This window comes from Pseudomonas sp. GW822-FHT02E03, from assembly GCF_058802325.1.
Genome location: NZ_JBXAOA010000033.1, coordinates 1 through 54,289, shown reverse-complemented (window position 1 = coordinate 54,289; position 54,289 = coordinate 1). Strand labels below are relative to the sequence as shown.

Annotated in this window: 36 protein-coding genes and 1 tRNA gene; 32 read left to right on the top strand and 5 right to left on the bottom strand. The window is 59.8% G+C overall.

The genetic code is table 11. From position 1 onward, the window contains the following. The first annotated feature begins 367 nt into the window (after positions 1 to 367). The 11 genes from AC1RQB_RS21335 (at position 368) to AC1RQB_RS21285 (ending at position 12,658) form a co-directional block, all read left to right on the top strand. Positions 368 to 1,681 (top strand): O-antigen ligase family protein, encoded by a 1,314-nt coding sequence (locus AC1RQB_RS21335; protein ID WP_063343803.1) that lies wholly within the window; start codon positions 368 to 370, stop codon positions 1,679 to 1,681. 17 nt (positions 1,682 to 1,698) lie between these two features. Next, the gene (locus AC1RQB_RS21330; RefSeq protein ID WP_063343804.1) at positions 1,699 to 2,652 is read left to right on the top strand and encodes a glycosyltransferase family 2 protein; all 954 of its coding nucleotides are present in this window, start codon (positions 1,699 to 1,701) and stop codon (positions 2,650 to 2,652) included. A gap of 13 nt (positions 2,653 to 2,665) precedes the next feature. Beyond that, positions 2,666 to 4,084, top strand: coding sequence for an oligosaccharide flippase family protein (locus AC1RQB_RS21325; RefSeq protein ID WP_063343805.1), 1,419 nt, complete (start codon positions 2,666 to 2,668; stop codon positions 4,082 to 4,084). 83 nt (positions 4,085 to 4,167) lie between these two features. After that, positions 4,168 to 5,232: a UDP-glucose 4-epimerase GalE gene (galE, locus tag AC1RQB_RS21320; protein ID WP_063343806.1), complete on the top strand. Its 1,065-nt coding sequence runs from the start codon at positions 4,168 to 4,170 to the stop codon at positions 5,230 to 5,232. Beyond that, positions 5,229 to 6,701: a family 16 glycosylhydrolase gene (locus AC1RQB_RS21315; RefSeq protein ID WP_081235341.1), complete on the top strand. Its 1,473-nt coding sequence runs from the start codon at positions 5,229 to 5,231 to the stop codon at positions 6,699 to 6,701. The genes galE and AC1RQB_RS21315 overlap by 4 nt, the downstream gene beginning before the upstream one ends. A gap of 100 nt (positions 6,702 to 6,801) precedes the next feature. After that, on the top strand, positions 6,802 to 7,137 hold the full coding sequence (locus tag AC1RQB_RS21310; RefSeq protein WP_063343808.1) for a hypothetical protein: 336 nt from the start codon (positions 6,802 to 6,804) through the stop codon (positions 7,135 to 7,137). Positions 7,138 to 7,456: 319 nt separating this feature from the next. Beyond that, the gene (locus AC1RQB_RS21305) at positions 7,457 to 8,647 is read left to right on the top strand and encodes a methyl-accepting chemotaxis protein (protein WP_063343809.1); all 1,191 of its coding nucleotides are present in this window, start codon (positions 7,457 to 7,459) and stop codon (positions 8,645 to 8,647) included. Next, positions 8,644 to 9,291 carry a hypothetical protein gene (locus AC1RQB_RS21300; protein WP_063343810.1) on the top strand — a complete coding sequence of 216 codons (648 nt, stop codon included), beginning with the start codon at positions 8,644 to 8,646 and terminating at the stop codon, positions 9,289 to 9,291. Before AC1RQB_RS21305 ends, AC1RQB_RS21300 begins: the two co-directional genes overlap by 4 nt. Positions 9,292 to 9,648: 357 nt before the next feature. Further along, a complete protein-coding gene (locus tag AC1RQB_RS21295) occupies positions 9,649 to 10,935 on the top strand; it encodes a CmpA/NrtA family ABC transporter substrate-binding protein (protein WP_063343811.1) in 1,287 nt (428 codons plus the stop codon). Positions 10,936 to 10,950: 15 nt separating this feature from the next. After that, complete coding sequence (ntrB, locus tag AC1RQB_RS21290; protein ID WP_063343812.1) at positions 10,951 to 11,802, top strand: nitrate ABC transporter permease; 852 nt, start codon at positions 10,951 to 10,953, stop codon at positions 11,800 to 11,802. 64 nt (positions 11,803 to 11,866) lie between these two features. Further along, positions 11,867 to 12,658 (top strand): ABC transporter ATP-binding protein, encoded by a 792-nt coding sequence (locus AC1RQB_RS21285; protein ID WP_063343813.1) that lies wholly within the window; start codon positions 11,867 to 11,869, stop codon positions 12,656 to 12,658. 145 nt (positions 12,659 to 12,803) lie between these two features. Here the strand turns inward: AC1RQB_RS21285 and AC1RQB_RS21280 are convergent, their stop codons facing one another. Together AC1RQB_RS21280 and AC1RQB_RS21275 are read right to left on the bottom strand one after the other, a co-directional pair. Beyond that, complete coding sequence (locus AC1RQB_RS21280) at positions 12,804 to 13,748, bottom strand: proline iminopeptidase-family hydrolase (RefSeq protein ID WP_063343814.1); 945 nt, start codon at positions 13,746 to 13,748, stop codon at positions 12,804 to 12,806. A 93-nt stretch (positions 13,749 to 13,841) separates the two neighbouring features. Then, complete coding sequence (locus AC1RQB_RS21275) at positions 13,842 to 14,600, bottom strand: LuxR family transcriptional regulator (protein ID WP_063343815.1); 759 nt, start codon at positions 14,598 to 14,600, stop codon at positions 13,842 to 13,844. A 180-nt stretch (positions 14,601 to 14,780) separates the two neighbouring features. Here AC1RQB_RS21275 and AC1RQB_RS21270 point away from each other — a divergent pair, with 180 nt between their 5' ends. From AC1RQB_RS21270 to AC1RQB_RS21240, 7 genes are all read left to right on the top strand, one after another. Next, positions 14,781 to 15,668: a proline iminopeptidase-family hydrolase gene (locus AC1RQB_RS21270; protein ID WP_008074303.1), complete on the top strand. Its 888-nt coding sequence runs from the start codon at positions 14,781 to 14,783 to the stop codon at positions 15,666 to 15,668. Positions 15,669 to 15,671: 3 nt separating this feature from the next. Further along, on the top strand, positions 15,672 to 16,619 hold the full coding sequence (locus AC1RQB_RS21265) for an ABC transporter permease (protein ID WP_008074301.1): 948 nt from the start codon (positions 15,672 to 15,674) through the stop codon (positions 16,617 to 16,619). Further along, a complete protein-coding gene (locus AC1RQB_RS21260) occupies positions 16,616 to 17,470 on the top strand; it encodes an ABC transporter permease (RefSeq protein ID WP_063343816.1) in 855 nt (284 codons plus the stop codon). The genes AC1RQB_RS21265 and AC1RQB_RS21260 overlap by 4 nt, the downstream gene beginning before the upstream one ends. After that, positions 17,467 to 18,453, top strand: a complete 987-nt coding sequence (locus AC1RQB_RS21255) for an ABC transporter ATP-binding protein (protein ID WP_063343817.1) — start codon at positions 17,467 to 17,469, stop codon at positions 18,451 to 18,453. Before AC1RQB_RS21260 ends, AC1RQB_RS21255 begins: the two co-directional genes overlap by 4 nt. Beyond that, on the top strand, positions 18,450 to 19,421 hold the full coding sequence (locus AC1RQB_RS21250) for an ABC transporter ATP-binding protein (RefSeq protein WP_063343818.1): 972 nt from the start codon (positions 18,450 to 18,452) through the stop codon (positions 19,419 to 19,421). Before AC1RQB_RS21255 ends, AC1RQB_RS21250 begins: the two co-directional genes overlap by 4 nt. A 33-nt stretch (positions 19,422 to 19,454) precedes the next feature. Further along, entirely contained in the window at positions 19,455 to 20,969 is a 1,515-nt protein-coding gene (locus tag AC1RQB_RS21245; protein ID WP_063343819.1) for an ABC transporter substrate-binding protein, read from the top strand. 231 nt (positions 20,970 to 21,200) lie between these two features. Next, positions 21,201 to 23,201: a peptidase U32 family protein gene (locus AC1RQB_RS21240; RefSeq protein WP_063343820.1), complete on the top strand. Its 2,001-nt coding sequence runs from the start codon at positions 21,201 to 21,203 to the stop codon at positions 23,199 to 23,201. A 199-nt stretch (positions 23,202 to 23,400) separates the two neighbouring features. On the opposite strand, the gene AC1RQB_RS21235 is transcribed toward AC1RQB_RS21240, so the two are convergent. Next, a tRNA-Gln gene (locus tag AC1RQB_RS21235) sits at positions 23,401 to 23,475 on the bottom strand. Positions 23,476 to 23,627: 152 nt separating this feature from the next. Here AC1RQB_RS21235 and AC1RQB_RS21230 point away from each other — a divergent pair. From AC1RQB_RS21230 to AC1RQB_RS21215, 4 genes are all read left to right on the top strand, one after another. Continuing rightward, entirely contained in the window at positions 23,628 to 24,740 is a 1,113-nt protein-coding gene (locus AC1RQB_RS21230; RefSeq protein WP_063343821.1) for a CapA family protein, read from the top strand. A gap of 244 nt (positions 24,741 to 24,984) precedes the next feature. Beyond that, positions 24,985 to 26,724: a dipeptidase gene (locus AC1RQB_RS21225; protein WP_063343822.1), complete on the top strand. Its 1,740-nt coding sequence runs from the start codon at positions 24,985 to 24,987 to the stop codon at positions 26,722 to 26,724. A gap of 87 nt (positions 26,725 to 26,811) precedes the next feature. After that, the gene (dapF, locus tag AC1RQB_RS21220) at positions 26,812 to 27,630 is read left to right on the top strand and encodes a diaminopimelate epimerase (RefSeq protein ID WP_207267304.1); all 819 of its coding nucleotides are present in this window, start codon (positions 26,812 to 26,814) and stop codon (positions 27,628 to 27,630) included. 97 nt (positions 27,631 to 27,727) lie between these two features. Next, positions 27,728 to 29,704: a metallophosphoesterase gene (locus AC1RQB_RS21215; RefSeq protein ID WP_063343823.1), complete on the top strand. Its 1,977-nt coding sequence runs from the start codon at positions 27,728 to 27,730 to the stop codon at positions 29,702 to 29,704. A gap of 89 nt (positions 29,705 to 29,793) precedes the next feature. Here AC1RQB_RS21215 and AC1RQB_RS21210 read toward each other — a convergent pair whose 3' ends face one another. Then, on the bottom strand, positions 29,794 to 31,359 hold the full coding sequence (locus AC1RQB_RS21210) for a carbohydrate porin (RefSeq protein ID WP_063343824.1): 1,566 nt from the start codon (positions 31,357 to 31,359) through the stop codon (positions 29,794 to 29,796). 168 nt (positions 31,360 to 31,527) lie between these two features. On the opposite strand from AC1RQB_RS21210, the gene AC1RQB_RS21205 reads away from it, so the two are divergent. The 6 genes from AC1RQB_RS21205 (at position 31,528) to AC1RQB_RS21180 (ending at position 38,365) form a co-directional block, all read left to right on the top strand. After that, on the top strand, positions 31,528 to 32,802 hold the full coding sequence (locus AC1RQB_RS21205) for an ABC transporter substrate-binding protein (RefSeq protein ID WP_063343825.1): 1,275 nt from the start codon (positions 31,528 to 31,530) through the stop codon (positions 32,800 to 32,802). A 21-nt stretch (positions 32,803 to 32,823) separates the two neighbouring features. Then, positions 32,824 to 33,786 carry a carbohydrate ABC transporter permease gene (locus tag AC1RQB_RS21200; protein ID WP_008074257.1) on the top strand — a complete coding sequence of 321 codons (963 nt, stop codon included), beginning with the start codon at positions 32,824 to 32,826 and terminating at the stop codon, positions 33,784 to 33,786. Beyond that, positions 33,783 to 34,625 carry a carbohydrate ABC transporter permease gene (locus AC1RQB_RS21195; RefSeq protein WP_008074255.1) on the top strand — a complete coding sequence of 281 codons (843 nt, stop codon included), beginning with the start codon at positions 33,783 to 33,785 and terminating at the stop codon, positions 34,623 to 34,625. Before AC1RQB_RS21200 ends, AC1RQB_RS21195 begins: the two co-directional genes overlap by 4 nt. Before the next feature lie 27 nt (positions 34,626 to 34,652). Continuing rightward, positions 34,653 to 35,798, top strand: coding sequence for an ABC transporter ATP-binding protein (locus AC1RQB_RS21190; RefSeq protein ID WP_063343826.1), 1,146 nt, complete (start codon positions 34,653 to 34,655; stop codon positions 35,796 to 35,798). Next, positions 35,795 to 37,297: a glycoside hydrolase family 32 protein gene (locus tag AC1RQB_RS21185; RefSeq protein ID WP_081235342.1), complete on the top strand. Its 1,503-nt coding sequence runs from the start codon at positions 35,795 to 35,797 to the stop codon at positions 37,295 to 37,297. Before AC1RQB_RS21190 ends, AC1RQB_RS21185 begins: the two co-directional genes overlap by 4 nt. Positions 37,298 to 37,372: 75 nt before the next feature. Next, positions 37,373 to 38,365 carry a LacI family DNA-binding transcriptional regulator gene (locus tag AC1RQB_RS21180; protein ID WP_063343828.1) on the top strand — a complete coding sequence of 331 codons (993 nt, stop codon included), beginning with the start codon at positions 37,373 to 37,375 and terminating at the stop codon, positions 38,363 to 38,365. Positions 38,366 to 38,417: 52 nt separating this feature from the next. On the opposite strand, the gene AC1RQB_RS21175 is transcribed toward AC1RQB_RS21180, so the two are convergent. Further along, complete coding sequence (locus AC1RQB_RS21175) at positions 38,418 to 38,780, bottom strand: DUF6124 family protein (RefSeq protein WP_063343829.1); 363 nt, start codon at positions 38,778 to 38,780, stop codon at positions 38,418 to 38,420. Positions 38,781 to 39,322: 542 nt separating this feature from the next. Between AC1RQB_RS21175 and AC1RQB_RS21170 the strand changes: the two genes are divergently transcribed. The 4 genes from AC1RQB_RS21170 to AC1RQB_RS21155 form a co-directional block, all read left to right on the top strand. Further along, entirely contained in the window at positions 39,323 to 42,040 is a 2,718-nt protein-coding gene (locus tag AC1RQB_RS21170; protein ID WP_063343830.1) for a DUF5801 repeats-in-toxin domain-containing protein, read from the top strand. Between the two features lie 249 nt (positions 42,041 to 42,289). Continuing rightward, a complete protein-coding gene (locus AC1RQB_RS21165) occupies positions 42,290 to 48,238 on the top strand; it encodes a DUF5801 repeats-in-toxin domain-containing protein (protein WP_493095078.1) in 5,949 nt (1,982 codons plus the stop codon). Between the two features lie 286 nt (positions 48,239 to 48,524). Then, positions 48,525 to 52,181: a beta strand repeat-containing protein gene (locus AC1RQB_RS21160; RefSeq protein WP_063343832.1), complete on the top strand. Its 3,657-nt coding sequence runs from the start codon at positions 48,525 to 48,527 to the stop codon at positions 52,179 to 52,181. Between the two features lie 420 nt (positions 52,182 to 52,601). Continuing rightward, a partial coding sequence (locus AC1RQB_RS21155; RefSeq protein ID WP_493095075.1) for a DUF5801 repeats-in-toxin domain-containing protein occupies positions 52,602 to 54,289 on the top strand: 1,688 nt, incomplete at its 3' end.

The window sequence follows — 54,289 nt, the reverse complement described above, 5'->3', positions numbered from 1 at the left end:
CGGTAGCCGCCCCCGGCCATGGATGGCCGATGGCGGCGGGCCCCCGGAGCAATGCCGGAGTGAGGGCATGCCGAGCCTAGGCGAGGCACCGAATGGCGGGGCAAGAGCGCTTTGGTTACTTTCGCGCTTTTCGAAAGTGACTCGCTGTAAAAGCGAAACCCTAAGCCGCCGTTACCGCAGAAACGGATATGTACACCATCAAAAAACAAGCCGCCTGACATGCAGCCTTCGCGGGCAAGCCTCGCTCCTACAACACCAGGCCCCTAACTCTCCAAAGCCCGAGAGATATGTGGATACCCATGCCGTTCTAACACGATAACGCGGCGGGGAAACTAATTGAGAACGCCCCCCTGGGGAGCCAATCATCATGAACAAACTGGAAGTCAGGTACACCAACCTGCGCGACGCTTTCACATTGTTCGGCGTGCTGTTCTATATCCAGGTGATCGGATTTTTTTTCGGGTTGGCTGATATGTCGAATCTGGGCGCAGCCGAAAAAGACCTCGAAGGCAACGTGGTCAACCAGATCTGCGGCCTGATCACCCTGCTGGTTCCTTTGTTCTTCTTCATCCGCAACAAGGTCTTCATCAGCAAAAGCTTTTACAGGCACAACGCCTTTCTGCTGATATTCATGCTCAGCCTGGCCGTATCGATCAGTTGGTCCTACGACCCGATGTTGAGTTTCAAACGGTTTGTGGCGCTGATCAGCGTGGTGTTCTTTGCAGGTTTCATCGCCTACAACTACCGCCTCGAGAAAATCGCTTTCATGCTCGGCAGCACCATCGGCGCAGTAGCGTTGTTCGGTTTGATATTCGCGCTGGTAAGGCCCGACATCGTCTTCATTGATGGCGGCATTCGTGACGGTGCGTTCAAGGGAATTTTCCCGGAAAAAAATGCCGCTGCCCGAATCAACGCGATCGCCATTCTGTTACTGCTGCCGCTGATCCGTCAGCGCAATCCCTGGGCGATCATCTACTCGCTGTTCTCGCTGATCGCGATTGCACTGGCCCAATCTGCCACGGCAATCGCACTGATTGTTGCCGGCACCGTGAGCTATTGGTACTTCCTCACGCTGATCCGCTTGCACATCAACCGCTCACTGACAGCATTCCTCGGTACGACAATTATCTATTTGCTGATCTGCCTGTTTCTATACGGCAATTACACCCTGCTGCTGGAACTGATGGGGCGTGACGCATCACTCACCGACCGCACGCTGATCTGGGACTTGCTCACACCGCTGATCGACGCCGAATTCCTCAAGGGTTACGGCTTCGGCGCTTTCTGGTCCAGCCCGGACGCCGAGACATTCATCAACCGCTGGGGTTACATCGGCAATGCCCACAGCGGCTACATGGAGACCTTGCTCAACGGCGGTGTCATCCAGCTGACGGCACTGATCCTGATGCTGATCGAGGCGTTGATCAAACACTACCGAGCCGTGGTGTCGGATCAGTCGGCGCGGTTTCACGCCAGCGCCATGGTCATCATCGGATCGTTCATGCTCACCAACTATGTGGCGTATGTCGTTCCCAACTACCGCTGCGCAGAGTTTCTGGTGTTCTGCATCCTCGCCCTCTCATTCCGGCACCACCACGCGACATACCCCGAGTTGTCACGGCCAACCCTGGGTCAGCGTCCGCCTGGCAAGGCATTACCACGCGACTCAGCCAATGCGTAACAAAAGGAGAAATAACCGTGCCAGACCAAGCCCCCCCTTCACCCCATTCAGTATGCGTCGTGATCCCGATGTACAACGGCGCCGACAGCATCGAGCAAACACTGGCGTCCGTGGCCGGGCAAACCCGACTGCCCGATCACGTCATCGTCATCGACGATGGTTCCACCGATGATGGACCACAACGCGTCAAGGACTTCGCGGCGCCGTTTCGCCTGACGCTGTTGCATCAAGCCAACGAAGGCCAGGCCAGCGCCCGCAACCACGGACTGCAGCACACTGAAGAGACTTATGTGGCGTTTCTCGATGCCGATGACAGATGGTATCCGCAAAAGCTGGAGCAACAACTGGCACTGTTTGACGAACTGAGTCGTCAGGGGCGGCCGGTGGCGCTGATAGATTGCTACGTGCACAACGACTACAGCGACGGTACGCGAATACTGGAAAACCGGCAAAAAAACGGTAGGCATTTCGACGATTTCATCCGCGCCAACGTCCTCAATGGCGTGTCCTCCGCGATGGTCAGACGTGACGTGATCATGCAACTCGGCGGCTTCAATGCCAGCCTGCGTTACTCCGAAGACCGCTTCATGTGGACCCGGATCGCCGAACACTGGGAGGTTCACACCGTGCCAGAGGTGCTGCTGCAGCGCATGGTCAACAGCGGCAACATGACCGCGCAACCGACAAGGTACTACCCGTACAAGATCAGGTTCATCGAAGCGTTCCTCGCCCACTTTGGGCCGCAGCTGAGCAAGCAGCAACGGATCGATTTCGCTCTGGGCAGCCACTCCGACTTTCTCGAACTGTTTTCCCGCAGAGGCGAGCATGCCCAGGTGATTGATGTGTACCGGCGAATGCTGGAGTACTCCTGGCAAACGCTGTTCTTCAGGAGCGGCAAACCGACCTTGCGCTTGCTCTATGCATGCGTCCAGTCATTGCGTAAGGCAGTTGCGTCAACCACCGCTCATTGAGCCGGTATCCGCCATGGCCAATCACCGTCTGGTTAAATTGATCTGGATTTTCACCGAGAAATTCGGCCTGATTTTCCTGTCGATGATTACCTTTGTCGCGTATGCCAGGCTGCTGTCGCCCACAGAGTTGGGTGTGGGCACGGTCATCATTGCCATCGTCGAGTTGATCGGCATGATGTATTCCTCGGTTCTGGAAGACCCGCTGGTACGACTCGAGCGGCTGGAAGACAAACACATCGCCACAGCCTTCTGGGCGTCGGTACTCGTCAGCCTGGCGTCCATCGTCGTCATCTCGGGCGCGGCGATGCTGTACACGCCTAACCCGATGCTGCAATGGATGACGGCGGTGGCCTCGGTCAAAATCCTGTTCACCATGATGGCGCGGGTCTATGTGGCGCAAATGCGCCGTAGCGGCAACTTCAGGATGCTGGCCTCGCGCACGCTGCTGGGAAAAGTGTGCGGTGGCGTGGGCGGCATCGCTGTCGCGCTCTGGGGATTGGGCGCCTGGGCGGTCATTGCTCAGGCACTGATCATGGAGTTCGTGTCCATTATCGTATTGATGCGCGCCGACCCGCGCCGCATTGCCTTTTACATTGACGGCCCGCTCTTGCGCGAACTGTTGAGGGCTGGCGCACCGGTTGCCGTCAACGCGCTGAGTTCGCAAACGCTACAGCGCGGGGTCACCGTCATCCTGGGCATGACGGCCGGCACCAACGCGGTTGGCATGTTCAACATGGCGATGCGCATCATCGATCTGCCGCGCACGGCGATCTATCACGGCCTGATCAGCTATGCGCTGCCGGTGTTTGCCCGACGCAGCGCCGATCCATCGCGGTTGCGCGCGATCATCAGCGATTCGACCGCCGTCAGCTGCTTCCTGCTGACGCCCCTGTTCATCGGCATCGCACTCACGGCGCACGACCTGATCCTGTTGATCTTCGGCGCCAAATGGACCGAGGCCATTGTGCTGCTGCAAGTGCTTGCGTGCACGGCAGCCATCGGTAACACCGCCATGTACGCCACGACCGCACTGGTCGCGGTCAATTGCAGCCACCTGACCATCAAGGCCGAAGTGGCAACCACCGTATTGGCACTGGCGCTGGTCTATGGCTTCGGCAGCCTCTATGGCGGCATGGCCGCCGCCCTCGCCCTGCTGGTCCGGATGGCGATCATCACGCCACTGCAAATCCGCGGGTTAAACAGTGCAATCGGCTATGGCTGGCGGCGATTTTTCGAAACCAACTATCGCAGCGTGATTGCTTCGTTCGTCATGGCAGTGATCGTCCTGATGGTTTCTTCCCGCCTGGGTGTTCAGGGCTACTTGCACCTGATCTGCAGCATCGTGGTTGGCGCGCTGAGTTATGCCGTGGCGTATAGCGTGATGCATCCGCGCTGGCCGCAAGAATTCAAATCGGTTTTCACCACCCGCTGAGAGGACGCCTCCGACAACCTTTTCCCTTCCCGGACCCCATTCTCCTGACTCGTGCAATTTCCTTGTGACAGGAACGCCTCATCATGCACAAAACCACGTTGATTACCGGCGGGGCCGGATACATCGGCTCCCATACCACCCTGACCCTGATTGACGCCGGTCGACAGGTGTTGGTCCTCGATAACCTGTGTAACAGCTGCCACGAATCGCTCACGCGCCTGGAGTATCTGACTCGCAAGCGAGTCGATTTCATTGAAGGCGATATTCGCGATAGCCACCTGCTCGACGATATCTTCAGCCGCTACGACATCGATGCCGTGGTGCACTTTGCCGGGCTCAAGTCCGTGGAGGAAAGCGTTCGCAAGCCGCTGGATTATTACGCCAACAACGTGGTTGGCACGCTCAACCTCTGCCATGCGATGGCCCGGTTCGAGGTCTTCAAACTGGTGTTCAGCTCGTCAGCCACCGTGTATGGCGCCCCCCGGCAGATACCGCTCATCGAAGACATGGGCGCCGGCAAACCGATCAATCCCTACGGCCGCACCAAGCTGCTGATCGAAGAGTTGCTCACCGACCTGTGCCTGTCCGATCCGCAATGGAGCATTGCGGTGTTGCGCTACTTCAACCCGATTGGTGCTCACGCAAGCGGGCTGATCGGAGAAAACCCCAATGGCAGGCCCAACAACCTGCTGCCTTGCCTGACACGGGTCGCGATGAGGCAAGTGCCCGAACTCATGGTGTACGGCAGCGACTACCCCACTGTCGACGGAACGTGCGTGCGCGATTACGTCCATGTGCTCGATGTTGCCGATGGCCATCTCAAAGCGTTGCGGGCGTTGCAGAACACAAACGGCATCCACGTCTGGAACCTGGGAACAGGCATTGGCCATAGCGTGCTGCAGATCATCCACAGCTTCGAAAACATTACCGGTATTACCATCCCCTTCCGGTTCGCACCGCGCCGCGATGGCGATATCGCCGAGTGCTGGGCCGACCCCACCAAGGCCGGGCGTGATCTAGGCTGGTACGCACAGCGCGACCTGATGCAAATGATCATCGACACTTGGCGATGGCAATTGTGTAATCCGTATGGGTACCACTCCCAACCCGGATTGGCGGCATCGACTGCGTTGAAGCAATGGATATGAGCAGGTTCATTGTTTTGGCGACCCTGCTATCGATCGTTTGCAACGCGTCGGGTGGCACTCCCCCGCCGCTGGCCAACGGCTTGGTGCTGTGGCTCGACGCCGCCGACGCGTCGACAATGACCCTCGATGCCCAGAACCACCTCCTGCGGTGGCACGACAAGTCCGGCCAAGCCAATGACGTTGCCGTAGACAATGGCGCAGGCGCCGCACTCCCGCAGCGTGTGGAGAACGCCATGAATGGCCATCCGGTGGTGCGCTTGAGTGGTACTTCAGCCTTCCTTGGCAAGGCCATTCGTACGGCAAAAGGCCCTGTTACCCTATTGATCGTGTCACGCAGACTAAACGAGCAAAGCGGCGGCGAGACCTGGCAGCGACTGTTCAGTTCGCGCCCGATAATCGCCGATAACGACAACGTGCCGCCGAACTTCGCGATCAGCGTGCAACAACGCACCGCCTACGATCCGACCCTTTTCGTCCTGGAACTCAACGACGTGCCCATCGGCCCGTATGCGGTGGGGCGCAACGTAGTCGGCAGCGTCGAACATTTGCGCGGCGACATCGCCGAAATACTGATGTACGACCGGCACCTGGCCTCCCTGGAGGAACGGCAGCGCGTGTTTCAGTATTTGGCAAACAAGTGGTCCGTCGCCCTCCCCAAGGCTGCCAGTTCCTGGACCCGCGTCGGCCCGTTGGGAACGGTACCGGAACTGGCCAACGCCAAACTGCCGCTGTCCGATCAGGGCAATGCCGGCCAGTGGATGCTGGACACACGATTCTCCGACGACTTCGATGACGCGACCCTTAACGCCAGTCGCTGGCACGTCAACAATGCCACCGGCACCGACTCGCTCGGGCGCAAGCCGGCGCTGTTCATGCCGGACAACGCTTACCTGAGCGACGGCCATCTGAACATCGTTTTCCGCAAGCAAACCTTGCCGCAAAAGTACGTAAGACTCGGCTTTGAAGGTTACAGCTCGGCGATGGTGCGAACGATCGAGCGCAGTTTTTACGGCTACTACGAAGCCCGCGCCAAACCGATGGACTCGGCCGGCTCCAGCGCCTTCTGGCTCGCGTTTACGGGGCTTGCCGACAATGCCACGGAAATCGATATTTTCGAAATCGGTGGCAAAACCAAAAACGCCTCCTTCGACCGTCGGTACAACATGAACGCCCACGTTTGGGCCACGCCGCACAGTACCGAGCATTTGAGCGATGGCAGCAGCTGGATCAGCCCATGGCGGCTGGCCAGTGCCTTCCATGTCTACGGTTTTGACTGGCAGCCCGACACATTGCGCTGGTACGTCGACGGCGTACTGGTGCGCGAGGCAAAGAACACCCACTGGTTCTTCCCCATGCATATCCTCTTTGACAGCGAGGCCATGTGGCAGTGGTTCGGCGTAGTCGACGACGCCGATCTGCCCTCCACCTTCAGCGTGGACTACCTCAAGGTGTGGCGTCGCGGTAGATAGTCGCAACTCGACCGGTTTTCTTGAAAGGCCCCAACCGCTTTTCACCGGAGCCAGGCATTACCCAAATTCCAGGAACACCCCCATAAAAGAGGTCGCAGCAATGAACGGTACGATGACTTCCGATCAAGCGATTGCCTGCCTGAATCTGGCGCTTGAACGTAACAAACAACTGTTCAGCGACGCCTATCACTTGAGCCACGCCGCCCTTGATCTTCTCGATCAGCCTCACATGGACGCGGAAAAGTTCACCCAGTATCAGAGGAAAAGACGGCAGGCCGATCTTAAATACCTGGAAGCTATCGAGCACTTGCGATTAATCATGGCTGAATACCCTGTCCATCTCTTCTCTGCGCAGAACTCAATACATGAGTCACAGTTTCGGCTGAGGGAGACGACGAAATCTGACCTGTCAGGGATCCCGGATCGGCCTTTCTGACCAACATGCTGTAACGCCCTGCGCGAACCAGAACAGAGCACTGCGGCTCGGCAATTCCCGCGACTGGTGCGTTGATCGCGTTTTCTACCTTCGCAGCCCTATAGCCATCGAATGAAACCCCTCCCACTGCGCGAGCGACAGGCTGACAAGTTGTCGATGGCACGGCTGGCAAACAACTTGCTTAGGTCTGATCAGGCTTGAGCCATCAACGACGATGGCTTCGCAAACATCACGGACAACGGCGTCCGCTCCCCTGCGCATTGCGACAGGTGGGCGTGCGCCGTTTTTTGCTTTCACCCCGGCATAAAAGGAAATCCTCATGCCTGCTCAAGGAATGCTCCCCCAGGGTCACGCCATCGCGCCTGCACACGGCGGTGTTGGCAAGTCACGCCCTGGTGGCATTGCACTGCGGTCATTGTTCGACCCTGGCATGGCCCTGCTTGAACGCAGCAGGATCGGCCTCTGGTTACCACTCGGGTTGGCCCTCGGGGCCTGCGGTCTCGCACTGGCCGAACAGCCAGCAAGCGCACTGACCCTGTTACCTGGCGTCCTCTATCTGGGGTGCGCGTGGCATCTTCGTGAGCGTCATCAACGCCATCTACAGATATTCTGGGACACTGAACTTGCACAACTGCTGCGCAGCTCCCGGGATGCCGACCCAGCGACGCTACTGGTGGCCGCCAGCATGCAACTGCGCAACAACGAGCGCTTGCGCAGCGAAGTACAGTTCGCCAGTCGTGCGCTGGAGCAAATGTCTCAACAGGCCCGCGACCAAGGTGAGGATCAGAGCCAACGAATCGCCATGATCGCCGCCGCCAGCGAGCAAATCGATCAGACCTTACACAGCATTGATGCCTTGGCCCAGGGCGCGCTGGCAGCCTTCGCCAACGCCCATGCCATGAGCGAAACCGGTTGTCTGGAGGCGCGCTCAGTGGGCGACAGCATGCGCGCCATTCAGCACAGCCTGGGCAATACCGCACACGCCGTGGAAGCATTGCTGCAGCGCACTAGCGCAGTAGAAAGCACCGTCAACAGCATTCAGGCACTGGCCAAACAGACCCAGTTGTTGGCACTCAATGCCTCCATCGAAGCGGCCCGTGCCGGCGAGCACGGTCGCGGTTTCGCAGTGGTCGCCGATGAGGTCCGCAGCCTGGCCCAAGCCACGGACCGGGCTACCCATGAAATCACCACAGCCGCGACCGCGATCGCCATGGCCGTGCGCCAAGTGGATGGCGAGGTCAAGGAACACCGCGACCTGCTGGCAGCCGGTAGCCAACAGAGCGAGCAACTCGCCGCCAACCTCGACGACCTGGCTCAACATAGTCAGATCAATCTGCAACACCTCGGCGCCATGCAACAGGCGCTCAGCGAACACCAGCATGCCAATCATGCCCTCAGCGAACAGTTGCAACAGGTCAATGCCGCGGTGCAAGAGCAGCGTACGCGGACCCATGCGCTGCACGACCTGACCCATTATCTCAACCAGCTCACCGTCGGAAACCGCCCATGAACCTACAATTCGCCGCCGCACTCGATGGTGGGCAATCCCGACGACCCCGTCTGCCACAAAACGACGCGGGACTCAGACAGATGCTTTTGCTGGGTCTCGACCTGTTGCAAGGCCTGCAGCAGCATCGCGGTCTCGGCGGGCAGACCACCCGCGAGGCACAACAGCGTTGCCAGGCACTGGGTCATTCGCTCGACCAACGCTGGAAAGAATGGCCGTATAGCGCACAGTGCCAGGCCTGGAACACGTTACGTCGCGAGCCAGCGGATTTCGAGGGCCATTGCCGGTTGCTGCAAGACCTGCTCGGCGCCATCCAGAACCTCGAACTGCGGCGCTGCGCGCTTAATCTGCAGCCTCCGAGCATCGCCGAGCGCTGTTGGGAGCTGGAAGACCTGGGGCGGCTGCGCGGCCTGTCGGTGCGCGCCGCCGCCCATCAGAGTTGCCCACTGCAAATGCTTGTTCAATTACAGTACCTGCACGAGCGCTTGCTCAGGCATGCCCCCCGCTCGCTGCACAACGCTCTGGAACGACTGCAACGCGGCCTGATCGGTACAACGACAGTGTCCATCTCCCCGGCGCAGTGCTACGCCCTGCTCACCCCATTGCTCGACGAACGCCTCGACGCCATCCGCCGGGATCTGGGCTAAGGCTTACCTCCATTCGACTACGCAACGGTGCGCAGGAGAGCTGTTTTAGTTCACCTCGCACCCAAGCTGCCCAAAAAGCGATCAGTGCTTCGCTCTCCCCCGGCTCTACGCCCCCTTCGATATCTTTTTAGAAAACATCACAAAACCACTTCAAGCCTTTGTACCAATTGATTTTTTTTGCATAAAAAAACTCGGACATAAACTTGGCAAGCCCTTTGCTACTACTGACTAACAGACTCATGCGGCACGCCAATGGCGGCGTGCTGCACTTTCCGGACAACGGCGTCCGTCAGGTCCCTCTATCGAGGGTGCCTGGCGCGCGCCGTTTTTTTTTGCCCCTAAAAAAAGGATGTGGTTATGACTGATGAGCGTGACTCGCAACATCCGGTACACCCCGGCCGGCGCACCTTCCTGAAGCAATCCCTGGTGACGGCCGGCACCGTCGCCGGGATCGCCGCCCTCGATGTCGTCGTGCCGGGCTTTCTGCGCAGCGCGGTCTGGGCTGCCGGCAGCGACGCGCCGGAGAAAGCTGCGCTGAAGGTCGGTTTCATTCCCCTCACCGACTGCGCGTCAGTCGTAGTGGCGGCAACCCAGGGTTTCGGCGAAAAATACGGCCTCACCATCACGCCGAGTAAAGAGGCGTCCTGGGCCGGCGTGCGCGACAAACTGCTCAACGGCGAACTGGATGCTGCCCATGTGCTCTACGGCCTGATCTATGGCGTGCAACTGGGCATCGGCGGGCCGCAGAAAGATATGGCCATGCTCATGGGACTGAACCAGAACGGCCAGGCGATCACTCTCTCCAACCAGCTGCAGCAAGCGGGCGTGACCAATGGCGAGCAACTGGCCGCCAAGGTCAAGCAAGGTGGCACGCCACTGACCTTCGCCCAGACGTTCCCCACCGGCACCCATGCCATGTGGCTCAATTACTGGCTTGCCAGCCTCGGCATCAACCCGCTGACCGATGTGAAGACCATCGTGGTGCCACCGCCACAGATGGTTGCCAACATGCGCGTGGGTAACATGGACGGCTTCTGTGTCGGCGAGCCTTGGGGAGCCCGGGCGATCGCCGACAACATCGGCTTCACCGCCCTTACCACCCAGAAACTCTGGCCCGATCACCCGGAGAAAATCCTTGGCACCACCCGTGCCTTCGTCGAGCAATACCCCAACACCGCCCGGGCGCTGACCATGGCGGTGCTCGACGCCAGCCGGTTCATCGAGGCCAGCGTAGAGAACAAGAAAAGCACCGCCCAACTGATCGCCGGCAAGGCCTACGTGAATGCGCCCGTCGAAGTGATCGAACAACGCTTCCTCGGCCACTACGACGACGGGTTAGGTAAGCAATGGACGGACGAGCATGCGATGTCCTTCTGCAAGGATGGCAGCGTCAACTATCCGTACCTGTCGGACGGTATGTGGTTCCTCACTCAGTTCCGTCGCTGGGGCCTGCTCAAGGAGGATGTGGACTACGCCGGTGTGGCCAAGTCTATCAATCAGACAAAGCTCTACGGCGAAGCCGCCAGCCAGCTTGGCCTGACTGTGCCGGGCAGTCCGCTGCGCAGTAGCACCCTGATCGACGGCAAGGTCTGGGACGGCTCCAATCCGGCCGCCTATGCCAACTCCTTCACCATCAAAGCCTGACCGGAGTAACCCGCCATGAACGCACCCCTCAAGTTGCCAGCGCCGCCCACCACTACGGCGAGTACCCAGCCAGAGCGTCGCTCTCCCCTCCTGAGCGGGTTGCGTCAACGCGCCAGGGATGGCATTGCCCCAGTATTGGGTATCGCCCTGTTTCTCGCCGTCTGGGCGTTTATAGCCGCACGCAGTGAGGGCCTGCCCGGTCCGCTCGCTACGTGGTATTCAGCCCTGGAACTGTTCAGCGCCCCCTTCTACGACAACGGTCCGAACGACATGGGCATCGGCTGGAACGTACTGGCCTCTCTTGGCCGGGTCGGCATCGGCTTCGGCCTCGCCGCCCTGCTCGGTATTCCGCTGGGCTTCGCCATCGGCCGCTTCGCCTTCCTCGGCGGCATGTTCGCGCCAATCATCAGCCTGCTACGTCCGGTCTCGCCACTGGCGTGGTTGCCGATCGGCCTGCTGGTGTTCAAGGCCGCCGGCCCGGCATCGATCTGGGTGATTTTCATCAGCTCGATCTGGCCGATCATTCTCAACACCGCCGCGGGGGTCGCCAGCGTGCCGCAGGACTATCTGAACGTCGCTCGGGTGCTCAAGCTCAGCGAGTGGAAGGTGTTCACCCACATCCTGTTTCCTTCGGTGCTGCCACATCTGATGACCGGTATTCGCTTGTCCATTGGCGTGGCGTGGCTGGTGATCGTCGCCGCAGAAATGCTCACCGGCGGTGTCGGTCTTGGCTTCTGGGTGTGGGACGAATGGAACAACCTCAATGTCGAGCACATTCTCATCGCCATCATCATCGTCGGTCTGGTCGGCCTGCTGCTCGAGCAGGGCCTGTTGTGGATCGCCAAACGCTTCGACTACACCAACTGAACCGACGCCCGCGCGGGTGTTTGGGTTGCCCGCACCTGGCGCTACCCGATGCAGGAGAACCGAGATGACTAAATTCGTCGAGCTGACCCAGGTCAGCAAGCACTTCGACACCAAAAAAGGCCGCTTCCAGGCCCTCAGCAACGTCAACCTGAGTATCGCTCGTGGCGAGTTCGTCTCGTTGATCGGCCATTCAGGCTGTGGCAAATCCACCGTGCTGAACCTGATCGCCGGTCTGCTTGAAGCCAATGGCGGCGGCTTGATATGCAACGGTCGCGAGATCGACGGTCCCGGCCCTGAGCGCGCAGTGGTGTTTCAAAACCACAGCCTGCTGCCCTGGCTGACTTGCTTCGGTAACGTGCACCTGGCCGTGGAAAAGGTATTCGGCAAACGCGAAAACAAGGCCGCGCTGAAGACGCGTACCGAGGCGGCGCTGGCAATGGTCGGTCTTGAGCATGCCATGCACAAGCACCCCAGCGAGATTTCCGGGGGCATGAAGCAGCGTGTCGGCATCGCCCGGGCGCTGGCCATGGAGCCGAAAATACTGCTGATGGACGAACCCTTCGGCGCGCTCGACGCCCTCACCCGCGCGCACCTTCAGGACGAGCTGCTGCGTATCGTTGCCGCCACTCAGAGCACCGTGGTAATGGTCACCCATGATGTCGATGAGGCCGTGTTGCTCTCCGACCGCATCGTGATGATGACCAACGGGCCGGCGGCCACCGTCGGTGAGATCCTTAGCGTTGGCCTGGCAAAACCGCGCAATCGCCTGGTGCTGGCCAACGACCCCGAGTACCACCGCTATCGCACGACGGTCCTCGAGTTCCTCTATCACCGCCAGCAAATGCCGGCGGCGTGAAAACGAAACAAGCCTGGATTGACTGGCTGGCAGCCAATGGCGGCGAGTCGCTGGAGGCCTAAAGGCACATCCCCTTCAACCTCGACGCGGAATCCAACGGTCGAGGTGTGCTCGTCAGGTGGCCCCGAGGCAGGAAAGTCACGGGTCAGAGTGGGAGCTCTTCAAGCTTGCGATCGCCAGCCATCGCCCCGCTCAAGCACTCATCCAGGAAACTCACCACCGTTCCCATGCAGCCGACCCGCTCCTCGACATGGGGCATATGGCTGGAGTTCTCGAACAACGCCCAACGAACATTCGGGATCTGCTGCAGAAAGGGTCTGACCACCGTCGGTGTTGCTTCATCGTAGCGACCTGAGATCACCAGCGTCGGCACGTTGACGTGCGGCAAGCGGTCGACGATGGTCCAGTCTTTCAGGCTGCCTATCACATGAAATTCCGTCGGCCCGCTCATGGCATGGTAAACGGTGGGATCGGCATCGACCTGGGCAAACGTACGCGCGACTTCTTCGGGCCAGGGAATGACGCGACACACATGGTTGTCATAGAAAACCCTCGAAGCGTCCTGATAGGCGACCGCTTGAAAATCCCCTGCCCGTTCGTACTCAAGCAAAGTTTCATGGACACCGGCAGGCAGCAGTTGACGTAAACGGTTGGCTTCCTGAACCCAGACGCGCATGTCCGAGGGGGAATTAGCGAGGATCAAGGCCCGTAGCCCCACAGGTCGCCGTACCGCGTGTTCACTGGCGAGCATGCCGCCCCAGGATTGCCCCAGGAGTGCGTAATTGTCGCTGATACCGAGATGATCCAGCAGGTTGTCCAGCTCCTCGAGAAACAGCGCTACGTTCCAGAACGAGGTGTCTTTTTCCGGCAGGTGGGTCGAGCGACCATTACCCAGTTGATCGTAATGCACCACCGCCCGCCCACTCGCGGCGATGTCCTTATAGGCATCGACGTAATCATGCGTGCAGCCCGGGCCGCCATGCAAAATCACCAGCGGCGTGGTTTTGCCGTCAAAGTGACCTGTGACGCGATACCAGGTCTGATAGAGACCAAAAGGTGCGAAGCCTTCGCGAGTTCCGATAGATTCCATTTCTTTGTGCCGCCCCTGAAAAACCGTACGGCACACGATAGCGGGATCAGAGCTTCAAAATAACTAGAGAAACAGATAGGTTTTTGCCCTGTTTCAGCTATCGAGCAATCGATAGTGGGTGGCCCGAACCACGGCCTGGACCCGATTCTTGGCCCCGAGTTTATGCATGGCCGAGGTCAGATGGAGGCTGATGGTGGCCAATGAACGATTCAGTTGGTTGGCGATCTCGGCGGCGGTCAGCCCCTCCGCCGCCCATTTAAGGCATTCGCGTTCACGTTTGGTCAGATAAATGGGAGGCGTATGAGCCTCCTTGCCAAGCAACGGATAGGCCGCTTCCTGCAAGGCATGGGAAATCAGGCTGAAATCGGCGAGGGTCCGCCGGGCATCGCACAAGACACTGCTGCTGCTGGTACGCAGCCCGGTCAAGGAGGCAAAGCCGCCTCTGGGCAGATGAATCGGGACCGACACACCACAGGTCATCTGCGCGTCTTCCAGATAATTCACCACTGGCGCATGGCACTGACTGATGACCGGCTCCAGCAGGGTGTCAGTTCCGGGTTTATAGGACCAGACAAAGGGTGAAACACGATTGAGTGCTACCTGCTGGACAGGATCGATCTGGTAGTAACCCTCCGCACACCAACGCGTATGCCAATCGGCGGGTGTGTTGCGCAGTTTGAGCACCGAGGGCGTGATCAACTTGCCTTCATGGTCCAGCGGCACCGGGCTGTAATCGTACACCAACGCATCGAAGCCCAGCTCCTGGGCCAACAGCAAGGCGTTGTCCATCTGCTCATCCAGGCTCTTGCCCGACAACAGACGGGGATTGAGGTCTGATAGCTTCGTCTGCATCCATTGCCCTCCCTAATTAATTTCAATCCTGAAATTCAGCACGTAGAATGCCACGCCTCGGCGAGGGACTGCCAGACAAAACCTATTAGAAATACTAGCTTTTGGGCGTAAGACTTACTCAGTAAGGTAGGCCATTTAGTTAGCCTCCGAACCGGTCAGCATCATAAAGGGAGAATTGCGATGTGGCGTGAAATCGAGCCGGACCAGCACTATAACGTCGAGGTCGATGGCCACAATCTGGTGGTTTATAGCTTTGGCGAGGGCGATGAGGTCCTGCTGTGCCTCAATGGAGGCCCGGGGCTTCCCTGCGATTATCTGCGTGACGCCCATGGCTGGCTCAAGGACAAGGGGTTGCGCGTGGTCGCCTTTGACCAACTCGGCACCGGCGCGTCTGACAGACCTCAAGACCCATCCCTGTGGGATATTTCCCGTTATGTCGCTGAGGTGGAAACCGTCCGGCAGGCCCTCGACCTGGGCCGGGTGCATTTGCTGGGGCACTCCTGGGGCGGCTGGCTGGCGATCGAATATGCCATTTACCACCCTCATGCACTCAAAACCCTGATTCTGGAAAATACCGTAGGCGATATCCCGCACCTGTCTCAGGAACTGGAGCGTCTGCGGGGTGCGCTTGGCAGCGAAACCGTGGCCATGATGCAGCGCCATGAAGCCATGGGCACCCTCGATCACCCTCAATACCAAGCGGCAATCACCCTCCTCAACTATCGCCACGTCTGCCGCCTGGACGAGTGGCCGGCACCGGTCACGCGCTCTCTGGGCGACTGGAACATGGGGCCCTACACAACCATGCAGGGACCAAACGAGTTTCTCTACGTCGGCAACCTGAAAAACTGGAACCGTCTCCAGGAAATGGCCGACTTCACCATGCCGGTATTGATTACCACCGGCCAGCACGACGAACTGACGCCGGCCTGCGCCATGCGCATGAAAATGGCGCTCAAGGATGCGGCACTGCATGTGTTCCCCAACAGCAGCCACATGCCTTTCTACGAAGAACCTCACGCCTACTTTCCGGTGTTACTGGATTTCCTCCAGCGGCACCGAGGTTAGTCGATGAATCTGTCGCGTTACCGTTTCATCCTGTCACGCCCCCTGCAGCTGCTGCCGGTGCTGTTCGGCATCAGTCTCATCACGTTTGTGCTGGTGCGCTCGATTCCCGGCGACCCGGCGCGCGCCCTCCTCGGCTCGCGCAGCACGCCAGAGGGGCTGCTCAGGGTGCGCGCTCAGTTCGGCCTCGATCAGCCACTGTGGATGCAGTACTTCTACTTCCTGAAAAACCTGTTCAACGGCGACCTCGGCCAGTCATTGCTGTACAAGGTCGACGCCTTGAAGCTGATCAGCACACGCATCGAGCCCACGTTGTTTCTGGTGCTTGGCAGCGTGCTGCTGGCCATGTTGATCGCGGTGCCGCTGGCCACCGTTGCGGCCCGTAACAAGGGCGGTTGGGGCGACAACCTGATCCGCCTGTTCACCACCGCCGGCCTCGGCATGCCGGCATTTTGGCTGGGGATCATGTTGATCCTGCTATTCAGCGTACAACTGGGCTGGTTTCCGGTTTCCGGCTACGGCCGTTCCTGGCCGGACAAACTGCACCACATGGTCCTGCCCTGCCTGACCATTGCCCTGGCGTTATCGGCGGTATTGATACGTAACCTGAGGGCAAGCATGCTGATGGAGTTGCAAGCCGACCATGTCACTGCAGCCCGGGCTCGCGGCCTGCCCGAAAACGTGGTGTTTCGTCGCCATGTACTGCCCAACTCCCTCGTACCCGCCGTCAACCTGCTGGCGGTGAACATCGGCTGGCTGATCAGCGGCACGGTGGTCATCGAGAGTCTGTTCGCCATTCCCGGGATCGGCCAGTTATTGGTCCGAGGCATCTTCACCCGTGACTATATGGTGGTCCAGGGCGTGGCGATGGTGCTGGCCTGCGCCACTGTGGCGGTAAACTTTCTCGCCGATGTGGTGACAGTCGCCATCGATCCACGCGTGAAAATCCGATGAGCAGCCAGGCAACGACGGTCCCCCGACTGAACCTGCGCCTGGGTTTGCGCAACCCTCGATTGGCAATGGGATTGGGCCTGACAATCCTGTTCGGTTGGCTGGTGCTGGCGATCTTCGCGCCCTGGATCGCACCCTTCGATCCAATCGCCCAGAACACTGATATTCGCTTGGTGGCGCCCCATCTGGCCCACCCGTTCGGCACTGACAATTTTGGCCGCGACGTTTTGTCTCGAGTGATCTGGTCAGCCCGCATCGACTTGCAACTGGCGGTCATCGGGGTGATTTTCCCGTTTCTGATCGGCACGTGTGTCGGGGCTTTGTCCGGCTACATCGGCGGGCGTTTCGACACGTTCTGTATGCGCCTGATCGATATCATCCTGGCCTTCCCGTTCCTGGTGTTGATGCTGGCGATCATGGCGATCCTCGGTCCCGGCCTGATGAGTTTCTATATCGCCATGGCACTGGTGGGCTGGGTGTCCTACGCACGATTGATCCGCTCGCAGATCCTGATACTCAAGGAAAGCGATTTTGCCCTGGCCGCCAAAAGCCTCGGCTTCGGTCATGGGCGCATTCTGTTCAGGCACCTGCTGCCGAACGCGATGTTCGGTTCGATCGTGTTTTCCATGTCCGATGCGGTGCTGGTATTGCTCAACGGCGCAGCGGTCAGTTACCTCGGCCTCGGGGTTCAACCACCGACTGCCGAGTGGGGCACGATGGTCGCCGAAGGCCAGAGTTTCATTACTTCCGCCTGGTGGATCTGCACCTTCCCGGGATTGGCGATCGTCACCCTGGCCATGGGCTTCAGCCTGTTGGCCGACGCTGTTGCCGAACACTTGGGTGAACGCTCGTGAGTGCGCCTGTGCTGAAGGTCGAAGAGCTCAGCGTTATCGTCCGTAAGGGTGAGCACGAGGTGACGCTGGTGGATCGTTTGTCCTTTGACCTGGCCGAGGGTGAAGTGCTCGGACTGGTGGGAGAAAGCGGCTCCGGCAAGACCCTGGCTTGTCGCGGTTTAATGAGACTGTTGCCGTCGCCGAACCTGCGTGTCGAAGGCACAGCCGTGCAACTGGCCGGGGAAAATCTGTTGCACCTGGACGAGGCCGGCATGCGCCGCATGCGTGGGCGTCAATTGGGGATGATTTTCCAGAACCCCAGCAGCCATCTCGACCCGTTGATGCGCATCGGCGAGCAGATTGGCGAAGGTATTCGTCTGCACCAAGGCGCCAGCAGGCGCGAAGCCCGCGCCCAGGCCATCGACGTACTCCGGCAAGTGGGCATTCCCGATCCGCAGCGGCGAGTTGACAGTTACCCTCACGAATTTTCCGGCGGCATGCGCCAGCGAGCGATGATCGCCGTGGCACTGGGTTGCAACCCGAACGTGCTGATCGCCGACGAACCGACCACCGCCCTCGACGTCACGGTGCAAGCGCAGATCCTGCGCCTATTGCTCGATCTGCGCGACCAGCGTGGCCTGTCGATCATCATGATCACCCATGACCTGGGGGTCGTTGCGCAGACCTGCGACTCGATTGCGGTGATGTACGCCGGACGCTTGTGCGAGCACGGCAACAAGCACGAGGTGCTGGCCCATCCGCGCCACCCTTACACCGCGGGGTTGATCGACTGTCAGCCGGCCACCAGTCACGGTCACGCATTGCTCAACACCATCGCCGGGCAACCGCCCCTGCTCGACGCCCTGCCCCAGGGTTGCCGCTTCAATCCGCGTTGCCAGCAAATCGGCAACCGATGCACAACACTGATGCCGGGTTTGCAGCCGGTCAGCCATGGACACCGCATCGCTTGCCATTACCCCTTGGCTGCCGGAGACCACTCATGACCCTGCTCAAGGTCAAGGATTTGCATGTGCGCTTCGCCGCGCCGGGCACTGGTCTAATGGGCATGAACCGGCAATGGCTGACGGCGGTCAACGGCGTCTCGCTGACCCTCTCGGCGGGTGAAACGCTCGGGCTGGTCGGCGAGTCGGGCAGCGGTAAAAGCAGCCTGGGGCGAGCGATCCTGCACCTCAACGAGATTTACGCCGGGCAGGTGCTGTTCGACGGTATCGACATGGCCCATGCCGGGAAAGTCGACATCACGCGGCTGCGTCATGAGACGGCGATGGTTTTCCAAGACCCTTACGCCGCCCTCAATCCACGCCTGAGCATCGGCCAGACCCTGGCAGAAGTGCTCCGGGTACAACGCAAGGTGCCGGAATCGCTGATTGCGGCCCGTGTCGGTGAACTGCTGACGCTGGTCGGTCTGCGCCCTGAATTGGCCTCGCGCAAACCACACGCCTTGAGCGGCGGCCAATGCCAGCGTGTCGGGATCGCCCGTGCGCTGGCCGTGGAGCCGCGCCTGATCGTCGCCGATGAATGCGTGGCCGCGCTGGACGTGTCCATCCAGGGGCAGATCATCAATCTGCTGCTGGAGCTGCGCCAGCGCATGAACCTGGCGATTGTGTTCATTGCCCATGATCTGGCGATCGTTCGCCGGCTCTGTGATCGGGTGGCGGTGATGTACCTGGGCAAGATCGTCGAAGAAGGACCGGTGGAAGAAGTATTTCGCTCCCCGCGACATCCCTATACCGCCGCGCTGATCCAGTCGATTCCAGAAATCGATCCGGCCCGGGCGCTACCCACCGACCCTTTGCCTGGTGAACCGCCCAGCCCTTTGCAGTTGCCATCCGGTTGCGCCTTTCACCCACGCTGTCGCTACGTTCGTGCCACTTGTAGCCAGGTGGTGCCCCCTACCCGTCAACTCGACGCTCGCCGTTACGACTGCGTGCTCGAGGAGCCTCTGTTTTAAAAAACCACGTACTCATCAAGAAGGAGTTTGACCATGAGATCCAGGCATTTGAAATTGCTCGCCGCAGCCACATTGACCGCTTGCACCCTTGCCAGCGGCATTGCTCAGGCGGCGGGTGTACTCACCATCGGTTGCCGCGAAGAAAGCACCACGTTCGACCCGATCAAAAGTGCGCAAAACCGCGACACCTGGGTGTTTTCCAATGTCTACGACACACTGATCCGAGTCGACAAGGCCGGCAGCAAGATGGAACCCGGCCTGGCTGAAAGCTGGAAAGTCTCCGACGATGGTCTGACCTACACCTTCAAAATGCGTGCGGCGAAATTCTCCGACGGCTCGCCGATCACGGCCGATGATGCGGCATTCAGTCTGTTGCGCACTCGTGATAACAAGGCTTCGCTGTGGAGCGATGCCTACAAACTGATCGACACGGCGAAAGCGGCCGATCCACAGACCCTGGTCGTTACCCTGACTACCCCGTCGGTACCGTTCCTCTCGCAACTGGCCTCGCCAACCGTGTCGGTGCTTTCGCAGAAGGCCATGACCCGCATGGGTGAAGATGCCTATGCTCAGGAGCCAGTGGTGTCAGGGGCATTTTTTGTCAAGGAATGGCTGCGTGGCGACCGCGTGAAGCTGGAGAAGAACCCGAATTTCTGGCAGGCCGACAAGGTCAGCCTGGATGGCGTGGAGTGGATTTCCATTCCAGACGACAATACCCGGATGCTCAAGGTGCAGGCAGGCGAACTGGACTCAGCGATCTTCGTACCGTTTTCGCGAGTCGATGCGCTGCGCAAGGATCCCAACCTGACCATCCACTCCGACCCTTCCACTCGGGAAGATCACCTGCTGATCAACCATGAGCACGGTCTGCTGAGCAAGCCTGAAGTACGTCAGGCACTGGACATGGCGATCAACAAAAAATCGGTGGTCGATACCGTGACCTTCGGCCATGGCCAGGAGGCTTACTCCTACATTCCCAAAGGCTCGCTTTACCACTACGCCGACAATTTGAAGCGTCCATTCGACCCGGCCAAAGCCAAGCAGATGCTGATCGATGCCGGCGCAGCGGGCATGAAGCTGAATTACGTGGTCAACGCCGGTAACGAAGCTGATGAGCAGATTGCCGTGCTGGTTCAACAGCAACTGGCGGCCGTCGGTGTGACCGCCACCCTGCAAAAGGTTGACCCCACCCAGAGCTGGCAGATGCTGGTCGACGGTGACTACGACCTGTCCGTGATGTACTGGACAAACGACATCCTCGACCCGGACCAGAAGACCACGTTCGTTCTGGGCCACGACACCAACATGAACTACATGACCCGCTACAAGAACGACAAGGTCAAGGATCTGGTATCGGCTGCCCGCATTGAAGCGGCCCCGGCCAAGCGTGAACAGATGTACGTCGACCTGCAGAAGATCGCCAAAAATGACGTCAACTGGATCGACCTTTACTACAGCCCTTACATCAACATTTCGCGCAAGAACATCGAAAACTTCCAGCAGAATCCACTGGGGCGCTTCTCTCTTGAGGAAACGGTGAAGAACTGAGCAATCGTTGCGCTGAAGCAAGCAGCTCCAGCGCAACCCGGACTGATCCAGAAATAAAAAATGGACCTCTGAAAAGAGGTCCATTTTTTTTGCCAAAAAAGTCCCGTTGGCAGCGGCTTTATCCGGCAGCCCTGCTCAGTAAGCAGTCGCCATCGGGCAGCATACGGGTGCCGATCAAACATTTCGCCGCTACAATGCGCACCTTGACCGTGACAAGCCAGACTAAAAAACATGTCCCTGCCCAAACATCACCTGGAACTGCTCAGCCCCGCCCGCGACGTGGCCATCGCCCGCGAGGCCATCCTGCATGGCGCCGATGCCGTGTACATCGGGGGCCCGAGTTTCGGTGCCCGCCACAACGCCTGTAACGAGGTGAGCGATATCGCCCAATTGGTGGAATTCGCCCGTCGCTACCACGCCCGGGTCTTCACCACCATCAACACGATCCTGCACGACAACGAGTTGGAGCCAGCCCGCAAGCTGATCCACCAGTTGTACGACGCCGGCGTCGACGCGCTGATCGTCCAGGACCTGGGCGTGATGGAGCTGGACATCCCGCCGATCGAGTTGCACGCCAGCACCCAGACCGACATCCGCACCCTGGCGCGGGCGAAGTTCCTCGACCAGGCTGGCTTCTCCCAATTGGTACTGGCCCGCGAGCTGAACCTCCAGGAGATCCGCGCCATCGCCGACGAAACCGATGCGGCGATCGAATTCTTCATCCACGGCGCGCTGTGCGTGGCGTTCTCCGGCCAGTGCAATATTTCCCATGCGCAGACCGGTCGGAGCGCCAACCGTGGCGACTGCTCCCAGGCTTGCCGCTTGCCGTACACCCTCAAGGACGAAAAAGGCGGTGTAATCGCTTACGAAAAACACTTGCTGTCGATGAAGGACAACAACCAGAGCGCCAACATCCGCGCGCTGGTGGAAGCCGGCGTGCGCTCGTTCAAGATCGAGGGTCGCTACAAAGACATGGGCTATGTGAAGAACATCACAGCCTGGTATCGCCAGCGCCTGGACGACGTCCTCGAAGACCGCCCGGATCTGGCCCGCGCGTCCAGCGGCCGCACCGCGCACTTCTTCGTGCCCGATCCGGACAAAACCTTCCACCGTGGCAGCACCGACTACTTCGTCAGCGACCGCAAGATCGACATCGGCGCCTTCGACACACCGACCTTCACCGGTCTGCCGGTGGGCGTGGTGGAGAAAGTCGGCAAGCGCGATCTGCTGGTGGTCACCCACGAACCACTGTCCAACGGCGACGGCCTCAATGTGCTGGTCAAGCGTGAAGTCGTGGGCTGGCGTACCAACATCGCCGAGCCGAAGGGCGAGTTCGAAGAGGACGGGGAAAAGCGCTACCGCTATCGTGTGGAACCCAATGAGATGCCGAAAGGGTTGCACCAGTTGCGACCGAATCACCCGCTGAGCCGCAACCTCGACCACAACTGGCAGCAGGCCCTGCTCAAGACCTCCGCCGAGCGCCGGGTGGGTGTTGCCTGGGTCGCTCGCCTGCGTGAGGATCGCCTGGAGCTGACGGCCACCAGCGAGGAAGGTGTCAGCGCCAGTGTCGCCCTGGACGGTCCATTCGGTCTGGCCAACAAGCCGGAGCAGGCGCTGGAGCAACTGCACGACCTGCTCGGCCAACTGGGCACTACTCAGTACCACGCCACGGCTATCGAGCTGGATGCACCGCAGGCGTATTTCATTCCCAACTCGCAGCTCAAGGCCTTGCGCCGCGAAGTCATCGAAGCGCTGACCACGGCCCGCATCGAAGCCCACCCTCGTGGTGGTCGCAAGGCCGAGACCGAGCCGCCACCGGTGTACCCGGACTCGCACCTGTCGTTCCTGGCCAACGTCTACAACCAGAAAGCCCGCGACTTCTATCACCGCCACGGCGTCAAGCTGATCGACGCTGCCTATGAGGCTCACGAGGAGACCGGCGAGGTGCCGGTGATGATCACCAAGCACTGCCTGCGTTTCTCCTTCAACCTCTGCCCCAAACAGGCCAAGGGCGTCACCGGCGTGCGTACCAAAGTCGCGCCGATGCAACTGGTGCATGGTGATGAGGTGCTGACGCTGAAGTTCGACTGCAAGCCTTGCGAGATGCACGTGATCGGCAAGATGAAGGGGCACATCCTTGACCTGCCGCAACCGGGCAGCGTGGTGCAGCAGGTCGTCGGCCACATCAGCCCAGAAGAGCTGCTCAAGACCATCCCTCGCGCGCCCCACTGAGTGACTGGCGAGCGCGCCGCTACGGCGCCGCGCTCGCTGCGCTCGCTAGACGGTTGAATGTTAAAGGCGTCACCCAGAGGGATTTGCAGGCATAAAAAAACGCCAGGCCGGATCGGCGTTGGCGTTTTCTGTATGACGACTCTCCAGGACTCCCGCACTGCCTGTCGGCGGGGCCATACTTGGATGAGTATCAGGAAAATGGCAGGGGCGGCTGGATTCGAACCAACGCATGGCAGGATCAAAACCTGCTGCCTTACCGCTTGGCGACGCCCCTGTATCTGTAGCGAGTGCCCTTGCGCTACAAGCCCTGTAAGGACCGCTGCAAGAACGGGCGGCAATTTATCAACTTTCTCTTCGTCTGGGAAGGCCAACACAAAAATATATTTGTTTTAAAACAGATGCTTACTCTTGATGCCGGAGGGTGCCATGGCGGCTGTTACCGATACTCTGAAGCTGTTTCTCGCCGGCGATGTCATGACCGCCCGCGGCATCGACTCAGTACTGCCACATCCTGGCGATCCGCGGCTTTACGAAGACTATGTCAAGAATGCCGGCGTTTACGTCCGGCTGGCAGAAAGACTCAATGGCCCGATTCCCCTCCCCGTCGATTTCACCTATGTCTGGGGCGCTGCGCTGGATGAGTTCGAACGTCGCCAGCCACACGCACGCATCATCAATCTGGAAACAGCGGTGTCGTGCCGCGGACGACCGGAACCAAAAGGCATCAATTACCGCATGAGCCCGGAGAACTTCCCGGCCATCAGCGCAGCCGGCATCGACTGTTGCGTGCTGGCCAACAACCATGTGCTGGACTGGGGAGCAGCCGGCCTGGCCGATACGCTGGATACTTTGTCGAGCAACGGCATGTGCAGCGCCGGCGCCGGGCACAACCGGCAATCTGCCAAAGCACCCGCCGTGCTGCCGCAGCCTGGCGGGCGACGTTTGTTGGTGTATGGCCTCGGCGCACCTGACAGTGGCATACCGCCGGACTGGGCCGCCACGGACAGGCGCGCGGGTGTCGCGCGTCTGGAAGATCTGTCGATGCACAGCCTGCGTCCTGTGGCCGAACGGATTCTCCAGAGCAAAAAACCGCGGGACCTGGTGGTCGCCTCCATTCACTGGGGCGGCAACTGGGGGTTCGATATCCCGCGCGAGCAGGTTCGGTTCGCCCATGCCTTGATCGACGAAGCCGGAGTTGACGTAGTGCATGGACATTCCTCACACCACATCAAGGGCATCGAGGTGTACCGCGAACATCTGATTCTCTATGGCTGCGGTGATCTGCTGAACGATTACGAAGGCATCGAGGGCCACACAGCCTTTCGCGGCGACTTGGGGCTTCTGTACTTTGCCTCGCTGGACCCGAACGGGCACCTGCAGTCGCTGGACCTGATCCCCACTCACTTGCGTGGCTTTCGCATCTGTCGCGCCGAAGGGGATGACCATCAATGGCTGCACGACACCCTTTCTCGCGAATGCGCACGCTTGGGCAGCAGCATCCAGCCGGGTGCTAAAAATACCTTCGAGTTGCATTGGTAGTACCGTTTGAACATGTGAAAGCCCAGGGGGGCTTTTTGTAGAAGCCAGGCTTGCCTCGCTCCTATGAAAAGCGCTTTGTTCGCTTCCCGGTTTTTTTCGTTTCTGCGTCGCTTTTGCATTTTTGTGCGACAGATCCCCCTCCAGGGACTCCCGTACCACTCCCTCGTGGTGTTAGTTTGGAAACGTTTCTGACTCATTGACCAGATATTTCTTACAACCTGCCTGCAAAGGAATGCCCCCAACAATGGATTTCTCACTCAAGCACCTGGCCGCGACAACCCTGATGCTGGCCAGCCTTTCGTCGTTCACCACGTCAGCGCACGCCAACATCACCCCGCAACAGAGCGCGACCATCCTCAAGACTTTCAGTGACACATCGGTCACCGATTTCAGGCAATTCCTGGGACGCCTGGCCAAGAGCGACCTTGCCCACACCAGCGATCTCGGCCCGGCAATCAGTGCCTTCCAGGGCAACAAGCCGCTTACCGCTGAACAACAGAACGAGATTCATCGCCTGCTGGGCCTCTATGCACGGGTGAAATACGGCAACGCTGCCACCGAGACCCTGCGCGAGCTGGTGGCAATCCCGACCTTCCGCGTGGACGGCGTTGCTCAGCACGACAATCCCGAATTCATCAAGATCGCCGACAAGCTCAAGGGCCTAGCCCAAGCGTTCAACCTGAATTTTCGCAACATCGACAACCGCGTCTATGAAATCTCCCTCGCAGGCGATGGCGACGAAGTCGTAGGCATTCACGCACATACCGATGTGGTGCCCGTAACGCCGGAGAACTGGGTCCTGAAAGACGGCACCCGACTCGATCCGTTCAAGGTCACTCTGGTCGGTGACCGCCTGTATGGCCGGGGCACCGAGGATGACAAGAACGGTATCGTGGTGGCGCTCTATGCCATGAAGATCATCAAGGAAGAGAAGCTGCCGCTGGCGAGGAATTTCAAGCTGCTGGTAGACACCACCGAAGAAACCACCGGCGACGCCATCCCCTATTACTTCGAACACAACCCGACGCCCAACTACAACCTGGCGCTGGATGGCGGCTACCCGGTGGTGATTGCCGAGAAAGGCTACGGCACCGTCATGGCCAGTTTTTCTCGGCGCGCCGCACAGGGCCAAGGCGCCGAAATCGTTGCAATGACGGGCGGCCTGGCAACCAACCAGATTCCATCGACTTCGGTCGCCACCCTGGTGACCGCCAAGCCCGCCGAATTGGCTGCCAGCCTGCAGAAGGCAGGTAGCGATTATGCCAAGCGCAATGGCGGCAACTTCGAGGTGAGCGCCAAGGTCGTCGGCAAGGACGTCAAACTGACGGTCACCGGCGTTTCCGCCCACTCCTCCGAGCCCGAGTCAGGCGTCAACCCGGTGGCAAGAATGCTGGACTTCATCAACAGCCTCGACGGGAAGATCGCGCTCAAGCACAACCACATGACCGACGCCGCCCGCTACGCCGCCGACAACTGGGGGCTGGACTACCTGGGTGGCAAATTGGGTGTGGGCTTTTCCGATGACTTCATGGGACCGCTGACCGCATCCCTGACCTACGTCGGGATGGATGAAAAAACCTTCAAACTTGCGGTCAACCTGCGGGTGCCCAAGGGCAAATCCCCGGAAGTGCTCAAGACCGAAATCGCCGACAAGCTTGGCACCTGGAGCAAGAAGACCCACATTGCGGCGGCCTTTGACTACTCGATCGCCGAGCCGATGCACCGCAACCCTGAGGGTGAATGGGTCAAGGCCCTGCTGGCCGTGGCCAGCGAAAACCTCGGCATGGAACACAAGTTCGGCACCTCTGCCGGCGCTACTTCGGTCCATGAGTTGCCCAATGGCGTGCAGTTCGGCCTGGCCAGGCCCGAGGTCAAGTACACCGGTCACAACGACAACGAGTTCAAGACTGTCGACCAGTTCCTGCTGGACCTGCAGATCGTGACCGAAATGTTCGGGCGCATCGGGCAGATGCCGAAACTCTGATCCCTTTCGGACCCGTTATTCTGGCGGGTCCATTTTTATGCGATTGGGGCTGGGTAGCCTTCCATGCCTGGTCGACAGGATCCCTTTATGCCGCTGAGTTTTCATAAAATGCACGCCAATGGCGATGACTTCGTCATCGTGGACTCGCGAAATTCGGCCAATCCAATGACAAGCACCATGGCTCGGCGAATGGGTGATCGGTACCGAGGAATCGGGTTCAACCAACTCGCGGTTCTGCTCAATTGCGATGATGCCGTTGCGCGCCTGATGTTCTGGAATGCCGATGGCTCCACCCTGGATGTGTGTGGCAGCGCAACGCGGGGGGCCGCGGATATGCTGATGCGCGAATCAAATACTACGTCGATAACGCTGCGAACCAACCGTGGCCTACTCACGTGTGAGCGAACCTCAAGCGGTGCGATTTCCGTCAACATGGGAGAACCGCTTTTCGGCTGGTCGGAAATTCCCCTGGCGCTGGAACTGGATACGGCTGTTTTACCACTGGCGGGTGCCCCAGCAGCGACCAGTATGGGCAATCCGCACTGCACCTATTTCGTCGATGATCTAACCGCCGTCGATATTGCGACCCTCGGACCAACCATTGAAACCAACCCTCTATTCCCCCTCAAGACGAATGTGCATTTCGTCCAGATCATTGATCGAAAGCACATTCGATTGCGCATTTGGGAGCGCGGGGGCGGGATTCCACTCGGCTCAGGCTCCTGCTCTTGTGGCGCCGCTGTTAACGGAATTCGTCGTGGTTTGTTAGACCATTGCGTTGAGGTTGAATGTGATGGTGGCACCGTAACGGTTCAATGGGATGGCGTGGGACCTGTCTTTCTCATCGGGCCGGTAGAGACAACGTTCTCGGGAACCGTTCACGACAGCCTCTCCTACAGGCTATGAATCGGCAGCCATCGCGTAACTGACCTATTCTGAATCGACCGACAAAAGATCACCCTTTTGAGGTACCTGAACTCGTTACAGCAATGGAGGCTGGATGATGAAGGAGCATTCGATTGAGTTTCGCGCTGGAGAGGTGCATACGCCGCACACTCCGCCCCTCGCCATGACCCGTTCCACCCAATCTCCCACGCTCAATAGCCGCATCGAGCTTTACACCCAGGAGGCGATGGTCAATTGGCTAGGCCCGTTGCAGCTGATGCGCACGGGCTTACAAACGGCCGTTGCCACCACAATGGGAGCCTTCGCCGACCCGCGCGAAGTGCTGGCGATGCTCAACCCTCGGGACTCTAACCCGCCCATCCAGGTGGTTGCCGACGGTGACGTGTGGGTCGATTATCTGGCCGATACCGGCGATGGCTGGGACTCTACCTACTCGATGGCGCTGTGTGTCAGCAATGCTGTCGAGTTGTCGGAACACCAGCTCTCATTACCGCGCGGCGACGTGCTGCTGCTCGGCGGCGATCAGGTCTATCCCACACCGGCCGGCAACGGGTATCGAACCCGCTTCCTCGATCCCTTCCGCGCCGCATTTCCCGCGCCGGTACCCAAGGGGCGCCCTGGTGACCAGGCCCAGCCCGTACGGCAGCCGGGTGCGCCGTGGATATTGGCGACGCCTGGCAACCACGATTGGTATGACGGTCTGCGCGGTTTCTCCCAACTGTTTTGCGAGCAGAAGCCCATCGGCGCCTGGGAAACCCGCCAGCGCACCGGTTACTATGTGCTGCAGTTGCCCAATGGCTGGTGGGTCTGGGGCCTGGATCTGCAGTTTGAATCCATGATCGACCGACAGCAGAAGCAATACTTCCAGCAGATGCACGCCAAATTGCAGCCAGGCGATCGCGTGATCCTCTGCACACCCGAGCCGAGTTGGGTGGATGAGGCCGAACGGCTGGCACGCGAGGAGAGCAAGGCCTTGCCCTCGATCGAAACCCAGACGCCGCGCTTTCGCAGCCTGCGCGAGATCGAGGAACTCTTGGGTGACCACCTCGCGGTAGTGTTGGCCGGAGACTCACACCACTACGCGCGCTATCAGCCAAAAGCGGGCACCCAGGCGCCGCAGCGCATCACCTGCGGAGGCGGTGGCGCCTTCTTGAATGCCACCCATCACCTTCCCGATCCGCCCAAGCCGATCAACGTTGGCGGAACCCGCCAGCATTACGAGCTGGCAGCGGTCTACCCGGCCAAAAAGACCTCCGAGCAACTGCGTAATCGGGCATGGCGGCTACCTACCCGCAATCTCTCGTTCTGCGCCATGCTGGCCATCTTGTACCTGCTGTTCGACTGGATGGTACAAAGCGCCAGCACGGTGCCCCACCCGGCACGAGGCAATCGCAGCCTGATGGACGTGTTGTCTGACCTCCAAGCGTCTATTCCCAACATCAGCGAAGTCTGGCGACATCTGCTCCTGGTCTTGTCCCACAGTCCTTCGTCGGTGATGTTCGCCGTGATCATTGTGCTGGGTTGTGCCGTGTTCTCAGCTGCCGGGGTCAAGCGCACCCGAAAGCTCGCTTATGCCATCGGAGCTGTTCACGGGGTCCTTCATCTGGGACTGGCGATCGGACTGCTGTGGCTGATGGGCCGTGTCAACATCCACTACCTGCAGTTGGAGGTTGAAAACCTGCACCAGGTTGTGTTGTTCCTGGCGGAGACGCTGGTGCTCGGCGGCAGTTTGGGAGGCCTGTTGTTCGGAGCCTGGATAGTGATGGGCAATACCTTTTGGGGGCTACATAGCGAGGCGGTTTTTTCCTCGCAGTGCATCGCCGACCACAAGTGTTTCCTGCGCATGCACTTCAAAGGTGACCAACTGACCATTTACCCACTCAAGTTGGAGAAGGTCTGCCGGCGCTGGTCCCTGGGATCGGGAGTCGCCAAACTGGCGAAGGTGCAGCGCACCTGGAGGTTGCGGGCAACGCCTGAAAGCACTGGCCCGCGATTCGTGCCAGCCTCGGGGGCGCTCGAACTGGAACTGATCGAGCCGCCCATCGTGATTCAACGTGGAAGAACCGCCCCATGAACGCTTCGTAGGCGTCAGGCTTGCCGGCGAAGGCGCTTTCAAAGACGCCTTCGCCGGCAAGCCTGGCTCCTATACAGATGAAGCAGATATCAGAACCAGGTTTCCATCTGTATGCCGTACTGCCATACACCGCCTGCGTTGAAGTCCGACTTGCCGAAGTTGTCTGTGGAACTGTATCCGTCCAGATCCGAAGACCAGTTCATCAGGCTTGCGAATACTCGCAATTCCGGACGGGTGAGAAGGTCTCCAACGTCAGGTTTGAATGTCGGGGCAATCGTGAATTTCCAGAAGTTACCATCGACCGCATTACGTTGCAGGTAGCCCTTGGGGTCGAGGTCCATGGTTTGCCAGCTCATCTCGTAGGCCATCTCGAAATTGCTGTTGATTTCATTGGCCAACCGCACGTTCAACGTCATCCAGCGGTAGTCGTCACCCTTGACGTATCTGTCCTTGCTTTGTTCGGCCAGCAAACTGGGGCCTATGCGCCAGCCGGGTGCAATGGGCGTCTCGCCGTAAAGGGCCAGACGCAGCGCACGGGCATCGTCGATCAGCTCGCCATCCGCACCGATGTTCTTGACCTCTGCCCCCAGACCTTGCCCGTAGAGCAGCGCTGTTTTAAAGAAGCCTTCGCGGCCGAAAAAGTTTTTCTGATGATTGGCCAGCATGCTGTGCAAGCCGGAATCCGCAGGCGTCAGGCCCGCTTCATTGGTGCGAGTGCCAAAGTCGTTTTTCTTTGAGCCAATGCCATTGAACATCCACTGCCACTGACCATTATCGAAGAACTGGTTGGAGGTCAGGATGTAGCTTTCCACATCGGCATTGACACCGCCCTCACTGAAATCCCCATAGTTACGCCCCATCAAGGAATAATTCGAGCGCCAGTTCTTGTTCATCTGCACGTCGTAGATTCCACCTCCAGTGCCAGCCAGATAGACGACGTCCGAGTCCAGCCAGTGGATATCGAAGTTGTCTCTGTCGAATCGTTTGCCAGCCCACAGGGTGGAGTTCTCGAACACTGAGTTGCCCTTGAAGGCGGCGAGATGATCGAGCTCGGTAAACACCTGACGCACGTTCAGATTGCTCTCGTCGGCGGTCCAGTCGTTGGAGCTTTCCACACCGTCGGCGATGGACACGGTGAATTTGGATCGGGTGCCGTTCTGCGCATACATCTCTTTCGACAGGTCTATGCGCATGTAGGTGTCGTCTTCGTTACCGAGTCGCCCGACGGCACCACCGACTGAACCGGCAGGCGTTGTGTAAGGGCCGCCACGACCACCACCCAGCCCATCGTTGATCAGCAATCCGGAGCGGGCATAGCCCTTGAAGCTGAAACCGTCAGTCAGGTGTCCGCTACTGTCTTGCTTTTCCATGCTTTGCTGACGGGCTTCGAGTTTTGCCAGCCGGGTGTCCAGAGTGGGGGCCGCAGTGGCGGCTGTAGTGGACGCCGCCGGCTGCAAGGCGGGAGTCGCCAGTTTGATCTGCTGCAATTCCCTGGCGAGTGCCTGGGTTTGCTGCTCGGCTGCGGCGGCGCGTTTTTCCGCAGCGGCGGCACGCGCTTCAAACGCGGCCATTCGTTGTTCCAGGGTCGCGGCCTGAGAGGTGGCCGCCGAGGTGCCGAGTACGCCTGCGAGTAGCCAGCTTGATGCTTTCTGCATGGGGGATTTCCTGTTTTGTTTTTATTTTTCTGTCCTGCGACCGGCCTTTTTTTCGTGAATTGTTAATTGTCAAAATCCACGAAAAAAAGGATGCCTCATCGCAAATACGCTGCTACATTTGGCGATGTTAACGTTAACTTTTCTAAAAACAAAAATAAAGAGGGCTTTATGAAACAGCTCAGATCTCTTCTTCCAGCAGCACTGCTCACCCTCTGCGCCGGGCTTCCATCCCTCTCGAGCGCAGCCGATTTGACGATCTCGTGCGGGGCGGTGGGTGCGGAGTTACAACTCTGCAAAGAGGCTGTCCAGGCGTGGTCGAAACAGACCGGCAATAACGTCGAGGTGGTTTCCACGCCTAACTCGGCAACCGAGCGATTGTCGTTCTACCAACAGATCCTCAGTGCGCAGTCCAGCGACATCGACATCATTCAAATCGATATGGTGTGGCCGGGGATGCTGGCCAAACATCTGCTGGATCTGCGCGAGGTGCTTCCCGCCAACGCGACCCAGGGCTATTTCCAGGCACAGGTGGATAACGCCACCGTAAACGGACGGCTGGTGACGATGCCGTGGTTCACCGACTCGGGCCTGCTGTATTACCGCAAGGACTTGCTCGAGAAGTACAACCAGCAGGTTCCCCGGACCTGGGAGGAAATGACCGCTACCGCCAGGAATATTCAACAGGCCGAGCGCACTGCCGGGAACCCCAATGCGTGGGGTTACATCTTTCAAGGGCGCGCCTACGAGGGCCTGACGTGTAATGCGCTGGAGTGGATCAGCAGCCAACCGGAAGGCGGGCTGGTCAATTCACGAGGCGACATCGTGGTCAACAGTCAGGCCTCAAGAACAGCGTTGACCCTGGCGAAAAGTTGGGTCGGAGACATCTCCCCGCGCGGCGTGCTCAATTACACCGAGGAAGAAGGCCGTGGCGTATTCCAGTCGGGCAATGCGCTGTTCATGCGTAACTGGCCGTATGTCTGGGCCCTGGTCCAAGGTCAGGACAGTGCCGTAAAAGACAAGGTCGGGGTTGCTCCCCTGCCCCGTGGCGGCGAGACCGGCACCCATGCATCCACCCTCGGTGGCTGGGGCCTGGCGGTATCGCGTTACAGCGCCCATCCAAAACTTGCCGCAGAACTGGTGAGCTACCTGACCAGCGCTCAAGAGCAAAAACATCGTGCCCTGATAGGCGCCTATAACCCGGTTATCGAGTCGCTGTATCAAGACCCCGAACTGCTCGCGGCCATGCCTTATTACGCGCAGCTGCACAGCATTCTCAACGATGGGGTCATGCGCCCCGCCTCCATCACTGCCGATCGCTATCCACGGGTCTCCAATGCGTTCTTCGATCGAGTGCATGGCGTGCTGGCGGGCGAGTTGCCTGTCGATCAGGCGCTGGCGGAACTGGAAAGCGAACTCACGCGCATCAAACGCCGGAACTGGTAAGCCACAAGGAAGGAAATCACCATGTCTGTCTCTTCTACCCATGCCCCCTGTGATGAGCTTCTGCTCACCAGGGAAACGCCCGTACAACGTCGCCGAGTGCGCGCCGCCTGGCTGTTTCTGACGCCGATGTTGCTGTGTCTGGCCCTGGTGGCAGCCTGGCCGCTACTGCGCACATTCTGGTTCAGCCTGACCGACGCCAACCTGGCGGACACCGGTGGCGGAACCTTCATAGGCTTTGGCAATTATCTGTTCCACAACGGTTCCAGCTGGTCGGGCATTCTGGTCGACCCGCAATGGTGGAATGCGGTGCGCAACACCTTGTATTTCACGGTGGTGTCGGTGGGACTGGAAGTCGTACTGGGGCTGCTGGTGGCGTTGCTGCTGAACATCAAGTTCACCGGACGTGCTCTGGTGCGTGCGTTGATTCTGATTCCCTGGGCGATTCCGACCATTGTCTCGGCGAAGATCTGGTCATGGATGCTTAACGACCAGTTCGGCATCATCAATCACCTGATGCTCAGCCTCGGCCTGATTGACGCGCCCCTGGCCTGGACGGCGGATGCAGATCTGTCGATGTGGGCGGTGATCATCGTCGACGTCTGGAAGACCGTGCCTTTTGTCACGCTGCTGATGTTGGCCGCATTGCAGATGTTGCCAAGCGATTGCTACGAAGCCGCCAGGGTCGATGGCATTCATCCACTGAAGGTGTTCTGGCGTGTCACGCTGCCCCTGCTGATGCCCGCACTGCTGGTGGCGGCGATCTTCCGCATCCTCGACTCGCTGCGGGTGTTCGACGTGATCTATGTGCTGACCTCGAACTCATCGAGCACCATGAGCATGTCGGTGTATGCCCGCCAGCACCTGGTGGAGTTCCAGGACGTCGGTTACGGCAGCGCGGCCTCAACGCTGCTGTTTCTGGTGGTTGCGGTCATCGCCCTGCTTTATCTCTACCTCGGACGCCGTCAACTGGAGGTCCGGTCATGAACCTGCGCCTACTGAAAAAAGCCCTGTTGCGCCTCGGGTTCTGGTGCCTGATCGGGGTGTTGCTGCTGTATGCAGTCTTCCCTTTCTACTACGCCATCGTGACGTCGCTGAAACCGTCCAGCGCCTTGTTCGAGGTGAGTTACTGGATCGAGAACCCCGACTTCTCCAATTACGCGGCGGTACTCAATCAAGCCTCATTCCTGCGGGCGATCGGCAACTCGCTGGTGGTTGCACTGTGCGTGGTGACATTGGCGCTGTTCCTCAGCCTGACCGCCGCCTATGCCTTGGGCCGGGTGAAGTTCCGTGGGCGTGGCACGGTCTTGATGATGGTCCTTGGCGTGTCGATGTTTCCCCAGGTCGCGGTGCTGTCGGGGCTGTTCGAAGTGATCCGCGCGCTGGGCCTGTACAACACGTCCTGGGCGTTGATCCTGAGCTACACGATTTTCACCCTGCCCTTCACCGTCTGGGTGCTGACCACGTTCATGGGGCAACTGCCCCATGAACTGGAAGAAGCGGCAATCATGGATGGCGCCTCACCCTGGGTCACGCTGACCCGCGTGCTGTTGCCGCTGCTCTGGCCCGCACTGGTCACCACTGGCTTATTGGCTTTCATCGCCGCGTGGAACGAGTTCCTGTTTGCCCTGACCTTCACCCTCACCGACACCCAACGCACGGTGCCGGTCGCCATCGCCTTGATTTCCGGCGGCAGCCCCCATGAGTTGCCTTGGGGGTTGTTGATGGCTGCATCGGTGGTGGTCACCGTCCCACTGGTGATTCTGGTGCTGATCTTCCAGCGCCGAATCGTTTCCGGTCTCACTGCCGGCGCGTTAAAGGGTTGATGCCCAACAAAGACAAGGAACAGCATCGTGATCAAATTGAAACTGGACAACGTAAACAAGCAATTGGGCGGCATGCGTATTCTTCGCGACGTCAGCCTGGAAATCGCGGCGGGTGAATTCGTTGTATTCGTTGGCCCTTCGGGCTGCGGAAAATCGACCCTGCTGCGACTGATCGCCGGCCTGGACTCGATCTGCGGCGGCGACCTGCTGATCGACGGGCGTCGGGTCAACGACCTGGAGCCGCGCGAGCGTGGCGTCGGCATGGTGTTTCAGTCTTATGCGCTGTACCCGCACATGAGCGTCTACGACAACATCAGTTTTGGTCTCAAACTGGCCAAGACGGACAAGACCAGCCTGCGCGAGCGCGTGCTGAAAACTGCGCAAATCCTGCAGTTGGACAAACTGCTGCAACGCAAGCCAAAGGAACTCTCCGGTGGGCAGCGTCAGCGTGTGGCCATGGGCAGAGCCATGGCGCGGGAGCCGGACATTCTGTTGTTCGACGAACCGCTTTCCAACCTGGATGCATCCTTGCGGGTGCAGATGCGCAACGAAATCGCCCGACTGCATGATCGACTCGGCTCGACCATGATCTACGTCACCCACGATCAGGTTGAAGCGATGACCCTGGCCGACAAAATTGTCGTGCTCAATGGCGGTCGCGTAGAACAGGTCGGTTCACCGCGCGAACTCTATGAGCGCCCGGCCAGCCGCTTTGTCGCCGGTTTTCTCGGTTCGCCCAGAATGAATTTTCTGTCGGCGCGCCTGCAGACGCCAGGCGAAACCAGCCTGGTCGACACCCTCGTTTGGGGTATCACATCCCTGCCCTTCGACAGCTCGAACCTGGCGGCAGGCACGCCGCTGAGCCTGGGGATTCGCCCGGAACACGTGTCGCTCAAAGCAGCTGATGGAACCGCCGGCGTCGTGGTGACCGCGGTCGAATACCTGGGCAGCGAAACCTATGTGCACCTCGAGACAGGTCAGGACGAGCCACTGATCTGTCGTTGCGAGGTCAGCGCCGGATGGCAAGCGGGCGATCGGGTTGAGCTGCTGCTGGACCTCGACAACCTGCACCTGTTCGACGCCGACGGCGTGGCCTTGAGCCGTCACCCACACGCCATTGAAACGCTGCCGGCTGGCGTCCCTCTGCGCTCGGCACGAGCAAGCGCCCTATGACTGTGTCTTTGAATTCCACGAGTGTTCCAATGTCCGCTGCCCTTGAAATTGCGCAGCATGCGCTGAGTGACGGCCTGTCTCGCGTCACCGATGATTATCGACCCGGTTATCATCTTGCCCCTCCCGCGGGCTGGATGAACGACCCTAACGGGGTGGTGTACTTTCGTGGCGAATACCATGTGTTCTACCAACACCACCCCTTCGACGCGAAATGGGGCCCGATGTATTGGGGGCATGCCAAGAGCGCCGATCTGGTCCACTGGCAGCATCTGCCCATTGCGCTGGCGCCCGGCGATGACTTCGATCGTGACGGTTGTTTTTCCGGTAGCGCCGTGGTGTGCGGGGATACCCTGGCACTGATCTACACCGGGCACACCTGGCTGGGGGAAGTGGGTGACGAACGCTACATCCGTCAAGTCCAGTGCCTGGCCACCAGCACCGACGGCATCCAGTTCGTCAAGCATGGCGCCGTCATCGACACCGCACCGCAAGACACGATCATGCACTTTCGCGACCCCAAGGTATGGCAGGAGGATGACGGCTGGTACCTGATTGCCGGCGCGCGTCTGGGCGATGTGCCGTTGCTGCCGCTGTACCGTTCCACGGATCTGCATAGCTGGGAATTCCTCGACTATGTGTCCAGCGGCAGCGAGGGCGATGGCTATATGTGGGAGTGCCCGGACCTGTTCCGGCTGAACGGGCGCGATGTACTGCTGTACTCCCCTCAGGGCATGCAGCCCGAGGGTTATGAACGGCTCAACAAATACCAGACCGGTTATCGAGTGGGCCGACTCGACAGTCAATGGCACTTCACCGGCGGGCCTTTTATCGAGCTGGATAACGGCCACGATTTCTATGCCGCGCAAACGCTTCTGGCCGCCGATGGCCGGCGTCTTGTGTGGGCGTGGCTCGACATGTGGGAAAGCCCGATGCCGAGCCAGGCCCATCATTGGTGCGGCATGCTCGGTGTGCCGCGCGAACTTGAACTGCACGCCGATCGGCTTTGCGTGTACCCGGCACGGGAGCTCACCGCTCTGCGCATGGCGCCATTGCCGGGCGTGTCTTGGTGGGAGGGTTCGGGAAGCCGGTGGGTGCCGGAAGTGAATGGAGACATGCTCGAAATCCATGTGCATCTGGATTTGCGCGGCTGCACCAGCGGCCACCTCGGAATCGCCTTGCGCTGCAGCGACGATGGTCATGAAGAAACCCTGCTTTACTACGATGCGTCGCTGCAGCGTCTGGTGCTTGACCGCAGCCGCGCGGGTGCGCAAGTCACCGGCCAGCGCAGCGTGTCGATAGATCCGACACAAGAGCGACTGGAACTGCGGGTGTTCCTCGATCGCTCGTCCATCGAGGTGTTCGACGAAAACGGGCGCTTCAGCCTCAGCAGTCGGCTCTATCCACGGCCCGACAGCCTGGGCGTGAAGCTGTTTGCCAATGGGAGTGGCGGCCGTGTCTCGATTCCCAAGGCATGGCCTCTGGCCTCGGGATGGCTGTGAGCGGCGTCATTCGAGTCGCGAGAAACCCGGGCCCTGTGTCATGATCCTGCGTCAACCTGACCGGCCTCGCCTCGCATGACTTCAGTGAAAGACGTTGCACAGCTGGCCGGCGTGTCCCTGATGACGGTTTCTCGAGCGCTCAATAATCCGGAAAAACTGAGCCCCGAAACCCTTCAGCGGGTGCGTCGCGCCATTGACGAACTGCAATTCGTACCGAGCCTGTCGGCGCGCAAGATGCGCGGCGACAACCTCCAGTCACGCACCATCGGAGTGTTCGCACTGGACACCGCGACCACACCGTTCGCGGTCGAGTTGCTGCTGTCCATCGAACAGACCGCGCAGCAGGCGGGCTGGAATGTATTCATCCTCAACCTGCTGAGCAACCCGCCAACCGACCAGAACATTGACCTGATGCTGTCGCACCGTCCCGACGGGTTGATCTTCAGCGCCATGGGATTTCGCCAGGTGTGCATTCCCGAACGCTTGAAGAGCAAACCCCTGGTGCTCGCCAATTGCCTGGCAGATGACAGTCGCCTGGTCAGTTATGTGCCCGATGACGAAACGGGGCAGTATCGAGCCGTACATCACGCGTTGAGCCAAGGCTATCGGCGCCCTCTGTGCATCAATCTGCCCAAACAGAGCCTGGCCTGGGGCTTGCGACAAAAAGGCCTGCAGCGTGCCTGCCAGGCATTTGGCCTTGCGCCTGACGCACTCCTGCAATACGACCTTTCCGATCATGACGCCTATGGTGAAACTGCAGCCATCCTCGACCGGCACATCATCGAGGGTCGCCCGCAATTCGACATCCTGATCTGTGGCAACGACCGGATTGCCTTTTGTGCCTATCAGCTGTTGTTGGGCCGAGGCCTGAAAATTCCCGCCGATGTCGCCGTGCTCGGCTATGACAACATGATCGGCATCGCCGAACTGTTCATCCCGCCGCTGACCACGGTGCAATTGCCGTACTACGAGATCGGTCGCAATGCGGCCCGGCACCTGATCGAGGCCCTTGAGGTAGAGGGTGCCCAGCCGGTTGATTGTCCATTGGTGGTCAGAACGTCGTTGTGAGCCATCAAAACCCTTTACCGAGGGGCAAGCCTCTCGGTAAAGGGCTGAGCGATTACTTGGGTGGAACGAAGTTATCCAGCATTCGATTCACCGCCAGTTCCCCCAGCATGATGACCTGCTGAAGCGCCAGCAGAGTATGACGGTGCGTGCCCTCCACCAATGCAGCAATGTCGCTGGCCATGACACTGGCCGACGCCAGGTTCTCACACGTTTGAACCAGCAAGGCTTCATGGTCGACATCCGGCGCAACCATGTACATGGTGCTGGGTTTGCGTGGGGTGTTGTTCATGATGGCTGCCGGATTGAGGTAGAAATCGAGGGCGCGCTCGGCGGCTTCGTTGAGTTTTTTTGAATCGAGGGATTCGTACGGGGATGCCGGATCAGTCTCCGGTGGATTGGGCGTTACTTTGAACATAGATCAAACTCCTGATACGAGTTTATTAAGAAGAGCCATCACACTCGCTACCAACGAAGGGTGGTGGCCATACGCGGGTTGGTAGACCGGTCGTATCAGTTCCCGGCGCCCTCGAAAGGACCCCGCGCATGACCACCATAAAAGGTGACGCAATGCGCCGTGATACGAAACCGGGCTACCAAACCCGATCACTGATTTCAGTGACAGGGAAACGATAGAGCCCGGGCCATCGGCGCACAAGCCGGCGGATTCTGGCTTAACCGTAGGTAACGGCGCAAGGTCTTGTAGCCCTTCAGGAAGTAACACGGAGTGTCTTTAAACACGCATGGTTAAACGCGTGGATTTATCCCAGGCTCGAACAATTTATAAACGGAAAATGCCACGTCGCGCCCTCGCGCCTCATCCCGTCTCCCCCTCCCAGGTAGTCTGAAACTCCCACCCCGCCTGGGAGTATCGGCCGATGCGCAATCCCCGGTGCTTAGTCAAAATTGCAAAGTTCAATGGTCAGCCCTCGATGACCATAATTGCTCCGGAGAAAGATCATGGCTATTGGAATCACCGGCGTGAACGTTTCGCTGGACGAAACGGCCGGATTGCAGAACACCACCGCCACGCCAAGCCCTGCGGGAGACGCTGACGACAACGACATTCTGGTGGCATCCCTGCCCTCGGACTTCTCAACCCGTTTGACCGCATTGAGTGCCGGTACCGCAACAGGTGCAGCGTTGAGTGGCTATACCGGTGCCGTGGGTAACACAGGTAGCAATGCATTCACCATCACCGACGGAGCAAGCATTACCGATATCAGCTTCGTCGACAGCGCTGGCGCACCACTCAATGGCCTGGACAGCGGACTGGACACCCTTGATGGCACCAGCATCCTTCTCTATACCGATACGAACAACAACATCCTTCTGGGCCGAGCCGGGAGCGCTACCGGCGCGATCGTGTTCGCGGCCTATATCGAAGAAACCGGATCGCCGGTCACCGGCGGCAAGATCTGGACCGTGGAATACCAACCGCTCAAGCATCCAGATGCAACGAATCCTGATGACTCGCTCAATCTGCTGGATAAGGTGTTCATCGGAACCAGTCAGGACCTGGAATTCAGTCTGGCCGGTGTGCCTTCCGGTGCGAACCTGTTCCTGATGTTCACGAAGGCGAACCCGACCGTTGTCGACGACGGTGGTGTCTTGCGGATCACGGATCCCACCATCATCGCCACCGGTAAAGATCCCGCAGACGAGTCAAGCGGCGCCAATATCAACACTGGCGACACGATCATTACCAGCCAGGCGGCTAACCCGACCACCTTCGGCACCAACAGTCAGATGATTACGGAACAGGATGGCATCCGCTTTTCGTTCGTCACCGGTGCCAGACAGGATGTGACCATTCCCAACCTGAGTCCGACCGAAGCAGATGTTGAATCCAACATCGACTTTACCGCCGTCTTCAACGCGAAGATGGCCAGCTTCGAGGTCGTGCAGTTGCAAGGCGGCAAGAGTGCAGTGGTAAAAATCAGCGCATTCACCACCGTGGCTGAACCTGGCGAGAACTTCATCAACGGCTATGCGAACGATACGCCGGTTGCCGTCACCAATGTGCGCGTCTTCAATTCAGGCGTATTGGTGACTGATCCGGCCCTTGTCATCAGCATTACGGGTGGGGTTGCAACCATCACCGGCGTTTTGGCCGGCTACCAGATTGAATACACCACAGCGTCGGATCACAACCGCGTGCTCGTCGAGAACGGGGCGGCCTTAGACGCCAGGGGCAATAACCACGCCGATTTTGATATCGGTGGTTTCACGCTGCTCCAAACCGCTGTTTCGACCGCCGAAATCGGCTCCAGGATGATCTTCGAAGATGACGGCCCTGCACTCGCCTTTGGCAACCTGATCGGCACTGGCAGCGTCCTGCCACAAACCGGGTACTGGAGTCATTCGGCCGGCGCCGACGGGCTGGATGCGAACGGTCTGGATATTTCGGTGAATAGCTCGTTCACCCTCGTCAGGCCAGACAACACCACCACGACGGGGACCGCCACACTCACCGAGCAATCACCCTCACCGGATGGCAATGGCACGTACCAGTTCGTCGGGACCTTGACTGGCGATTTCGACAACAACGCCGCCACGACGGATACCACCATCGACTACACGCTGAGTGCCTTGGCCGATGGCAGCTATGTACTGGACCTGGTTCAAGGCTTCAGTTCGACGGTCGTTCTCAGCAGTGCCGATGGCGCCCTCGGTGCCGGCGGCCCGGACCCCGTGCGCACCTTGTTGATTCCAGAGCAGGATCCGCCGACTATTCCTTCGCCATCTGAGGAGATTGTCTTTTTTGGTGTTACTGCGACCACTTCCTCAAGCGACATCTTTTCCGCCATCGGACTGGGAGCGCCCGACCTCACCGAAGCACAGATAGAGAGTGGCGGGTTTGCGTTCATCGGCGCCGCGAACATGAACGTCAGCACGTCCGGCATCGGTATTGGCAACAACAACCTGGATGGAAACACAATACCAGGCATCAATGGCGCTGACCCCAATGACTCCAAATCCGTGGGTGACGAGAGTTTCGTCATCAATCCCGAGTCTTTGTTGTCGAGCATGAAAGTGTTCATCGACAACTCGGTGCAGGGGTACAACCCGGCAACGGAAGAGCTGTACTACACGATCTTCTACGCGGACGGCACCACGTCGGGTTCGCCGACGAAGGTTCTTGCCGCTGATCTGACCTCGGAGGCCGGAGGACAGACGTCCTTCGTCATCGAGAAGGCGGATGCGACGCTGATCGACGCTGTTCAGCTCACGATGGGCCTGGGCACGATCAAGATCCCGGTGATCCAGTTCATTCAGGAGACCGAGAGCCTGGCCAGTGATATCCAGCTGACATTCAACGCGACGGTGACGGACAGGGATGGGGACTCGGCGACGAGTACGTTCGATGCCAACCTGTTCGCCAACGACTTGACCGGATCTTTCGACTACACGCTGGTGGGTACGGGCGGTGAGGCTGATGCCTTCAACGTCGACTTGTCATTCACCGAGAACCTGTACCAGGTCACCGGCTTCGATGCGGGCGCAGACCTGCGAGACACGCTGGTACTCAACGGCGACCAGAACGCGGTTGTCCAGATCGACAACAGCAGCTCAGACAGCATCGTGTCGGTCACCGAAACGGGCGGACAAGTCACGACCATCACCTTGGTCGGGGTCGATCTTGTGACTAGCGACATCGTTATTGGCAGCGTCTGAGGCATCGCACGCGTGAAAAATGCGAGGGTGGCGCAAGTCACCCTCGCATTGTTTTTTGCAGTTCCAATAGGCGATCCGCACGCTCGCATCACCTTGGGCACCCTGCGGCAGACCACCGACGAAGACGACTAGGCCGAAACTCCTACCCCGTTTGGGAGTATCGGCCAATGTGCAATTCCGGGCGTTTGGTCATAGTTGTAGAGGTCAATGGTCAGACCTCAATGACCGCAATTGCTCGGGAGAAAAATCATGGCTATTGCAATCACAGGCGAGGACGTTGTGCTGGACGAGACGGCCGGGTTACAGAACGCCGCCGCCACGCCAACCCCTGCAGGAGACGCTGACGACAACGACATTCTAGTGGCCTCCCTGCCCTCCACCTTCGCTACCCGTTTGACCGCCCTTGGGGCAGGTACTGCAACGGGTGCAGCACTGAGTGGCTATACCGGTGCCGCGGGCGACACAGGCAGCAATGCGTTCACCATCACCGGTGGAGGAAGCATTAGCGACATCAGCTTCGTCGACAGCGCTGGCGCACCGCTTAATGGCGTGGACAGCGGACTGGATACCCTCGATGGCACCAGCATCCTTCTCTATACCGATACGAACAACAACATTCTTCTGGGCCGAGCCGGGGGCGCAGATGGCGCCATCGTGTTCGCCGCCTATATCGAAGAAACCGGATCGCCGGTCACCGGCGGCAAGATCTGGACCGTGGAATACCAACCGCTCAAGCATCCAGATGCTACAAACCCCGATGATTCGCTCAATCTGCTGGATAAGGTGTTCATCGGAGCTACCCAGGACCAGGGATTCAGTCTCGCCGGTGCGCCCTCCGGTCAGAACCTCTTTTTGATGTTCACGAAAGCGAACCCGACAACTGAAACGGTCGATGGTGTCGTGCGGATCACGGATACCACCATCATCGCCACCGGCAAGAACCCCGCAGACCAGTCGAGCGGCGCCAATATCAACACTGGCGACACGATCAATACCAGCCAGGGTGGTGGCCCGACCACCATCGGCACCAACAACCAGATGATTACGGAACAGGAAGGCATCCGCTTTTCGTTCGTCACGGGCGCCAGGCAGAATGTGACCGTTCCCAACCTGAGTCAGACCGAAGCAGATGTTGAATCCAACATCGACTTTACCGGCGTCTTCAATTCGACGTCGGCCAGTTTCGACGTCGTGCAGTTGCAAGGCGGCAAGAGTGCGGTGGTCAAAATCAGCGCATTCAACACCGCTGCTGAACCTGGCGTGAATTTCGTCAACGGCTATGCAAACGATACGCCAGTTGCCATCACCAATGTGCTCGTCACCAACATCAGCACCGGGCAGGTGATCGAGAATTCAGACGGTTCGGTGAATGATCCGTCCATTGCCATTACCTTTACTGGTGGGGTTGCAACCGTCACCGGTGTTTTGGCCGGCTACCAGATTGAGTACACCACTACGGCGGATCACAACCGCGTACTCATCGAGAACGGGGCGGCCGTCGACGCCAGGGGCAATGACCACGCCGATTTTGATATCGGTGGCTTCACGCTGCGCGATACCTCTACTACGATCGCCGAAATCGGCTCCAAGATGATCTTCGAAGACGACGGACCAAGCGTCAGCGCCACCGGCACGGAGCCAATACTGACAGTAGACGAAACGGTGCTGACAACCGACGCCACCCAGAGCTTTACCGCCAACTTCAGCTCCGCGTTCGGCGCTGATGGCGCGGGTACGCTGACCTATGCGCTGGGCGTGACGGCCGGCCCTTCCGGGCTGACCGACACCGCCACCGGCGAGGCAGTCAACCTGTCGCTCAACGGTGGCGTGGTTGAAGGCCGCACGGCCACCACCAACCTGCTGGTGTTCACGGTCAGCGTCGCCGCCAATGGTGACGTCACCCTCGACCAGCTGCGCGCCGTGGTGCATCCCGATGCCACCGATCCCGATGATGCGACGAGCCTGAGCTCGGACGATCTGGTCACGCTGACGGCAACCATCACTGACAAGGACGGTGACAGTGCCCAGGCAACCCTCAACATCGGCCAGAACCTGGTGTTCGAGGACGACGGACCAAGCATCACCACCACCGGCGACGAGCCAACGCTGACGGTGGACGAAACGGTGCTGACAACCGACGCCACCCAGAGCTTTACCGCCAACTTCAGCTCCGCGTTCGGCGCTGATGGCGCGGGTACGCTGACCTATGCGCTGGGCGTGACGGCGGGTGCTTCCGGGCTGACCGACACGGCCACCGGCGAGGCAGTCAACCTGTCGCTCAACGGCGGTGTAGTCGAAGGCCGCACGGCCACCACCAACCTGCTGGTGTTCACGGTCAGCGTCGCCGCTAACGGTGACGTCACCCTCGACCAGCTGCGCGCCGTGGTGCATCCCGATGCCACCGATCCCGATGACGCGACGAGCCTGAGCTCGGACGATCTGGTCACCCTGACCGCGACCATCACCGACAAGGACGGTGACAGTGCCCAGGCGACCCTCAACATCGGCCAGAACCTGGTGTTCGAGGACGATGGGCCAAGCATCACCACCACCGGCGACGAGCCAACGCTGACGGTGGACGAAACGGTGCTGACAACCGACGCCACCCAGAGCTTTACCGCCAACTTCAGCTCGGCGTTCGGCGCTGATGGCGCGGGTACGCTGACCTATGCACTGGGCGCGACGGCGGGTGCTTCCGGGCTGACCGACACAGCCACCGGCGAGGCAGTGAACCTGTCGCTTAACGGCGGTGTAGTCGAAGGCCGCACGGCCACCACCAACCTGCTGGTGTTCACGGTCAGCGTCGCCGCCAACGGTGACGTCACCCTCGACCAGCTGCGCGCCGTGGTGCATCCCGATGCCACCGATCCCGATGACGCGACGAGCCTGAGCTCGGACGATCTGGTGACCCTGACCGCGACCATCACCGACAAGGACGGCGACAGTGCCCAGGCAACCCTCAACATCGGCCAGAACCTGGTGTTCGAGGACGATGGGCCAAGCATCAGCACCACCGGCGACGAGCCAACGCTGACGGTAGACGAAACGGTGCTGACAACCGACGCCACCCAGAGCTTTACCGCCAACTTCAGCTCGGCGTTTGGCGCTGATGGTGCGGGTACGCTGACCTATGCGCTGGGCATGACGGCCGGCCCTTCGGGACTGACCGACACAGCCACCGGCGAGGCAGTGAACCTGTCGCTTAACGGCGGTGTAGTCGAAGGCCGCACGGCCACCACCAACCTGCTGGTGTTCACGGTCAGCGTCGCCGCTAACGGTGACGTCACCCTCGACCAGCTGCGCGCCGTGGTGCATCCCGATGCCACCGATCCCGATGACGCGACGAGCCTGAGCTCAGACGATCTGGTGACACTGACGGCAACCATCACTGACAAGGACGGTGACAGTGCCCAGGCAACCCTCGACATCGGCCAGAACCTGGTGTTCGAGGACGATGGACCGAGCATCCACACCACCGGCGACGAGCCAACGCTGACAGTGGACGAAACGGTACTGGCGACCGACGCCACCCAGAGCTTTACCGCCAACTTCAGCTCCGCGTTTGGCGCTGATGGCGCCGGCACGCTGACCTATGCGCTGGGCGCGACGGCCGGCCCTTCGGGACTGACCGACACCGCCACCGGCGAGGCGGTCAACCTGTCGCTCAACGGCGGTGTAGTCGAAGGCCGCACGGCCACCACCAACCTGCTGGTGTTCACGGTCAGCGTCGCCGCCAACGGTGACGTCACCCTCGACCAGCTGCGCGCCGTGGTGCATCCCGATGCCACCGATCCCGATGACGCGACGAGCCTGAGCTCGGACGATCTGGTGACCCTGACGGCAACCATCACTGACAAGGACGGCGACAGTGCCCAGGCGACCCTCAACATCGGCCAGAACCTGGTGTTCGAGGACGATGGACCGAGCATCACCACCACCGGCGACGAGCCAACGCTGACGGTAGACGAAACGGTACTGGCGACCGACGCCACGCAGAGCTTTACCGCCAACTTCAGCTCCGCGTTTGGCGCTGATGGCGCGGGTACGCTGACCTATGCGCTGGGCGCGACGGCAGGCCCTTCGGGGCTGACCGACACCGCCACCGGCGAGGCGGTCAACCTGTCGCTCAACGGTGGCGTGGTTGAAGGCCGCACGGCCACCACCAACCTGCTGGTGTTCACGGTCAGCGTCGCCGCTAACGGTGACGTTACCCTCGACCAGCTGCGCGCCGTGGTGCATCCCGATGCGACCGATCCCGATGACGCGACGAGCCTGAGCTCGGACGATCTGGTAACGCTGACGGCGACCATCACCGACAAGGACGGCGACAGTGCCCAGGCGACCCTCAACATCGGCCAGAACCTGGTGTTCGAGGACGACGGACCAAGCATCACCATCACCGGCACCGAGCCAATACTGACGGTAGACGAAACGGTGCTGACGACCGACGCCACCCAGAACTTTGCCGCCAACTTCAGCTCCGCGTTCGGCGCTGATGGTCCGGGCACATTGACCTATGCGCTGGGCGTGGTGGCAGGGGCTTCCGGGCTGACCGACACCGCCACCGGCGAGGCGGTCAACCTGTCGCTCAACGGTGGCGTGGTGCAAGGCCGCACGGCCACCACCAACCTGCTGGTGTTCACGGTCAGCGTCGCCGCCAATGGTGACGTCACCCTCGACCAGCTGCGCGCCGTGGTGCATCCCGACGCCACCGATCCCGATGATTCGACGACGCTGTCGGCGGACAATCTGGTGACGCTGATAGGAACCGCAACCGACAAGGACGGCGACAGCGCTCAGGCGACGCTCAACATCGGGCAGAACCTGATATTCAAGGACGACGGCCCATCACTCGCGTTCGGCAACCTGATCGGCACCGGTAGCGTCCTGCCGCAATTCGGCTTCTGGGACCACTCGGCGGGCGCCGACGGGCTGGGTGCGGCTGGTCTGGATATCTCGGTGAATAGCCAGTTCACCCTCGTCAGACCAGACAATACGACCACCACCGGGACCGCCACGCTCACCGAGCAGTCGCCCTCACCCGACGGCAATGGCGCGTACCAATTTGCAGGGACGTTGACCGGTGATTTCGACAACAACGCCGCAACGGCGGACACCAGCGTCGACTACACGCTGACCGCCTATGCCGATGGCCGCTATGCACTGGATCTGGTGCAAGGCTTCAGTTCAGAGATCGTGCTCAGCACTGCCGACGGCGCGCTCGGTGCCGGCGGTCCGGACCCAGTGCGCACATTGTTAATTCCAGAGCAGGATCCACCGACAATTCCTTCGCCATCTGAGGAGGTTGTGTTCTTTACCGCGAAGGCGCTTGCGTCGACTTCGGACATCCTGACCGGTATCGGACTCGGAGAACCCGATCCCACCGAAACTACGCTACAAACCGACCCCCTGCCCTCGTACATCGACCCGAGGGCCATGAACGTCAGCACCGCCGGCATCGGCGTCGCCAATAACCTGTTCCAGGGAGACAACCTGGCGGCAATCGGCGCTGCCGATGAAAGTTTCGTCGTCAATCCGGAGAGCTTGCTGACGGGCATGAGGGTCTTCATCGACAACTCCGTGGGAGGTTACAACACGGCGACCGAGGACCTGTACTACAGGGCCTTCTACGAGGATGGCACGTTCTCGAACCTCATCGAAGTGAACACCCTGACTCCGGAGGCAGGCGGACAGGTATCCTTCCTCATTGAGAGCGATGGCACGAATCTGATCGACGCTGTTCAGCTCACGATGGCCCGAGGCGAGATCAAGATCCCGACGATCCAGTTCATCCACGAGACCGAGAGCCTGGCCAGCGATGTCCAGCTGACGTTCAACGCGACGCTGACCGACAAGGATGGGGACTCGGCGACGAGTACGTTCGACGCCAACCTGTTCGCCAACGACTTGTCCGGCACCTTCGACTTCTCGCTGGCGGGCACGGGCGGTGAACGTGATGCCTTCAACATCGATTTGTCAGTCGATGAGAACCTGTACCAGGTCACCGGCTTCGATGCGAACGCAAGCCTGCGAGACACACTGGTACTCAACGGCGACCAGAGCGCGGTTGTCCAATCGATCGACATCAGCGGTGCAGACAGCATCGTGACGGTTGCCGAAACGGGCGGACAAGTCACGACCATCACCTTGGTCGGGGTCGATCTTCTGAGTAGCGACATTGTTTACGGCAGCGTCTGAGAAACGCGCGTAAAAGAATGCGAGGGTGGTGCAAACCACCCTCGCATTGTTTTTTGTAGCTCTAATATGAGATCCGCACGGGTCGCATTCGCTGTGGGCTCTCGAGCACCACAAGGCTTAAACGCGACTTCTTCGCGTCCTCATCCCATTTACCCCTCCCAAGTAGTCTGAAACTCCCACCCCGTCTGGGAGCATCGGCCGATGCGCAATCCCCGGCGTTTATCCATAGTTGCAACCAAAGGTCACCGGTCAGGCCTCAATGACCGGAATTTTTCGGGAGTAGATCATGGCTATCACTATCACCGGAACACTGATCATCGACGAGACGTCGGGTACGCAGAACAACGACGTTGCAGATGGCCTGGGCTTCATCAACACCGGCGTACCTGCATTCGACACGCTTTTGAATGCCGTGGTGGTGCAGGATCTCTCTGGGGTCAACGTCACCGTAGCCGTGAGCAACGGCTCCTCCGCCGACCTTGATGGCAGTTCCATGCTCAGCGGTTTCGGGGCCGATGTCACCGATCTGGCCTTCACCAATTCCACGGGAGGTCCGCTGCTTGGGGAATTGGCACTGTCTGCGCCTGGCGTCCCCCTGCTGACCGTCGACGGCCGCCAAATCTACCTCTACAGCTATACCGGCGCCGACCTGGGCATTGATGAGAACAACGTCGTGTTCGGCCGCAAGGCCAATGCCGACGGCACGGCAAACGCCACCGGTGACGTCGTCTTCGCCGCATACCTGCAACCCACGGACGCTTCCGGGGCTGTCCAGGCCTCCGATCTGAACGCCGTGGGCTCCAAGGTCTGGCTGGTGCAGTACGAGGAAATCAAGCACCCCGATACCACCAACCCCGACGACGGCTTGAGCCTGTACAACCTCCATGTCTCGGTCGGCAATCGCAGCGACTTCTCACTGGAAGGCGCGCCTTCAGGCCAAAACCTGTTCCTGATGTACGGCGATGGCAGCCCCAGCCCGACCGACGCGGTGATCATCGTCACCGGCAAGGACCCGATCAACCAGTCCGAGCCCAATGCTCCGGCCATCACCGCCGGCGACACCGTCAACACTGGCCAGGGCGGCGGCCCCACCACCCTGGGCACCAACAGCCAGCAAATCGTGGAAGGCACCGGCTTGTACTTCACCTTCGCGCAGGGCGCGAACCCGAACTACACGGTCAACGCTGACCATTCGGCGACCTCAGTTGGGTTCCTGGACCAGAACGAAGCGGACGTGGAGGCCAACATCGACTTCACCTCGCTCTACGGCACCAATGGGGCCAGTTTTACCGTTGTTCAATCGTCCACGGGCGATAAATCCACCCTGCAGATCAGCGCCTTCACAACGCCTTTTAATCCAGGTGTTGATTTCATCGACAACCTGCACAACAACGAGGCGGTTGAAGTCAACAAGGTCACCATCACCACCCAGCCCACCGGGCACGGCAAGAATGCGGTTCCGGGTGAGACCCTGGTGTTTGACAAGAGCGTTATCGGAACGAACCCCACCACGCTGAGCGGCATCACGGTCACGTTCTCCGCCGACACCGTGGAGATCAAAGGCCTGGAAGCCAATGACGTGATCGCCTACAACACCGACGGCCTACACAACCGGGCGCTGATCGACAACATCGGTTCGACCGACACCAACTTCGACGCCCCCTTCGACATTGGTGGCTTCAGCCTGATCAATTCCACTGTCACACCGAATCTGTTCTCGGAGCTGACGTTCGAGGATGACGGGCCGACGGCAACCGGCACGCCCGTGACGGCGACGGTGGACGAGGACGGCCTGCTGCCCGGCGGCATCGACGGTGGTCCCGGCGATGTGGGCCTGCTGGTTCCGGCGACGGCCTCGGGCAACATCGCCTCTATCTTCCAGGCCGGCGCCGATGCGCCGGCGACCTATGGCCTTTCCACGGACACCAGCAACTTGCTGCAGACGCTGACCTCCAAGGGCGGGGCTGTGAAATATGACGTGACCGGCAACACGCTGACGGCATACGTGGACGTCGGCGCCAACGACGGCATCTATCAAGTCGCTGACCGCGAAGTGTTCACCTTTGCGCTGACCCCGGCGACCGGTGCCTACATCTTCACGCTGCTCGACCAGCTCGACCATCCGAGCCTCAACGGGCAGACGGGCGACAACACCGAGAACGACCTTGTCCTCCAACTCGGCACGATCCTGCAAGCCACCGACAAGGACGGCGACACGGTGACGGCCACGGCCGAGAAGCTGGAGATCACGGTCGATGACGACACGCCGGTCGTGCGATCCATCACGAACCTCGTCGGTTTCAACACACCGCTCACAGGAAGGTATGACTTCGGCATCGGCGCCGACGACACAGGCAACGCGGCAGTCGATGGCGTCGTGCTCAATGCCTCGGGTCTGACCGGAACGACGTCTGGTGGCCGCGCCATCACGAATGCGGTGGTTACCCACCAGTCCGAGAACGACACCAGTGTCACCTATGCCTTCGCTTTCAACTATTTCACCTCTTCGGCGCCGTCGACGGCTCAATTGCCGGCATCCGGCACCGTGACCTTCAACAAGCTGGACGGCACTTTTGTCTTTGACCTGGCAGCGCCCATTTTGGGAAGCACAACGTTCTCGACCAGTGATATCGCAGGTCTGAAGACGTACGACACGGCAGGCGCCAATTCACCGGAGATTACCGTCAAGGAGTACAACGCCGATTTCGTCGGGGTGCTGTACGCGAGCACCACAGATGGAGGGAAGGACGTTATCCTCGATATGAAGGCGGGAGGGGACTATGCATTTACTGCGGGCGACACGTTCGCGAGTCAGGTTCCAGCCTATATCAACGTCAGCACCGTCACCTTGGGGGCCGATTCCGACACGCTGCAACCTTACGAAGTGCTGAATTTTGACTTTTTTGTGGACAATCCTGTGGTTCCGGCGAGTCCGTCGGGTACGCCCCAGAATCCGACATCGACACCGGGCGCGGCCATCAACTTCGCTACGGGAAAAGCTTTGGTCGACACAGTTGCCATCACACTGAACCAAATCAACATAAACGGGCAAGACGACGTCGCCATTCTGCTGAAACTACGCAAAATATCCGACGGTACATTGACGACCAGCCTGCTTATCGCCAATTCGGCAACTGATTATGTGGCGGTCGCTGGAACTCAAAACCATGTCGTCACGGTTGGGACCGATGATTATGATTCTGCGAACTACAAGATATATGGCGTTCAGGTTCTGGCGAGCACCGAAAATGTTAGCGGCACGGCCGTCCGTCTTTCAGACCATAGCGCGGTGACTCTAACATCAGGCAACGGCACCTACGCGGATACCTCGGACAACGACGTCCTGAAAATCGTCAAGATTGACGTGAGCATCAGCCGCCCGGCCGATGCGGATCTGCAGTTCACCGGGATCGTGGTCGATGCCGATGGTGACTCCACTCCGAATTTCAACTTCAGCGTCCACCTGGAGTCGGACAGCCAGGTGCTCACCGGCTCGGCAGGCAGCGACTACCTGAACGGCAGCAGCGCGGCGGACACGATCAGTGGCGGGGCGGGGGCTGACTTCATGACCGGTGGTGCGGGGGCTGACCAGTTCGTGTTTGCTGCTGGAGATTCCGGCATTACCTTGGCCACGGCAGATACCATCACGGACTTCGTGACGGGCGTGGACACGATCGCTACCTCCAAGTTGGCCGGGAACGCAACCATCGCTGATGGCAGTGCATTGGTTGACTTTGCGGCGTTTGTTACTGCTGCCAATGCCGTGCTGACGGCTGGTGCCGGTACAAATGATGTCTACGTTGCCTACAACGCGGCTGCTTCGGACAACGCGTGGGCGGTGGTTGACGAAAACGATAGCGGCTCCGTGGATGCTGGCGACACGGTGATCGTATTGGTCGGTGTCAATCTTGCTAGCGAAGTTGCACCGGGAGACATCGTCTGATCCCGTAATTTGCATGACTCTTCAGGAGGTTCTTGTTGGAGAGCCCCGCTGCCCACAAGGCAGCGGGGTTTTCCATTTACGGTCTACCTCCCGGTATCCGATGTCGGTGGCCAAACGGAATCGAGTCCCCAACACCAAAGCTGCCCCCCGCACCCGGCCGCCTGAGCTGGCTCACATTCAGCTCGACGCGCTGGTGGTTAAAGCCCAGGCGGCCTTGAGCACCGACGCCATGTCCTCATTCACAATCGAAATAAGCGGCGCCATTCCTTCGCGCCCTCATCCCGTCTCCCCTCCCAAGTAGCCTGAAACTCCCAGCCTGCCTGGGAGTATCGGTCGATGCGCAATCCCCGGCCCTTACCCATAGTTGCAACCAAAGGTCCTCGGTCAGCCTCAATGACCGGAATTTGTCTGGAGAGAGTCATGGCTATCATTTTGAGCGGCAACATTACGGTTGATGAATCAGGCAACTTGCAGAACGCCAATGCCACCCCCGACATCCCGGAAGACAGTAACGATAACGACATCACCGTTGCAGCAATCAATGATAACGATGACACCGGCGACCTTCCCTTCGCGTTCGAGTCTCGCTTGTACGAGCTGGGGATTTCAGGCGTCCCGGCAAACACCGCGCTGAGCGGTTATTCCGGCGCCGCCGGTAACACTGGTGCCGATCTGATAACTATTACCAATGACTACATCGATCTCGCCTTCACCGATGCCCAGGGCAAACCGCTCGGCGATCCGACCAATGCAAATGCTGGTTCGGACTGGAGCGGTCTCTATACCCTCGACGGTAGGAAAATCTTCCTGTACACGGACATCACCAACAACATCGTCCTCGGCCGCACGGGCGATGAGGGGGCTACCCCCGCGCCCGAGGACGATCTGGCAAATCCGGACGGCACCATCGTTTTCGCCGCCTATCTGGAAGAGACGGCAACAGGCGCCAAGGTCTGGATGGTGCAGCAGGAGCCGCTCAAGCATCCGAATACCTCCAACCCCGACGACGTGGTCGACATGACAGACCACCTCTGGGTCACCGCCAGCCAGGACGCCGCCTTCGATTTCGCCGGTTTGCCGTCCGGGGAAAATGATTTCCTGATGTTCAAAGCTGGCAGCTCGAACGTAGGACTCGTCGTCACCGGCATGGATCCGGATAGGGTTGACGCCGCTGGCAAAGACGTGGGTGACAACGTCTCCACCAGTCAGGGTGGCGGCGGCACGACCATCGGCACCAACAACCAGGCGGTCAATCCCGGTGAAGGGATGATTTTCACCTTCGTGACCGACCCGAACGCGCTCTACACCGTCCCGAACCTGACGCCAACGGAGGCAAATGTCGAAGGCAATATTGACTTCGGCGGACTCTTTGGTGCGACGGGTGCGACCTTCGTCATCGCGCAGCAGACACCACCCAAGGCGTCCACGGCCAGGATCAGCGTCTATACCACGGATTTCGAGGAGACGACTGGCTATTTTGAGGGTCTCCTGGATGCGGACGACAACCTGGGCTACATCGCCAGCGTCACGGTCCGCGATGCCAATGGCGATGTCATCGCCGGCCTCGATGGTGTCACCACCAACACGACGGTAGGCAACATCAGCGTGACATTCACCCTCAGCAATGGGGGCGCCGATCGCACCGCGACGATTGCCGGATTTGAATCCAACTACTCGCTCGAATACACGACCAGCGAACTGCACAACCGCGTGATGATCGAAAACATCGGCAATGCGGCTCAGAAGCTCAACTCCCCCTTCGACATCGGCGGCTTCCATTTGCCCAATATCGTGGCCGTACCCCAGGAAATCGGTAGCCAGGTGAACTTCGAGGACGATGGGCCGTCCGCGACGCTGGCGACCCTCGCCGGTACGGTGGACGAAGACGGCGTAGTGGAAGGCACGGCCAACGCCGGCCCGGGCGATGGCATCGCCGGCGGCACGGGCGACGTGACCGGTGAAGCCGTGGTGGCCAGCGGCACTGTGAGCACGCTGTTCGCGTCCGGCGCGGACCAGCCGCTGAGCTATTCGCTGACGACCAATGGCCTGACGGCGCTGGGTCTGAAGAGCGGCGGCGTGACAGTGACCTATGCGGTCGCCTATGACGC

Excerpts from the sequence above, each read along its gene's own strand:
- AC1RQB_RS21335 (WP_063343803.1), top strand. The coding sequence starts at position 368 with ATGAACAAACTGGAAGTCAGGTACACCAACCTGCGCGACGCTTTCACA.
- AC1RQB_RS21325 (WP_063343805.1), top strand. The coding sequence starts at position 2,666 with ATGGCCAATCACCGTCTGGTTAAATTGATCTGGATTTTCACCGAGAAA.
- galE (WP_063343806.1), top strand. The coding sequence starts at position 4,168 with ATGCACAAAACCACGTTGATTACCGGCGGGGCCGGATACATCGGCTCC.
- AC1RQB_RS21315 (WP_081235341.1), top strand. The coding sequence starts at position 5,229 with ATGAGCAGGTTCATTGTTTTGGCGACCCTGCTATCGATCGTTTGCAAC.
- AC1RQB_RS21310 (WP_063343808.1), top strand. The coding sequence starts at position 6,802 with ATGAACGGTACGATGACTTCCGATCAAGCGATTGCCTGCCTGAATCTG.
- AC1RQB_RS21305 (WP_063343809.1), top strand. The coding sequence starts at position 7,457 with ATGCCTGCTCAAGGAATGCTCCCCCAGGGTCACGCCATCGCGCCTGCA.
- AC1RQB_RS21300 (WP_063343810.1), top strand. The coding sequence starts at position 8,644 with ATGAACCTACAATTCGCCGCCGCACTCGATGGTGGGCAATCCCGACGA.
- AC1RQB_RS21295 (WP_063343811.1), top strand. The coding sequence starts at position 9,649 with ATGACTGATGAGCGTGACTCGCAACATCCGGTACACCCCGGCCGGCGC.
- ntrB (WP_063343812.1), top strand. The coding sequence starts at position 10,951 with ATGAACGCACCCCTCAAGTTGCCAGCGCCGCCCACCACTACGGCGAGT.
- AC1RQB_RS21285 (WP_063343813.1), top strand. The coding sequence starts at position 11,867 with ATGACTAAATTCGTCGAGCTGACCCAGGTCAGCAAGCACTTCGACACC.
- AC1RQB_RS21280 (WP_063343814.1), bottom strand. The coding sequence starts at position 13,748 with ATGGAATCTATCGGAACTCGCGAAGGCTTCGCACCTTTTGGTCTCTAT.
- AC1RQB_RS21275 (WP_063343815.1), bottom strand. The coding sequence starts at position 14,600 with ATGCAGACGAAGCTATCAGACCTCAATCCCCGTCTGTTGTCGGGCAAG.
- AC1RQB_RS21270 (WP_008074303.1), top strand. The coding sequence starts at position 14,781 with ATGTGGCGTGAAATCGAGCCGGACCAGCACTATAACGTCGAGGTCGAT.
- AC1RQB_RS21265 (WP_008074301.1), top strand. The coding sequence starts at position 15,672 with ATGAATCTGTCGCGTTACCGTTTCATCCTGTCACGCCCCCTGCAGCTG.
- AC1RQB_RS21260 (WP_063343816.1), top strand. The coding sequence starts at position 16,616 with ATGAGCAGCCAGGCAACGACGGTCCCCCGACTGAACCTGCGCCTGGGT.
- AC1RQB_RS21250 (WP_063343818.1), top strand. The coding sequence starts at position 18,450 with ATGACCCTGCTCAAGGTCAAGGATTTGCATGTGCGCTTCGCCGCGCCG.
- AC1RQB_RS21245 (WP_063343819.1), top strand. The coding sequence starts at position 19,455 with ATGAGATCCAGGCATTTGAAATTGCTCGCCGCAGCCACATTGACCGCT.
- AC1RQB_RS21240 (WP_063343820.1), top strand. The coding sequence starts at position 21,201 with ATGTCCCTGCCCAAACATCACCTGGAACTGCTCAGCCCCGCCCGCGAC.
- AC1RQB_RS21230 (WP_063343821.1), top strand. The coding sequence starts at position 23,628 with ATGGCGGCTGTTACCGATACTCTGAAGCTGTTTCTCGCCGGCGATGTC.
- AC1RQB_RS21225 (WP_063343822.1), top strand. The coding sequence starts at position 24,985 with ATGGATTTCTCACTCAAGCACCTGGCCGCGACAACCCTGATGCTGGCC.
- dapF (WP_207267304.1), top strand. The coding sequence starts at position 26,812 with ATGCCGCTGAGTTTTCATAAAATGCACGCCAATGGCGATGACTTCGTC.
- AC1RQB_RS21215 (WP_063343823.1), top strand. The coding sequence starts at position 27,728 with ATGAAGGAGCATTCGATTGAGTTTCGCGCTGGAGAGGTGCATACGCCG.
- AC1RQB_RS21210 (WP_063343824.1), bottom strand. The coding sequence starts at position 31,359 with ATGCAGAAAGCATCAAGCTGGCTACTCGCAGGCGTACTCGGCACCTCG.
- AC1RQB_RS21205 (WP_063343825.1), top strand. The coding sequence starts at position 31,528 with ATGAAACAGCTCAGATCTCTTCTTCCAGCAGCACTGCTCACCCTCTGC.
- AC1RQB_RS21200 (WP_008074257.1), top strand. The coding sequence starts at position 32,824 with ATGTCTGTCTCTTCTACCCATGCCCCCTGTGATGAGCTTCTGCTCACC.
- AC1RQB_RS21195 (WP_008074255.1), top strand. The coding sequence starts at position 33,783 with ATGAACCTGCGCCTACTGAAAAAAGCCCTGTTGCGCCTCGGGTTCTGG.
- AC1RQB_RS21185 (WP_081235342.1), top strand. The coding sequence starts at position 35,795 with ATGACTGTGTCTTTGAATTCCACGAGTGTTCCAATGTCCGCTGCCCTT.
- AC1RQB_RS21180 (WP_063343828.1), top strand. The coding sequence starts at position 37,373 with ATGACTTCAGTGAAAGACGTTGCACAGCTGGCCGGCGTGTCCCTGATG.
- AC1RQB_RS21175 (WP_063343829.1), bottom strand. The coding sequence starts at position 38,780 with ATGTTCAAAGTAACGCCCAATCCACCGGAGACTGATCCGGCATCCCCG.
- AC1RQB_RS21170 (WP_063343830.1), top strand. The coding sequence starts at position 39,323 with ATGGCTATTGGAATCACCGGCGTGAACGTTTCGCTGGACGAAACGGCC.
- AC1RQB_RS21165 (WP_493095078.1), top strand. The coding sequence starts at position 42,290 with ATGGCTATTGCAATCACAGGCGAGGACGTTGTGCTGGACGAGACGGCC.
- AC1RQB_RS21160 (WP_063343832.1), top strand. The coding sequence starts at position 48,525 with ATGGCTATCACTATCACCGGAACACTGATCATCGACGAGACGTCGGGT.